Source organism: Vibrio sp. 10N.247.310.23 (genome assembly GCF_041467155.1).
Classification (GTDB): Bacteria; Pseudomonadota; Gammaproteobacteria; order Enterobacterales; family Vibrionaceae; genus Vibrio; species Vibrio crassostreae_C.
In genome coordinates this window covers 1-57,671 of the sequence record NZ_JBFSTZ010000016.1, presented here as the reverse complement: position 1 = coordinate 57,671, position 57,671 = coordinate 1, and the positions used below count along the sequence as shown (strand labels likewise).

The following is a 57,671-nucleotide window of genomic DNA, read 5'->3' as shown; positions in this document are numbered from 1 at the left end:
ACAATCGTCTTCACTGCCAGGAAAGAACTGGTAGCCGGCATCGCTCAGGCCATAGTCTTTCATCATCTGGATAGAGAAGCGTGTGATGCCAGCGCCGGGGTTGATGCCTTGGATGGTCGAGTTCATTTTCTCGACCACTTCGGCTTTTAATAAATCAGAGACTTCAGAAACCGCCGCTTCAGGCACATAGTCTGGTACGCCCCACAAGGCATAAGGTTCATAATGAAGCCCAAGCTCGATAAGCGGCTCAACTTCTTCAACGCCCACTTTGTAGATACCGTGACTTGATGGCAACCACGCAGAAGAAAGCATATCCACTTGGCCTGTTTTCAGCTTTTCAAAGTTCTCCTGATGTGGAGAGAAAATGCGCTCTACCTCAAAGCCCATGGCTTTCAATACATTGGCAACCAATGATGCGGTCGTACGGTGGAACGACAAATCCGTTACACCCATTATGATTTTCTTAGTCATCTTATCCCCTAGATCGTAGGCTTCGTCCATACGATGTGTACTGCGCTACGTTGTCGATATGGGAAATGATAGTGAGAAAATTACTAATGAAAAACAGCCTCACATTTGAATTATTATCAAATTAATTTTGACAATTAAGTGTTTGAAGCTAACTTAGAAGCGATAAGCAGAGATAACCCATCTGCAGATTGTGATGGGGAAATATCCCAACACCATGTTAGAACATAATTCAATACAGGTAGATAATATGCTTCTTGAAGACTTACAGGTCATTTTGAAAGTGGCGGAGTTTCGTAGTATCACCGCAGCAGCCACCAACCTAGACATGCGTACGGCTACCGCAAGCGCTGCCGTCAAACGTGTTGAAGCGGCTCTGGGGGCGGAATTGTTTGTAAGAACCACGCGCCACCTAAGGCTCTCTTCAGCAGGCGAACGCTATTTACCTGATTGTGAACAAGCCTTAAAAATGTTGGAGCAAGCGAAACTCAACATGAGAGAAGAGCTTGGTATTGTTGACGGTGAAATTCGCATCGCGCTTTCTTCTGATCTAGGACGAAACCTAATCACACCTTGGTTAGATGAGTTCTTGCTTGAATACCCAAAGGCGACGCTTCGTACTAGCATCAGCGATAGCAATATCGACTTCTACCGAGATTCCGTCGATATGGCGCTGCGTTATGGCTCCCCGACTGATGCCAACATGTATGGCTTTAAAATCTGCGATGTAACCAGAATATTGTGTGCGGCCCCTGAATACTTGGCTGAAATGGGAACACCAAAACACCCGAGTGACTTAACTCAACACAATGGTTTGCTCTACCAACTTCATGACATATTGCAAGACGAGTGGATATTCAACGATGGCACTCAAGATCATAAAGTGAAACTAAAAGGGAACCGAGCTTCGAACGACGCTGACCTTGTAAGACGTTGGTGTATCGCGGGTAGAGGAGTGGCAATAAAATCTTGTCTAGACATGTCACGTCATCTGCTTTCAGGCGAAGTGGTTAAAGTCATGCCTGAGTTTAAGCCGACCCCTACCGAGCTGTGGTTAGTGTGTCCAAGTCGTCAATCCATCACCCCGACTGTGCGTCTACTGAGAGATTTATTCAGAGAGAAGACCGCTGAGATCCTTTCGCAACTGAGCAAACAAGGCATCATAGAAAGCACAACATCTTAAGATTGAATGCCGCTTAAAGATAAGAAACAGAGAGACAAAAAAGGCGTTAGCGAACTCAATTCGCTAACGCCTTTCATCATTAGAACATCATAGCTTCATGATGAACCTTAATAAGAGTACTTAGTTTAATACTCTTAATACAAGAGCTTAGTTTGACTCGTCTTCAACATCGCAGTCTGCACAGCACTGAAGAGCAATCTCATGTTCGAAGGTGATGGTGTCTTTACCTTCTTCTACTAGCTCTGCGATTTCGTCTACCACTTCTTTTTCATCATCCGCTTCGATTCCGCTTGCTAGCTCTTCTTCTGAATAACCGAAGAAGTTCAGTAGTAAATACTCACGCGCTTCATCTTTCGTACAAACCACGTCCGCTGAAAGATCAGGAGTGACCTCGCCTTGGGCAAGTGTTGCTGTCACTTGTGCGATAGCATCGTCTTTCATCGCAGGCGTTAACCAACCAAGATCAGTACTTACTGTCGTTTTTTTACAGTCGAAGCAAGGCAGTTGGTGAAAGTAGTATTGAAAGGTAGTCATAGGTAAATTCTTCTTTAAATGTTGTATAGCGAGATTATGCGCGTTTTGTAGCAAAATACTATCTCAATCACAACCTGAAACCGCTTCGTTCTAAGTATTTTTTCAAGCTCCGCGCAAGCTGATGTGATCATCCTATAAAAGCGCTGTTTTGCGCATGCTTACTCAGCTTTACGCTTGTTTACATTTGTACGGGTAATATATGCCTCATCAAATAATAAGCGTGGTACCTCACAATTGCTTTGGCTCTTGCTTAGTTTCGTCGTTCCAGCTATCAGCTATGAGTTCACGGCTTACTTAACTACTTAGCTACTTAGCTACTTAGCTCGGATTTGTTTGAAATAGCTTTGTTTTCAATTAACTTACTTGCACTTGGCTTATTTTGAACCACGCTTATTTAAATCACCCATTTAGGATACCCAATCAATGATCATCAAAAAATATCAAGCCCTTGCCCTTTCATCGGTTGCTTTGCTCGCTACAGGCTGCTCACCATCATCAGATACGCCTTCGGTCAGCAACATCAGTGATTACCAAGGCTCAGCGAGTATTACTCAAGGTGTGGCGACCACTGTTGAATCGAATCTCTTTGAGTGTGCAAACGGACGTAGCCGAGTGGCGGGCGTCGGGGAAATTATGGACTCAGAAGGAAAGGTTTGGACGGTTCCAGCCAAGAACAACTTTGCGACAGGGCCGAAAGCCTTTGATCTTTATGAAGAGTGCTCAAACACCACGCCAAGCAGCCTAGCCGAAGTCGATCAAAGCTCTGTACCGGTAGCTGTTGTGGATCAAGACGGTGAGGAAATAACAGGTTATATTTTTGCCGATAACTATTTCGAACTTTATATCAACGGCAAGTTAATCGCGGTAGACACCGTTCCTTTCACACCGTTTAACTCAAACATCGTCAAATTTAAGGTGAAGAAGCCTTACACGATTGCGGTGAAAGTGATTGACTGGGAAGAAAACCTAGGTCTTGGCAGCGAAGATAACCGCGGAAAGGCATACCACGCTGGTGATGGTGGCTTTATCGCGAGCTTTAGTGACGGAACCGTGACAGGTCCAGACTGGCAAGCACAAACCTTTTATACCTCACCGATTTATGACCTGACTTGTTTGAGTGAAGTGGACGGGAAGCGTCTTTCTGAAAGCTGCACCACGGAAGGAACTGACCACGGTCAAGATGCCTACGCCGCTCATTGGGAAACACCAACCAACTGGATGAACCAAGAGTTCGATTCAACATCTTGGCCTCTAGCATCGGTATATTCAGAAGACGATATTGGCGTGAACAATAAAAAAGCGTACATGAACTTTATCGAAAAATTCAGTGGTGCTGGCGCAAGCTTTATCTGGTCGACAAATGTCGTTCTCGATAATGAAGTGCTACTGAGATACGAAGTTAAGTAGCTTTATTCCTTTGTAAGCAAGCCCAGTCACGAGTATGACTGGGCTTACTACTCAAACAACTTGCTGATGTTTCTAATTTACAGCGAACCTGATCCTAATCTTGGGTAGCTTGATTACGACGAAGTTTGCGAAGTCTTGTTTGCTCCACGCGACTTAGCTTTGTAATTATGTAACCAGCAACAAAACAACCCGATGCACAAACCCCAAAATGCGCTACCGATTCCCAGTAAATTGGTGCCAGAAGCGGTGAATAAGAAAGTAAGCAGTGCGGGTTCTCTGTAGTGACTGTCTGCCATTGATACCGCAAGGCAATTCATCAAGGTGGGCATCACCGCTAAGCCAGCAACCGCAATGACAATCTCGGAGGGTACGGCGCTAAACAGCGACACAAATGACATCCCCATCACACCAGCTAACAAGTAAAACCCGCCCATACAGATCCCAGCCATATAACGTGTCTTGGGGTTACTATCCGCATTCGGGCCCATACAAATAGCGCCCGTAATCGCTGCAAGGTTATACGCAAAGCCACCAAACGGTGCGAAGATCAAACCTGTTACCCCGGTGGTGGTAATGATCTTCGATGAATCAACTTGGTATCCATTCGCTTTTAGAACCGCAAATCCCGGTAAGTTCTGTGAAGCCATCGTCACTATAAACAATGGGATACCAACACTAAACAACGAAAAGAACTCAAAATCGGGCGAAATGAACACTGGGGTCGTTAATCCCATAGTCACCTGACTAACATCGAGTTTGCCAAAACCCACACACATGACCAATGCGATGATGAAAATGCTTGGGATCAGTAAATTTCCTAACCGCGCTTTCGCCAGAATAAATACAGCGAGCATGACCGCTACGACTTGTGCCTCTTCCATTAGCGACGTGAACAAACCCAAACCGAATTGCAATAGAATCCCCGCGAGCATCGCTGAGGCAATCGATGTTGGGATCTGTTTTAGGACTTTCTCAAATATCCCCACCAATCCAACCAACGTGATCAACATCGAACTGAACAAAAACACGGCTACTGCCTGATTCATTGTCAGCCCTTCAAGAGATGTGATTAACAACGCCGCTCCAGGCGTCGACCACGCTGTAACCACAGGCTTCTTGTAATGAAACGAGAGCAGTATTGTGGTTACGCCCATGCCAACCCCCAACGCCCAAAACCATGACGCCACTTGTTCTTCGGTTGCTCCAGCACTCATTGCCGCTTGGAAAATAATCGCCGCGGCGCTCGCATAACCAATGAAAACAGCGATAAAGCCGGTACTGACGTGAGAAAATTTTAGCTTAGTCATGTTAATTTATTCCTGTGTGCGTTATAACGTCCATAGACTGAACTTAGCACCCGTGCGCTATAACGCACAACTAATTTTTGAAAAACTTGTAGAGAAAATATGCAAACAGAAATTAAAGTCGGCGTTAACTTGAAACGCCTTCGCCAAGAAAAAGGCTGGAGCTTAGACAAAACAGCGAAAGCAACAGGCGTGAGTAAAGCAATGTTAGGACAAATTGAACGTGGAGAATCCAGCCCGACAGTCGCTAAGCTCTGGCAGATAGCTTCTGGATTTGAGGTGTCACTTTCGAGCTTTATCGCGGCTAGCCCAAACAGTGAACTGACGAGTTTATTCAGAGATGCAAACGAACTAAGACATGAGGAATACAACATTGGCTTTTTCGTCAGTTTGTTGTTTCCTTTTGAGGAAGCACTAGGATTTGAAATATTCGAACTCACCCTAGCACCCGATTACCAGCATGAATCCGCCCCACATAACGCAGGCGTCACTGAGCACATCTTATGCATTTCAGGAGAGATGGCCGTGATGTTTGATGATGAGTGGCATACGTTACGCGCAGGACAAGCCGTTCGCTTCAATGCCAACCAGACCCATGCCTACAAAAATATCGGTGAAGGAAACGCCGTATTTCATAATGTGATTCACTACCCTAATAACAAGCAATAGTGCCGGATTTGGTGCTAACGGATGTTTAGCTCTAACCGGATGTTCAGCGCTAACGAAAGAGCTGGCAGACCACTGGCTGTTACTAACTTAAAGCGACTATACGTTGACGACCATGCTGCCATCTTCGGCTTGATAACGAGCCCATAGTTGAGAGAGGTTTTCTTTATTAAGCTGTATCTCTTTTTCTTTCAGAAACGTTTCGTTGTGCAGCTTCGAATACGAGCGCTCAGCAAGGTCACAGCTAAATGTAACGATGGTTTTCCCTTTCCCCATTCTAGCCACAGCGTATAGCGCACCTGCTACGTTCAACGACGAACTGCTTCCTAGAAGAATACCGTCATGTTCCGCAACAAGGCGGGATATCGTCACCAAATCCTGATCGGGAAGCGTGATTGCACGATTGATTTTTGCCTGCCTGAAATTTTCAACCGTTCGCATGATCCCTATGCCTTCCGTGAACGAACTTCCCGTTGATTGATAGTGTCCATTACGTAGAAACGAATAAATGCCGGACCCATTTGGGTCAACTAACCAAGTTTCGAGATTGGGTTGCTGCTCAGATAGATAGTGTGAGTTTCCGGCAATGGTTCCACCCGTCCCCACCACTGAAACTAGAGCATCAATATTCCCCTGTGTTTGCTGCCAGATCTCAGGTCCAGTATTTAAATAGTGCGCTCGATAATTACTGAGATTTTCAAACTGATCTGCCCACCAATAACTCTCATTTTCGACACCAATCCGCTTAGCCGTGTGGTAAAAATGTTCAGGGTTTGCAAAAGGACAAGGGTCGACCAATAACAGTTCAGCATTATAAAGCGAGATCATGCGCTCTTTCTCTTGTGCCTGCCCTTTTGGCATCACCACCAACATTTTGTAACCAAGGGATTTAGCGACCAGAGCAAGTCCTATTCCCGTATTACCAGCAGTACCTTCAACGATTGTCATTCCCGGCTTAAGCTTACCGGCTTCTATTGCATCCATAACCAACTGAAGTGCCGCTCTATCTTTAATCGAACCACCCGGGTTCTGGTGTTCGCACTTAATAAGAATTTCACAACCTGATATATCTGAAAGACTGTTGATTCTAACAAGATCGGTATCGCCAATCAGTTCACTGAGATTGTTTGCAATATGGGCAGATGACATCGCGACTCCATTTATTTGTTGAGGATAAGCTTGTTCATCGATTGGGTTGTCGATGATCATAAGCGTAGCTCTGGGGTCTGCTTAGTCAAGAAGTGCCGGAATTGAAAAGACTCTCATTTTCCAAATAGCAATTATAATTAGGGGTGACCGATTAGATTGAGGGCAAAAAAATGTTTCTAAAAGAGAAAAAACCGGTGACCTCGTTGATGTAACTGAAATGACCAAATTAACCAACTTATTTCAAGACAGTATCGAAGGTCGGTTTCAAGCAGGCGAAGAACAGCAAGACCCTGAGATGTTTAAAAAGTCCGAACTGATGTTTATGTCAGGGGAAGAGTTACCTCGATGCTGGACAGATCCAAACTACCGCTCAGGGACTAAATAACCTTAGCGCTTCCAGAGCACCCGATGAGTCGTAATTTAAGCTCTGTTCTAAAACTGTTTCACGATCGCCTTGTAGGCTATCCCCCTGTTAAAACATTCAGACGCATCTTTACTAGACACAAAAAGCGAGCCACTTGGGCTCGCTTTTGATTGTCTTTTTCTTGCTTAGACTTCAGTTCAGATTACAGAAGTTCTACCGACTGTTGAGCAATCACGAATTCTTCGTTGGTTGGCAAGCTATTATAATCGCACCTATTAACACGGGTTTGGACAAAAGTGTGTCAGCAACTTTACTATCGAGGTGTTGATAAGTGTGTTGATTTCATTGATTATTGCCTCAGTCCATATAGTGATGAAGCGGTTGCTAAAACCTTATTGTATTGATTTTTCCTTGCGTTTAATAATCAATAGTGCCAAAAAAGATACAGCTAATGCCATTATAGAAACGATTGTTCCGATGTTCCCACTTGGTGCAAAGTCCCAATCATTAAAGAAAAATGCGGGTACGATAAAAACTTCCACTGTATATATCCACAAATTATAAATCGTATGAAAAATTATAGCGCTATATATACTCATGTATTTCAGTAGAACTATTGATGCAGTGATACCTAGAGAAAAAGCAACGACAGGGTCTTCATGGCCGTAGGCGAATAAGAGTGACGATAAAATTACGCCTACAAACTTGTTTCTCAAAAGTAAGCATATGCTACTTAGCAAGATAAACCTGAAGAAAAACTCCTCTGATAACGGAGCTAATATAACGGTTTCGAAAAGATAATTTAGTTTCTCGCTTACTTCCAGTTCACCACTAACGAGAAATCCTACGATATAGTCGACTTCTTGTCCCGTGACATATTGCCGGATAAATTCCATATAGAACAACGTGATACAAGCCACGCCAATCGCTAGCACAGTAATTGGGAATACATGATGAGTAAAAGAGGAAACTTGTGGAGTTACTGAAAAGAGGCTATTTTCACTCTTCTTTAAAGTAAGCATCATCACAAACGCCACCACCCAAAAAAGGCCTCGAAGATCATTAAAACCCATGTCGCCCCATAAGTAATATAAGGCAAGTGCCAATATGCTTATGGGTAACGAGGTTTTAAGTCCTACGGTGGGAAAGTTATCCATTTGTACCATATCTAAATTTATTAATTCTTGCATTTAAAGATTACATTTATATCATCCGCCTCACATTAATTTCAATCGTATCGAGATCTTCACGACTAAATAATCTGGTGAAAAACTGGAACAGGATATGTATGGGTTTAACTCTGCCGGATTTTGAGGCACACGCGTTTTAGAGTCATAGCACTGAGGCGTTCTTGTCCCAAAGCATGGCGGCATAACACGTCTCTGGACAGAAATCATTTAGACTATTTACTTAAATCGGGAGTCACCGGATTAGTTCAGGTATCTAAAACTCCAAGGTCTCACCATCAGCAGGAATAAGGACTTTATCTGACAAACCGTTTTTATCAATTGCTTCTTTAAGAATTGGTCGAGTCACTGCACAGTGATTGAGTGCCTCCATATGGTTCGCAACCACCTTATTAGGGGAAAGGCGAATAAACTCCATGACCTCATCAATAGACATCAATAACGGTTGACCAACGTCCATACGAGCACGACCTGCCGCGACTACTGTGATATCAGGTTTCAACTCAGTCAACGCTCGTTTTACATCATCGGTTAGAACTGTATCACCGCTAATGTAAATAGAAGGCTCATTGGGGAGCTCCAAGAAAAATCCAACACCATTAGCCATTACCTTGTGAATCCATCCATGGCCGTGCAAAGCCGGAACCGCGGTGAGCTTTCCGTCTAGAAAGTCGATAGTTTGCCAGTCTTCAATTCCCCAATTTACCGTTAAGTCATATTTTTCTAGGTAAGCCTTATCTTTGGCTGGTGTCGCAACTGGGATATTACGACTTGTTAAAAACGTCTCACCTGCCGGATCTAGGTGATCTCCATGTTGTAATGCCTTGATACCAAGTGTTTGACTGTGAGTAATTAAGGTATGAGTAACCTTGTTTAGTAGCTCATCGGCATTACTTGGCATCTCAACGGTTGGATTTTTCGCGGCCTTAGCCTTAATGACTGAAAACGGAGGCATAGAGCCTTTTTTCCCCAACATAGGATCAATAAGGATAAATTTTTCGCCAGATTCAATAATAAATGTTGCGCTACGTAGGTGGTGGATCTTCATAATGCCTCTCTAAACTCACTAACAAGCCATGTTCTCTATGAGATTTAGTATGCTTCTTTCTAGTTTCTTGTGATACTGTCTTGAAAGTCAACATTCGCGCAAATCGAGACACTTGTGAACAAATCAACCGAGCTAATTAAAATTACGATGGTAGCCTTTGAAGGCATCAGTGCTTTTCATCTCTCTGTGCCTTGTCTGGTGTTTCAAGATATCTTTTTCGGCCAGCCGGTTCGGTTTGACTTGAGGATCTGTTGCGAAAACAGCTTGCAGTTTGAAACAAGCTCTGGATTTGGTGTGGTGATCGATAGAGATTTGAGCGCTATTAAAGAGGCGGATATTGTGATTGTTCCAAGCTGGCCAAATGACTTGCCAGAGCCAAGTGAGCGACTTATAGAGGCGCTAATAGAGCATCATGGGAAAGGTAAGCTACTAGTAGGACTCTGCCTCGGGTCTTATGTACTTGCATGTGCTGGCGTTCTCGATGGAAAACGTGCCACAAGCCATTGGGCGTTTTCCGAACAATTTCAGCAGCAATTTCCTAAGGTGAATTTTGATCCAAACCCTCTATTTATTGAACATGAGACTATCATTACCTCAGCAGGGGTAGCAGCTTCGCTAGATTGCTGTCTCCACATAGTGCGCCGCCTGTGTGGCAGTGTACTTGCGAATGATCTCGCACGTAAGATGGTGACAGCGCCATTTCGAACTGGTGGACAGCAACAGTACATACCTGCACCGATTAGCGTAAAGCCACTCGCAGAAACAAGCATCAGCCTTGTGATTGAGCATGTCGAACAAAACGTCCATCTGCCTCACTCACTAGATGCAGTCGCTGAGCGCTGTGCGATGAGCAAAAGAACCTTCACACGCCAGTTTAAAGCTACCTATGGCTGTACATTTGGTGAATGGTTGCAAAATAAACGCTTGGTGCTCAGCCAACGCCTACTAGAAACCACGAAGTTATCTGTTCCTCAAGTTGCAGAGAAAGCGGGTTTTGGTTCTGACAGCGTATTCAGAAAGCACTTCAAATCGGCTTTTCATGTATCGCCGATTCAGTGGCGCACTACATTCAAGCAATAGTCTTAATTTCATTGAGGGCGATGGGGCTAGATCGTCGCATCTATTACTTTTTGTATCTGAAACCTTGCAAGTTCAATTCTAGGCGTTTTTGGGGCATCACAAGCCAGCCCTAACATCACTAGTTTGAAGCTACAAATTGATTTGCCGAAATCAATAGAATGAGTTTTGACTATCTCGCTATAAGGCCACTTAGCGATGGTCTATCCAACATATAAGATCAAAAAAGCGAGCACTAAGCTCGCTTTTAACTATCTGTTTTTGAAAAAATTACAGCAGTTCAACCGACTGTTGAGCAATCACGAATTCTTCATTGGTTGGGATAACCATTGCTACTGCGTCTAACATTTCAGACTTAGCGATGATCCCTTCAGCACCAAAGCGAGCAGATTCGTTACCTGCTACATCTTCAACGAAACCTAGAATCTTAAGGTTGTTTAGGATTTCACGACGAATTGGTAGAGAGTTCTCACCGATACCACCAGTGAAGATGATGCCGTCTAAAGAATCTAGCGTTGCAAGGTAAGAAGCAACGTATTTCGCTACGCGGTAAGTAAACACCTCAAACGCAAGCTTAGCGCCTTCGTGGCCCTCTTCCATTGCTTCTAAGATGCCACGAGCATCGCTCGTAAGACCAGACACGCCAAGGAAGCCAGACTCCTTGTTTAGAGAGTTAAATACTTGCTCTTGTGACCAGCCTTTCTTAAGTAGGTATTCGATGATGCCTGGGTCTAGGTCACCACAACGTGTGCCCATCATTAGGCCTGAAAGTGGTGTGAAGCCCATAGAAGTATCAACACTGTTACCATCTTTAATAGCACATACAGATGCGCCGTTACCTAGGTGAACAGAGATGAAGCTCGATTTTTCGATTGGCTTGTTAACCATCTTCGCAGCTTCACGGCTAACGAAGTAGTGGCTAGTGCCGTGGAAACCGTAGCGACGTACGCCGAAGTCTGTGTATAGCTCTTTTGCGATTGCACCAGTGAATGCACGTTGAGGCATTGTTTGGTGGAAAGCAGTATCAAATACAGCGAACTGAGGTAGAGAAGGGAAAGCTTCAATTGCAGCACGGATACCGATAGCACCTGCTGGGTTATGAAGTGGAGCTAGGTCAGATAGGCTTTCAATTTCGTTCGTTACTTCTTCAGTAATGCGAACCGTTTGAGTGAACTTCTCACCGCCGTGTACGATACGGTGACCGATAGCCACGATATCAGCCGTGAAGCCTAGGTCTTCCATCAGGCCAACCAATTTGCCAATGGCAATTTTGTGGTGGTTATCTTCACCTTGAATGGCAATTTCAGTTTTCTCGCCTTGGAATTTCCAGCTCATACGAGCATCTTCAAGACCAAAACACTCCCCTAGGCCACTTAATACTGCTTCACCAGAAACAGAATCGATTACAGCAAATTTTAGGGATGAACTACCCGAGTTAATAACCAGAACAAACGAATTAGACATTGGATATGGATCCTGTTTCAGTACGAATTGGATGAAGTGTTTACTTCAATTTTAGTTAAGTCCATTATTCAATAATTTTTGAATCTTTCAACTTTTGTTTTGAAAAAATCACTAAATGAACACAATTAAGTTGATCTTGGTCATTAAATTATTTATTTCGAGAGCGGAATTAAAAAATAGTTGAATAAGAAAATTAATGAACAGGTGACGCAAACGAGTGCTCACGTTATTTTTAACTTGATTCAGTTAATTAAAGCGACTCGAACAAATGCAGGTGATCCGCTTGAAAAACAACCACCCTTCCCTGTCGTCTGCTTATCATTACCGATAACTTTTTGCTCGATTTCTCAATTGCTCAGTGTTTGCATCAAAAAGCTCACTGAAGTTGAGAATAGTGATCTGATCTTATTTTGATTGCCTTCGAGCACAACTCTACGAATAGATGCACTGTAACGACGCTTAGATAGCCTTCACTCTTTGTTTCAGCATCTTGTAGCACGTTCTTTTGGTATAGGCTTAGAACGCGATACAGCTAAGTTTTGGCACTAACATTCGTTCTAGGCGCGATGCTTAGTTTCATGGACGAAGCATAGTTACAGGAACGAAGCTTGATTAAAGTAAGTTAGCTACGAATATCGAGCCAACCAAAGCTTAAGTTCAAATAACAGGCACAAAAAAGCCGAGCATTACGCTCGGCTTTTAAATTCAGTGTCTAGACCTAAAGCGTCTAAGCGATAGGTTGATTAACCTTCGTTGCGCTCTGGACGACGACCACGGTTACCACCGCCATTGCCGTTACCATGGCCACGTTCGCCACGGAAGTTACCACGGTGATCGCCACCACGGTTACGGTCGAAACGACGTTCGCCATCACGTCCGCCAGCAGAGTTACCATCGCGAGCACCATCACGGTTGCCACGGTATCCACCACGACCGCCTTCACGGTTACCACCTTCGCGGTTGCCGCCTTCACGGTTACCACGGTAGCCGCCACCATCACGACCGCCACGGTTGCCACCACGGTTGCCATCACGACCGCCGCCGCCACGACGAGGCTCACGGAAGTCATTGAAATCAACAACTACAGCGCCAGCTTCTTTTTGACGAATGCGAAGTTTGCTTAGCTTACCAGCAGTTTCAGAGTTCATTGCTTTTGGCAGTTGAACGTAAGTAGAACCTTGGTCTAGCTTGATAGCACCGATAGAACCTTTAGTTAGGCCAAGTTCGTTTGCTAGTGCGCCAACGATGTCTTTAACCTGAACGCCTTGCTCACGGCCAACTTGTAGTTGGTAAGTATCCCAATCTTGAGTATTGAAGTTGCGACCACCACCGTCACGGCCGTTGTCACGATCTTCACGACGCTCTTTGCGACGGTTCTTATCACGCTCAATAGCAGCGATCATTGGGTCTTCGCCAACGTAGAATAGTGGGCTCTTACCTTGCTGACGCTTAAGAAGCATTGCAGCTAGAGTAGCAGCATCAACTTCTAGAGACTCTTGAAGAGTAGAGATAAGACCTGCAAAGTTTTCTAGTGCTTTGCTTTCTTTCTCAGTTTCAAGTTCAGCGCCAAGCTTAGCAACACGTGCAGCAGCAACTTGGTCACGTAGAGGAAGTTGGATTTCTTCCATTTGAGACTTAGTTACACGCTCGATTGTGCGAAGCATGCGAATTTGGTTAGTGCGAACTAGTAGGATCGCTTTACCTTTACGTCCAGCACGGCCAGTACGACCAATACGGTGGATGTAAGATTCAACATCGAATGGGATGTCGTAGTTGAATACGTGAGTGATACGTGGAACATCAAGACCACGAGCTACAACGTCAGTTGCAACTAGGATGTCGATAACACCTTGTTTGATGTGATCAACAGTACGCTCACGTAGAGACTGAGGAATATCACCGTGCAGTGCAGCAGCTTTGAAGCCACGTGCAGATAGCCAATCAGCTAAACGCTCAGTGTCTTGACGAGTACGTACGAATACGATTGACGCGTCAGTTTCTTCAGTTTCTAGAAGACGAGACATTGCTTCGTCTTTTTCTACGCCTTTAACAACCCAGAAGTTCTGCGCTACTTTATCAACTGTGTGGTTAGTACCAGCAACGTCAACTTTAGCCGGGTTACGTAGGTAACGGTCAACAATAGTCTTAACCATTGGAGGCATAGTTGCAGAGAAAAGTACACGTTGTGCAGATTCTGGAGCTTGCTCTAGGATCCAAGTAACGTCATCTACGAAGCCCATTTTCAGCATTTCATCTGCTTCATCAAGAACAAATGTGTGTGCTTCATCTAGGTGTAGACGGTCACGAGTTAGTAAGTCTTTAACACGACCTGGAGTACCAACAACAATGTGAGCACCGCGGCTTAGAGCACGCATTTGGTCAACAATTGAAGCACCACCGTAGATTTCAATAACTTTAAGACCTTTGATATCACGGCCAAGGTTTTTGATTTCCGCAGCAACTTGAATCGCTAGCTCACGAGTAGGAGCCATGATGATTGCTTGTGGTTTGTGTTGGTTCAGGTTGATTTTGTTAAGTAAAGGCAGAGAGAATGCTGCTGTTTTACCAGTACCAGTCTGTGCTTTACCTAGTGCGTCACGGCCTTCAAGAAGAAGAGGAATAGCTGCTGCTTGGATTGGAGTCGGAGAAACGAAACCCATGCTATCAAGAGCTGAAAGAATGTTATCGTTTAGGGCTAATTCATTAAATTGAATTACAGATTCGGACATTGGGATCCCACTATATATAAGTAAACAAAAGGTCCCGGGAGCTCTATCAATTCCAATACTGATCCAATCAGATACTGATTCCATTCAGAGTTACGAAGCAGTAATAAAACACTTCAAGCCATTAGGGACGTCTAAGGGAGGCGGATTATTCCCTAAATGCATAAAAAAATCCAGAAAAAATTGAAATACATCACATATTTTTCGCTTTTACATCAATACTGGTTATCATATCGTCAAAACTTGATGAATATCTCGTCACAGCACCCATCTCCTAGCAAATTGACCGAGTTAAATAAGAGGGCAATTAATTAACGCTCACTTCGCCTTTAAGTAGTAATCAAGCCTCGCAATGATTATAGTGTGCTCAATTGTCCTCGATAGATAAAAGTCAAAATGTTTCAAGATAATCCTCTACTCGCTCAGCTCAAGCAGCAAATCCAAGAAACCCTCCCTAAAAAGGAAGGTACCATCAAAGCCACTGAAAAAGGTTTTGGTTTTCTCGAAGTTGATAGCAAAACAAGCTTCTTTATCCCGCCTCCGTACATGAAGAAATGTGTGCACGGTGACAAGGTGATTGCCATCATTCGCACAGAGAAAGAGCGCGAAGTAGCAGAGCCTGAGGAATTGGTTGAACAAGGTCTTACTCGCTTTATTGCACGAGTTAAGCTTTTCAAAGGCCGATTGAACGTTGTTCCTGATCACCCGCAGCTCAAAAAACTGCAACTTAAAGCGAAAGCAATGAAGGGTCTAAACCCTGAAACGCTTAAAGAAGGTGACTGGGTTGTTGCTCATATCGTTCAACACCCATTAAAAGGTGACAATGGTTTCTTGGCTCAGATCTCTGAGAAAATCACAGACGCTGACGACAAGATTGCACCTTGGTGGGTAACGCTGGCACAAAACGATCTACCAAACAGCGAGCCTGAAGGCATCGACAACTGGCTAATCAACGATGACGCCGATCTTGAACGTGTAGACATGACGCACGTCCCTTTTGTGACTATCGATGGCGAAAGCACAAAAGATATGGATGACGCGCTTTACGCGAAGAAGAAAGAGAACGGTGATTTTGAACTGACTATCGCAATTGCTGATCCAACGGCTTACATCTCTCCAGATGATGCGATGGATAAAGTGGCACGCGAGCGCGGTTTCACTATCTACCTTCCTGGTCGCAACATCCCAATGTTGCCTCGTGATCTTGCTGACAACCTATGTTCACTGATCGAGAACGAAGTTCGTCCTGCACTTTGCTGCACAGTAACGGTATCTAAAGATGGCGTTATCGGTGATGACATTAACTTCTTCGCTGCAAACATCAAATCTCATGCTCGTCTTGCTTACGACAACGTATCAGACTGGCTAGAAACAGGTGCATCAGAGAAATGGCAACCATCAGAAGAGATTGCTGCAATTGTTTCTGATCTTCACCAATTTGCTCAAGCACGTTCAGCATGGCGCTCAGCAAACGCTGTTGTGTTCCCAGATCGCCCTGACTACCGCTTTGAACTGAGCGAAGATAACGATGTTGTCGCTATCCACGCTGACATGCGTCGTAGCGCAAACAAGCTGGTTGAAGAATCAATGATCAGCGCGAACATCTGTGCGGGCCGAGTACTAAAAGAGAGCTTCAACCAAGGTGTGTTTAACTGCCATTCTGGTTTCAAGGCTGAGAAAATCTCCGACGTTCTTGAACTGGTAAACCCGCAAGCGGAAACGCCGTTCACTGAAGAGCAAATCATTTCTCTAGAAGGTTTTGCTACTCTACGTCGTTGGTTAGGTTCTTTAGATAACAGCTACTACGACAACCGTATTCGTAAATTCCAAGCGTATAGCGAGATCAGCAATGAGCCTGCACCGCACTACGCGATGGGATTAGATATTTACGCAACTTGGACTTCTCCAATTCGTAAATATGGCGACATGATTAACCACCGTATGCTTAAAGCACACATCTTAGGTAAAGCGCCAATTCAAACACCAGATGAAACTATCGGTGATGAACTTGCCCTGCACCGCCGTCACCACGGCATGGCTGAGCGTAATGTTGGCGATTGGTTGTATGCTCGCACTCTAGCCAATGCTCCAGCAGAAGAAACTCGTTTCCAAGCTGAGATTTTCGATATTAACCGTGCAGGTATGCGTGTACGTTTACTTGAAAATGGTGCTGCTGCATTTATCCCTGGATCTCTCATTCTTAATAATAAAGAAAGAATAGAGTGCAACGGTGATATGGGTACTGTATCTATCGATAAAGAAATGGTATACAAACTGGGAGACGTTTTAGAAGTAGTTCTCTCTGAAGTTAATCAGGAAAACCGTAACTTAGTAGCAAAACCTACTCAAGTATTTGCGGACTTGCCTAGCGAGCCTGAAACGACAAACGAAACCGAAGCTTAAAGGCTTTAACAGCTACAGCTTTCAAGGTTACGGCTTTCAAGGTCAAAGCTATCAAGGTCAAAAGCTTCAAAGCTTCACTTCTAAAGGCGCTAATTATTAGCGCCTTTTTTGTAAATGTCTCATGCTTAAACAATACTTAAAAAAAACAATCAATAAGCAATCAATTTACAACGTCAAAGAAGCTCACTATGTCATCAATCACAGTTACTCAGTTCAGAAACTTCATTCCCAGGAGACGAGAACGTTATCCTGCCTCTAAAAACGGTATCTTTATAGTGTCGAAAGGCAGCATTTCTTTTGTGTTGCCCAATGGTACTCAAGCCTCGTTGCAAGCGGGAGATTTCACCCTTTACAATTCTGGTCAGATTAAAGACATCACGGTTAACACTGAAAATGGCGAATTCAGCGCAACCTGCTTAGATTTTGATTTGGCTATCTTTCAAAAGTTCATTAATCAGTTCAGCGATTTAGAGTCCGCTCGAATCCCAGACAAGTACATTAAGTTCAATCAAACGGATACTGAGCTCTGTCAGTTGAAAGATCTCATCATGTCACTGGCCAACTCTTCTTCTCAGAATGACTACGCACTCACTCAATTAGGCTTAAGTTTGCTGTCTTTGATGGTGGAACAGTACCCAGCTCTATTGGCTATTATTGCTCGAGCTTCAAGGTTAACCGTGACCCAAAGAGTCATTCATTACATCGAGCAAAACATTGAAAACAATATCTCTTTGGATACGCTCGCCAGTTACATGGGAATGTCACCGGCTACGCTTAAACGTCGCTTATCGGCTGAAGATCTGTCGTTCTCAAACTTATTAAAGATAAAACGTATTGCTCATGCAGCCACTCAGCTAAGAACATCGGATAAGTCGATCACTCAAATCGCGTATGAGTCAGGCTTTAAAAGTGCCGCTCACTTCAGCACGGCCTTTAAAACGTATCACGGAAAAACACCAAAAGACTTCCGATCGCTAGTGGCACAAGCACAACTGCAGAGCGTAAAGCCGCAAGTTTAAAGAAACAAAGCGATAGATTGATGTGGACGTCTTAGTTGGGAACTGGTGTAAACCAAGTGGCTTCAATATTAAGCCACTTGGGTGTGGGATGAGATGATTTGGCTTTGGGATTCAGTGGTTGAGTTTTGATACTCATTGATTCAGCTTTGCGAGCAGGCCACCAGCAAACGTGAAAACAGAGTGACTATGACCAGAAGTACGATTTAGGGTCTTTTTCTATTTCCGCCAAAATAGCATCAAGATCCTTCGATTTAGGAAGGTACGGATACGGCCCCCAATTCACAGAATCGGTTTCGACATCCCCTTCAAGCGGCACCATCACTAACCAACAAGACAGCGACTCATCAAAAGTCACGCAGACGATCTCGTTTGTATAATCACTGTGAGATGAGTCGAGTAGATAATGCGCCTGAGAAAACAGCACACCACCCTCACACTCTTCATATAGGGATTTGCCTAGCTCGACAGGTAAACTTCGATTTCGAGATGTACAGAGCCTCTCGGCCCCAATTAAAAGACGATTCAGCTCGATATGAATGACGGACATAACACCCCTTGTAACTTCATAGAAACTTCTAAGTAGTGAATTCCTCTACTTAGCTTAGGACTCAACAAACATTTTAGCGAACAAGCGTAATCAAAATACCTGCCCTGCTCCCAGAAACGAATCTTGCTTTCGGAAACCCAGAAAGCTACGACTCATCAAGCGAACAGCTATACATCGAGAGTATGGAATTTCACAAAAGTGTCATATAACCGACCTATCATATGCGACAAATGTTATTAACTAGGAGTTGTTTATGTTACGAGTCGCGCTTGCCTCTCTTTTATCCTTAGCCCTGTCTTCTCATGCTGCTTTAGCACAAGAAACCACTATTTCGGGCTCCACTTCAGTATCACGAGTGATGGATGTATTAGCTGAGGAGTACAACAAGACTCACCCTGATAACTATATTGCGGTTCAGGGCATTGGTTCTACAGCAGGTATTACCATGGTTAATAAAGGTGTCTCTGACATCGGTATGAGCTCGCGTTATTTAACCGACCGCGAACAAGACGAGAAGTTGAAGGTATTTCCAATTGCCTTTGACGGCCTAGCTGTAGTAACTAACCGCTCAAACGCTGTAAGCAACGTTACACGTGAGCAGCTGTTCGATATCTACAAAGGCAAAATCACGAACTGGAAAGCTGTGGGTGGCGCAGATCAGCCTATCGCAGTTGTCACTCGCGAAGCGTCTTCTGGCTCACGCTATAGCTTCGAAAGCTTGCTTGGTTTAACGAAGATCATTAATGACCGTCTAGTGTCTGACATCAACCCAAATAACTTGGTTGTAAACAGCAACAGCATGGTTAAAACGATTGTTAACCATAACCCACACGCGATTGGTTTTATCTCTGTTGGTTCAATCGACCGTTCGATTAAAGCAATTACATTTGAAGGCGTAGAGCCAACATCTAAGAACATTGCTAACCACAGCTATGAATTGGCTCGCCCATTCTTGTTGCTGCACAAGACAGACTCAGTTTCTGACGAGAGCAAAGACTTCATCAAGTTCGTGAAGTCAAAGCAAGGGCAAGAACTTATCGAAGAGTACGGCTACACTCGCATTAAATAAGTGGTATAGTTTTATCTAATGTAAACAAAAAGAGAGAGCACTATGCTCTCTCTTTTTTTGAATCTTTATAAATCGCTTCTTTACAAACCACTTAGAAGTGAAGTTGAATCACTGAAACGATCACCGCGCCAGGACGACGAATACCTTCGATTTCGACGCGAATTTCGCGTTCAATCTCTAGGCCTTTCTTAATTGGCGTTACTTTTGTTAGCGTACTTTTAGCACGAACATTACTGCCCGATTTAACAGGGTATGGGAAACGTACTTGGTTAAGACCAATGTTTACGACCATCTTCGCTGTTGGGAATTGAGACTTGTCAGGGTCAACACTGTCAGTCAATCGAGGAAGCAGAGATAAAGTTAAAAAACCATGTGCGATGGTTGTTTTGAACGGAGAGTCTGTTTCCGCTTTTTCAGGCTCAGTGTGAATCCACTGCATATCTTCAGTAACAAGGCCGAACTGGTTAATACGGTCTTGACTTACATTGATCCAGTCGCCAGTATGGATGACTTCACCGATCTGTTGATTAAGCTCATCAAACACAAGTTGTGCTTCTGGCTTAAGTACGATCGGCTGTTCCACCGGCATCTCTGGTGCATCTTCATTGACAGCAGGTTTGTGGTGATCACGAACCCACGCAAAGAAATGGCTATTTTGCGTACGATTAAGAAAGTCGCCCCAGTAATCTCTAAGAGCTGGAGACATCCATTGCATAAACTCTGAGTGTTGCGAAGACATGCTATCGCCTCGGTGTTTAAATAAATCAATGACTTTCATAAGAACCTCAATGCACAAAAAATTTCAATATAACTTCGTAATTTTGAAACACTTCACACTATTGTGCAAATGTTTTCGAGCATACAACCGTTAGCTGAACCTTGTTAAAATCATATTAAACATATACTTACCAATAAAACATCATTTTATTACAAAACCCAAATTAGAGTGTTAGCTCTATCACATGACAAACATTTGTTTATATAAAAGGCGTTTTTATTCATAAGTGGAATAAAAAAAGGCTTAGCGCAATGCTAAACCTTAGTTTTTACAAGGAATTAGTTTTCCGAGGGTTGGTCTTGTAAGAGACGAATCTTACAAGACACTCAATCCCCTATTCGTCATCAAGCGGAACCAGCTTGGTATTACCACCGTGTGCTTTCTCACGCTTACGTTGCACGAATGCGTAGAAGCCAGGGATTAGGAACGTACCCGCCAGTAACACACATAACAGGCCGCCGATCAGTGAAATACCCAAAGAGTTCTGACTCACGTGACCTGCGCCCGCAGCAAAGATAAGCGGGAAGATACCTAAGATGAACGACCAAGACGTCATGTTCACAGCACGGAAACGTAAAGTACCGCCTTTCACCGCCGCATCTTCAATCGGTGCGTCTTTCTCTTCACGCTCTACCTTTGCGAATTCCACAATCAAGATTGCGTTCTTCGCGGCCAAGGCTATCAAGAGAACCAAACCTATTTGTGCATAAAGGTTCAGCGGAGTGCCCGTTAGATTCAATGCCAAGAAGGAGCCTAAGGTTGCGACAGGTACCACGAGGATAATCGCAATCGGAATTGTCCAACTCTCGTATTGAGCCACCATAAACAGGTAGATGAAGATCAGAGCCAGTGCGAAAGCAAAGATCGCTTGGTTACCTGCTAGTACTTCTTGGTAAGCCATGCCTGTCCATTCGTACTGATACCCCTGAGGCAATACTTCTGCAGCTACGCGTTCCATTGCCGCAATCGCATCACCACTTGAGTAACCTTCTGCAGGTTGACCTTGAATCACGGCACTGCGGTACATGTTGTAACGCCATGCTACATCTGGTTCGAAGATCTGGTCGTAAGTCACCAATGTGCTTAACGGGATCATCTCGCCATTAGACGAACGAACGTGGAATCGTTGTAGGTCATCCATGCTGCTACGGTGTTCACTGTCAGCTTGCATGGTTACGCGGAAGTTTTTACCAAACATGGTGAAATCATTCACGTACAGAGAACCTAAGTTACCTTGTAGTGTTTGGAAGATTTCCGACAACGGAATACCAAGTTGCTGCGCTTTCTCACGGTCAATGTCGACATAGTAGTGCGGTACATTGGCACGGAAGGTACTGAATGTATGTGAAATCTCGGGCTGTTTAGCGGCCTCTGCAATCACGTCATTCATAACCATCGCTAGATCAGTTCGGCTACGACCTAATGTATCTTCAAGAACGAATTCAAAACCAGACGCTGCACCCATACCCGGTACTGCTGGAGGCCCCATCGCAAACACGACAGCTTGAGGAAGTTCAGTCGCAGCACGACCATTAATACGCTGTGAGATAGCCTGAGCAGAGTGTTGACCATCCAGTGCATTACGCATGTCCCAATCGTGAAGCTTGATGAACATTGACGCACCATTCGACGCAGAAGCGCCCGTCATAAATGCGTAGCCGTTAACCAGTGTTACGCCATCAACACCCGGCTCTTGTTCAACCATTTCAAGCAGCTGCTTAGTCACTTCTTCGGTTCGAGACAAGGATGCCGCGTCAGGAAGCTGAACGTTAACCAGCAAAATGCCTTTATCTTCTTGAGGTACAAACGCCGTAGACGTTGTCTTCGCAAAATAAGTCACAGCCGCCAAAGCCACAAAGAAGAAAGTGAACAGCAGAACGCCTTTCTTAACTAAGAAGCCAGCCACTTGACCGTATTTGTTAGTAACAGACTCTAGACCACGGTTAAATGCTTGGTACCAACGCGCCGTGTTACCACCACCCTGCTTAAGAACCAGTGAACACAATGCAGGTGATAGCGTTAATGCGTTAATTGAAGAGATAACAACCGCGATACAGATAGTCAGAGCGAACTGACGGTACATGATGCCAGTAATACCAGGAAGCATTGCAACAGGGATGAATACCGCAAGTAGAACCAAGGTCGACGTAATGATCGGCCCCGTTACTTCTTTCATCGCAATAAGCGTGGCTTTACGCGGTGAAATGGTTGGGTCTTTAGCCATTGTGGTATCAACGTTCTCGATAACCAAGATCGCATCATCTACTACGATACCAATCGCTAGTATCAAACCAAACAGGGTTACCGTGTTGATGGTGAAACCCGTCATCTGCATGATGGCAAACGTACCAATCAAAGATACCGGAATCGCAACTACAGGAATCAAGGTTGCACGCGCACTACCCAAGAACAGGTACGTTACCGCAATAACCAGCAAGATGGCTTCGATTAAGGTCTTTACTACCCCTTTGATCGACTCAGCAACAAACAGTGTAGTGTCGTAACTTGCTTCATACGCCACGCCTTCTGGGAAGTTCTTGCTTAAGTTTTCCAGCATCGCCATCACAGCTTTGCCACTTTCCAGCGCGTTAGCGTCTGATTGAAGTGACAGCGTTACGATCGACGCATCTTGACCACGGTATTTACCATTACCGTCGTAGAACTTTTTACCAAGCTCAACACGTGCAATGTCTTTTAAGTAAACCGTTGAACCGTCTTGAGTTGCACGAAGAACAACATTTTCAAACTCATCAGCTGTTTCTAATCGGCCTTTTGTTACCAAGTTGAACTGCACTTCTTGTGCGTTGTTATAAGGTGCAGCACCAATACGGCCTGCAGCAACTTGAACGTTCTGCTCTGCCAACGCGCGATTCACGTCTGAAGTGGTGATATTGAGGTTAGCCATTTTCTCAGGATCTAACCAAACACGCATCGCGTATTCACCACCACCCAACACGTTAACTTCACTGATGCCCTTCACACGAGCCAGTTGGTCTTTAATGTTTAGGTTAACGTAGTTGATCAAGAATTGATCGTCGTACTCACCGTTTGGCGAATAGAAGTTCAATACCATCAAAAGGTCTGGTGAACGCTTTTTAACGGTGACACCCACCATTCGAACTTCTTGCGGAAGCTTCGATTCGATTTGAGCAACTCGGTTCTGAACGTTGACCTGAGCCATATCTGGGTCAGTACCAACATCAAAGGTCACATTAAGGTTGTATGAACCATCGTTAGCGCTTTTAGAAGACATGTAGATCATATCTTCAACGCCGTTAACCGACGTTTCTATGGGGTCGGCTATCGCCTGTTCCACCACTTCAGCACTTGCGCCCGTGTAGAATGCCGACACACTGACCGACGGTGGACTAATTTTTGGATATTCAGCCACTGGCAAGATAGCGAGAGAAATCGCACCCGCCAGCGTTAAGATTATGGATATAACAAGGGCGAACTTAGGCCTTTGAATAAAGAAACGACTTAACATAAATAGTCCCCTTACTCAGCTTGTTCAGCAGAAGCTTGAATACGAACAGACATACCATTACGTACACGCTGTAGGCCTTGAGTGATGACTGCGTCGTTTTTCTCTAATCCAGAATGAACAATCACACCACCTTCAACCTGACGACCCATTTCGATGTTTCTGCGCTCAGCAACGGGTTCGGCTTCTCCTTCAACTAATACCATCACGAAGTCGCCTTCGAGGTCGGTTTGCACTGCACGACGAGGAATAGTCACAACATCAATAGGTTGTTTTTCACGTAGATCAACGCGAACGTGTTGGCCTGGAAGTAGTTGCTGATTCGGGTTATCAGCAATCGCACGCATCGCGATCGTACCAGTATTAAGGTTGATACGGTTGCCCAAGAAGTCAAGCTGACCTAGATGTTCGAACGCTTCACCGTTCTCAAGCATGATCTGAACTTCAACACCTGCAGAGTCGCTGCTGCCATCGCCTTCGATGCGGTCCATACCCAGCTCAATACGCTCACGCTCACTGATGCTGAACGATGCATGGATTGGGTCTAGGCTAACCAAAGTTGTCAGAACACCTGAAGACGGTGAAACTAGGTCACCTTTACTTACTTTAGTGTCACTGATTCTTCCAGAGAAAGGCGCGATAATTTTGGTGTGAGAAAGTTGGACATTCGCGGCGTTTAACTGAGCTTGGCTTGCTTCTAACTGTGCTTGAGAACCTAATAGGTTTGCCGTTAATGCATCAAATTCAGATTGAGAAATACTGCCCTTAGGAAGTAGGTTCTTACCACGATTGAAATCAAGTTCGGCTTTTTTAAGGTTGGCATTCGCTTGAGCAACAGCCGCTTTCGCGCTTGCTACTTCTGCTTCAAATGATGAAGGCTCAATTGAGTAAAGCAATTGCCCCTTCTCGACCATTTGGCCTTCTTTGAAATGGCGGCTTTGCAGGTAGCCAGAAACTTGTGCAGTAATTGCCGTGTCTTCAACGGCTTCAATACGACCGATGTACGACTTACTTTGTTGGTGAGAAACGACGCTAACATCCTGTACAGCTACGAGAGGTAAAGGCGCTTGCTTGGCATTCTGAGCATCTTGCCCACATCCAGCAAGAATAAGAGAGCTTGCAAGAGCAGTAAGGATCAACTTTTTACGCATGGTTATACCGTCACTTATTAGTATTTGAACAGCATAAAAGTTACGTAACACAATTGCTTCAAATGTCCGAGGAATATCAATTATAACTGGCCAAAGTGTATCAATATGTTAATTGAAACCAAGTGCTTATAAAGTGATTACAAACACGCTACAATTCCTAAGTAAATCAATCTCTCAGCTTTTGTTCTCTATGGATATTGTCTAACATAATGTATTGTCAGACAGATAAGCATTCACATTTAATTGTTAAGGAATTCTCATGATTTCAAAATGGGCTAAACGTTTCTATCAAATGGCGGAATTGGTCGGTTCTTGGAGTAAAGATCCTTCAACTCAAGTCGGCGCCGTAATCACTAAGCACAACCGCATTGTTTCTGTTGGTTTTAATGGCTACCCACATGGCGTGTCTGATAGTGCGGATACTGATGACAGAGAGATGAAGTACCTCAAGACACTTCACGCTGAAGAAAATGCGATCTTATTCGCCAAGCGTGATTTGGACAGCTGTGAAATCTGGGTGACTCACTTCCCTTGCCCAAACTGCGCAGCGAAAATCATCCAAACCGGTATTTCTGCGGTTCACTGCCCAGAGCAAAGTGAAGACTTTCTTTCTCGCTGGGGAGACAAAATCAAAGTGAGCCAAGATATGTTTGAACAAGCTGGTGTACAAGTCGATTGGTTGCCACTGGCTGACCTAGATTAAACGAACAGATAGTTAGAACAAAAAAGCCGAGAGTCGATATTATCGCTCTCGGCTTTCTTTTGTTTGGGGCTCAGCGGACTGCAGGATTAAGCACTGACAGGAAATGCTTCAGCGTATGCTTCCATGAAATCTTTACGAATCTCTTGCTCTAGATGAACCGCCTTCTCGGTTGGACAGAAAATCATAAAATGGACTTCTTGCTCACCTGTCGAACTGCTTGTGATATGGATGTGAGGCTCAGAACCCGGAAGGTCAACACCAGCGTGCTTTTCGATCACACCGTTGTAACGGCGAGCAACATCGATAAACTCTTCGCAATGCTCTTCAATTTTCACAATAAGACCCGACAGCATAGGGTATAGGTTTACAAAGTCTTTCACCGTCACAAAAAAGTTATGATAAACATAACGCTTCATGAAGTTGAGGTTCTTAACCGGATAAGTGAAGAACATGCTATTAGGCAGCGTGGCTGTCTTGCCAGTGAAGTGATATTGCCCATGATACAAATCGATTTCTTGAATCACGGTCGCCATCAGATTGTGCTCAATCACTTCACCGCTGATTTTACCCACTTCGATCCAGTCGCCAATTCTAAATGAACGAGAACTCGCACGCTGAATAGAACCGGTGAAACACAAAATGATCTCTTTTGAAGCCACTACTATCGCAACAGCAATGGCCGTGACAGATAGCGCAAACTCGCTGATTTCGGATTTCCACAGCACAAATAACGTCACAACAATAATCGCGAATGTGCCGTTTTTGGTTCGTGACATCCAGTTACGTTGGTCTTCACTAAGGAAAGCAACATCACCTCTTATTTGAGATAAGGTGATTCGGCGAATGATTAAAATAATAGTGATAATCAACGCACTAAAAATAAACTTATGAGCGAGTAGAAAATCAATTACTTGCCACACTTTTTCCATTACTTATTCCTTAGCATTACAACGACGAGCTTTACAACGATTAGCGGAGACTTCGCTATGAAAAAGCGCTCAAAAATAGAGCGCTTTTTTACGTGCCTAAATCAGCTATTGGTAAGGCTATCATTTTATCTTGGCAGAAGTAATAAATTGGCCAAAAGTTTCACACCAAATCACAACCGTATTAAATCGATTAAGATCAGTACCTTCGGGAAGCTCAACCATAAAGCGGTCGAATGTTTTCACATCTCCGACTCTCAATAACTCGTTCTTGCTGTCATTGAAAGCGTGCTCGGTTTCAATGAACTTAGGCGAGAGATAAACCTTGTAATCAGGTCCCGGCGCCAATTCACCTTCAAAAGCGATCGCACTTTCGGATACTGAGACGATGCCTTCTCCCCAGTGCAAGAAGTCACTGTCTTGTCGATCTTTAGTGAACTCGCCCGTGTAGATAGCCTGCTCACTGATCGCTTCAACAGAACTTGAGGAAGGAGAATCAGGCTCAATCAAGATAGGCAATGCGTAAACACCTAGCCCAAAACCAACAGCACCCACGGCTAAGTGGGTGCAAAGTAAAACTAACTTTTTCATCGCGTACTCCCTTATGCTTAAAGAGAGTATTATTGAATACTCTCAAAAATACAAAGAGATATAACGCTCTGATGTTCTATTTTTGGTAATGCGTTGCTGTACGTTGTGACAGTTCAACAATCACTTTTACCGCTTGCTCCATGCCTTGAATGGTAATGAACTCATGAATACCGTGGAAGTTGTAACCGCCAGTAAAGATATTCGGACATGGTAGCCCCATGAAAGATAAGCGAGCACCGTCTGTACCACCTCGGATTGGTTTAACCATTGGCTCGACATTGCACTCAATCATCGCCTGCTTGGCCAATTCAATAATATGTTGATGCGGTTCAACCATCTCTTTCATGTTGAAGTAGCTATCGGTTAGCACCAGCTCAACACGGCCTTTCTCAAGGCGCTCATTCAGCTCATCGACTTTCTGCTGCATGAATGCTTTACGCGCTTCTACACCCTCACGTTCAAAATCACGGATGATGTATCCCAGTTCAGAGCGAGCCACACCCATTTCCGCCGATTTCAGGTGGTAGAAGCCTTCATAACCTTCTGTGCACTCTGGTGTTTCTTGCGCAGGCATCATCAATTGGAATTGCGCTGCAATGTTCATCGAGTTCACCATTTTATCTTTTGCGGTGCCCGGGTGAACGTTCACGCCATGACAGATAACATCGGCGCTCGTGGCATTGAAGTTCTCAAATTCCAACTCCCCTACTGGGCCACCATCGATGGTGTACGCCCACTCGGCGCCAAATTTTTCAACGTCAAACAGGTTCGCACCGCGACCAATCTCTTCATCCGGCGTGAAACCAATGCAGATGTCGCCGTGTTTGATGTCTGGATTCGCTTTCAGGTAAGCAATTGCACTGATGATTTCAGCGATGCCCGCTTTGTTGTCGGCACCAAGCAGAGTTGTGCCGTCAGTCGTAATCAGGTCGTGACCATGTAAAGAATCAAGATCTGGATACTGGCTTGGGTTCAAACTCTCGCCACTTTCCCCTAATTCAATCGTTCCACCTCGGTAATCTTTAATCACTTGTGGTTTCACGTTGGCGCCTGATGCGTCAGGAGCGGTATCCATGTGCGCCACAAAGCCAATCGCAGGCACATCGTAATCGACATTCGACGGCAGTTTCGCCATCAAGTATCCATTGTCATCTAAAGACACATCAACTAAGTCTAATGCCACCAATTCTAACTTTAAGGCTTCAGCAAAGGTAATTTGACCCGGTGAACTTGGGCATTGCTGATTAGAAGGATCGGATTTGGTATCAAAAGTAACGTAATTCAGAAAACGTTCTACAAGCTTTTCCATAATTCATCTCACCATGGATTAAGTAATTGATTTACTGACTTAATTATTATGTCGATAAGTGATACATCGTTAAATAAATACGAGCACAGAGTCAGTAGCGAGGGTTTTCATCTTACGCCCCTGACCATGTATGTAATTGCTCTAAATCATTATTGTGCGAAATTAGATGCGCTTCCTATACTTGAAAACAGAGGGTTTCGTCAGTTCAACATTGCATACGGATGATAAGAGATCGCTTTGTACGCATTCTACGCCCTCCGCTCTCAGCCTAACAAAAGTACAAAGTGGATGATGATCACAATTTATCCTTGATGCAGAATCTGTCATACGTTACACGGAGACACAGTTATGACGATTAATAAATATTTCATTTTCTCTCCTCAAGCCTCTGAGGAAACGCTTCGACCAGTATTAACTGAGAAAGAAGTTCAAAGGCAGGAAGCTCTAAGACAGGCGCAGATCCAGGGTGGATTAGACACAAACGCGACCTCGTAACTCAATGAATACCTAGCACTATTAAGACCCCTATAAAAAAGCTCTACGCTCTATCCGGTAGAGCTTTTTTTATTTTTGATCTGTTCTCCTCTCCCCCACTCCCAAACAAGCTGAACATTAAACCTTCGCTCATTGCTTGTTGTTCTTCACTTCTCGATCACCAATTGGCTCATAGTTTCTCGCGAATGTATTTTCACGCATTGCACACACTAGCTTGCAGCGCTGAGAAATGACTCACTAAACTCCCCGATGCCATACCTTGTCGTGTCATTTTGTGCTAATAATTCATATTCGTTTTCATTCCTCACTCGCCCTCTTTTCAAAACTATAATGCGAGTACCAGAGAACCTAACCACAGGAACCCCGAATTCAATGGAATATTCAAAGCTAGGAAGTAGTCAAATTCCCGTTTCCCGTATCTGTCTTGGCAGCATGACTTGGGGGCTACAAAATACGCAGCAGCAAGCCGACCAACAGATCGAATACGCATTAAGCCAAGGTATTAACTTTATCGATACTGCAGAGATGTACGCGGTTCCACCTTCTCCAGATACCTACGGAAAAACAGAAGCGATCATTGGTAACTGGTTATCGCGTAACCCACAGCGTCGACAAGAGTTGATCATTGCGAGCAAAATTGCCGGGCCAGGGCTTCCTTGGGTTCGAGATGGCGGCCCGATAACGGGTGAAGCGGTGATCGCAGCCGTTGACGCATCATTAAAACGCCTACAAACAGACTATATCGACCTTTACCAACTTCATTGGCCAAATCGTACAACGCCTCACTTTGGTAAGCATTTCCCGAATCACATTCGATTCAGTGATATTGACCGAAAGCAGCATGAAGCTGAGATGTTGGAAATCCTACAAGCACTGGCAAGCTGCATTAAGGCGGGGAAAATTCGCCATGTCGGGCTTTCAGATGATTCTACTTGGGGCATTAACACTTACCTCAAGCTGAGTGAAAAACACGATTTGCCACGTATGGTTTCGATTCAGAATGAATTTAGCCTACTGCACGCAAAAGACTGGCCATATCTGATTGAGAACTGTGTGCATGAAGATGTAGCTTACCTGCCATGGTCACCTTTAGCTGCAGGCATGTTGAGTGGAAAGTACATTGATGGCGCAAGACCGGAAGGCAGCCGTTGGACTTACATGCAACGTAAAGGCATTTTCCGTGACACTGAATCTGCCAACGAAGCGGTTAAAGGCTATGTTGAAGTAGCAAACGCTCATGGATTTACTCCGAGCCAACTGGCATTGGCATGGTGTAATCAAGTTGATGGGGTGACGTCCACCATCATCGGTGCAACGACCATGGAGCAATTAAAAGAGAACGTAGCCGCTTTTAGTAAACCGCTATCAGAAGAGATCCTGACTGATATCAACACAGTATTTAAACGCTATCCTGCTCCGTATTAGGCTGTCAGTTCAGCTTAACTTAGGTGAGTAAATCCCATAAGAGCGCGCTATTTAGTGCGCTTTTCTTTTTTAAGTGAGTTGCTTTTGCTTTTTATGTAGATCGCATTGAGTCATCACGCTTTTGGTTCGCTAACCTTTGCTCTATAATGCGCGGGCTTATATCTAGGATAAAAACATGATTTCAAAAAACCAATTAAAACTCCTTCGTGCTTTGGGCCAAAAGAAACAACGTAAAGCCCACGGCCTGTTTCTAGTTCAAGGTGAAAAGAACGTTCTTGAGCTGTTCAATAGTGACTTAGTGGTGAAGAATGTCTTTGCTACCGCTGATTTCTTATCTGAAAATCATGCTTCACTGATTGAGTTTGATTGTGTTGAAGCCTCGCTGGATGATCTAACCAAAGCAAGTACTTTGGTGAGTAACAATGCCGCGATTGCAGTTGTTGAGATCCCAACGTTTGAACTACCAGAAGCAACAGGACTGATGATTGCGCTTGATGGCGTTTCAGACCCTGGCAACCTAGGTACGATTATTCGCGTAGCAGACTGGTATGGCATCAAGCATATCGTTGCGAGCAGTGATTGCGCAGACCCATACAACCCTAAAACTATCAGCGCGACTATGGGCAGCTTTGGCCGAGTACACGTAAGTCAAACTGACTTACCAGCTTACTTAGAGCAAGCGAATCTACCGGTTTACGGTGCATTTTTGGAAGGCGAAAGTGTTCATAAGACTGACTTCACTGCAAATGGCATTTTGCTGATGGGCAGCGAGTCTCACGGTATTCGTGAACACGCCGCTAAATACGTGACAGATAAGATTACGATTCCAGCATTCGGTGGCGCAGAGTCTTTGAACGTTGCAATGGCGACTGGCATCATTCTCGACAACATGCGTCGTCAGCACAGCTAGACCTCTAAGCTAACTAGCTAATCGACAGTGTTCAGATATTAAAAAAGGCGTATTGATTAAATCAGTACGCCTTTTTATTTGAGTTCTTTTCAACAATTACTTTTCTAGCATTGCCAACTTATCACACACACCATTCCACTTTTCAGCGTCATCCATTGGTGCTTTTACTTCCGTTTGCACAGGCCAAATCTCAGCGAGCTCTGCGTTCACTTCGATGAAGATCTTTTGATCTTCTGGCAGTTCGTCTTCTTGGAAGATCGCTTGAGCATCACATTCAGGTACACATAAACCACAATCGATACATTCGATCGGGTTAATTACCATGAAGTTTGGGCCTTCATGGAACGCATCTGCGGGACACACTGCCACACAGTCTGTGTATTTACATTGAATACAATTATCGCCTACGACAAATGCCATGATGCTCTGCTCTATAAGTTAGTCAAAATTGAAGAATGGGGATAATACTCATCCCAAAGCAAAATTCAACATCATACGGCTCTAATATCGTGTCTATTTGCTCCATGTTTCCAAATTAGTATGACAGATAAATCAATTTCTCGTAAAATGCGCGCCATTGTGAGCTTATCGCTTCTTTGAACATCAGCGTTTCCATCAAACTCTGTATTAAGAAACGATCTAGCTAAGACACCTATAAAAACGAGACATCGAAATGATACGTTTAACCGAAATTAAACTCCCACTAGACCATGAAGAGTCTGCTATTCAAGACGCTATTGAAGCGAAACTTGGTATTAACTCTGATCAGGTACTCTCTTTTAATATCTTTAAACGTGGCTACGATGCTCGTAAGAAATCAAAGATCTTACTTATCTACACGCTTGACGTTCTCGTTGAAAACGAAGCTGAGTTGTTAGAACAATTCATTAGCGACCCGCACGTAAAAGTGACTCCTGATATGGAGTACAAGTTTGTTGCTAAAGCGGTTGAGAACCAAACTGAGCGCCCTGTGGTTATCGGTTTTGGCCCATGTGGTCTATTCGCTGGCCTAGTGCTTGCTCAAATGGGTTTCAACCCAATCATCGTTGAGCGTGGTAAAGAAGTTCGTGAGCGTACGAAAGATACCTTTGGTTTCTGGCGTAAGCGTACGCTGAACACAGAATCAAACGTACAGTTTGGTGAAGGCGGCGCAGGTACTTTCTCTGACGGTAAGCTGTACAGCCAAGTTAAAGATCCAAAGCACTACGGCCGTAAAGTAATTGAAGAGTTCGTTGCTGCGGGTGCACCAGAAGAAATTCTATACGTAAGTAAGCCGCACATCGGTACCTTTAAACTGGTTACCATGATCGAAAAGATGCGCGCTTCTATCATTGAACTTGGTGGCGAAATCCGTTTCAGCACTCGTGTTGACGACGTTCATATGGAAGATGGTCAAATCACTGGCCTAACGCTTTCTAACGGTGAAGAGATCAAATCTCGTCACGTGGTATTGGCTGTTGGCCACAGTGCTCGTGACACGTTTGAAATGCTGTACGATCGTGGCGTTTACATGGAAGCGAAGCCTTTCTCTGTTGGTTTCCGTATCGAACACAAGCAATCGATGATCGATGAAGCTCGTTTCGGTAAGAACGCAGGCAACCCAATCCTAGGTGCTGCGGACTACAAACTCGTTCACCACTGTAAGAATGGCCGCACTGTATACAGCTTCTGTATGTGCCCAGGTGGTACTGTGGTTGCTGCAACGTCTGAAGAAGGCCGCGTAGTAACGAACGGCATGAGCCAATACTCTCGTGCAGAACGTAACGCAAACAGCGCGATCGTTGTAGGTATCGACCCAGAGCGTGATTACCCAGGTGACGCACTGGCTGGTATCCGTTTACAACGTGAACTAGAAAGCGGCGCTTATGTTCTTGGTGGTGAAAACTACGATGCACCAGCTCAAAAAATCGGTGACTTCTTGAAAGGTCGCGATCCAAGTGCAATCGGTGAAGTACAACCGTCATTCACGCCGGGTATCCACCTGACTGATATTTCAAAAGCGCTGCCTGATTTTGCTATCGAAGCGATTCGTGAAGCAATCCCAGCGTTCGAGAAGAAGATCAAAGGTTTCTCTACGCCAGACGGCCTACTTACCGGTGTTGAGACACGTACGTCTTCTCCTGTATGCATCAAACGTGGCAAAGACTTCCAAAGCATCAACCTTAAGGGCTTCTTCCCGGCTGGTGAAGGTGCAGGCTACGCAGGCGGTATCCTGTCTGCTGGTATCGACGGCATTAAGGCCGCAGAAGCGCTAGCACTATCAATGGTAGAGCAGAACCAAGCCGAGAAGATTGAGATCGCTTAAACGCTTTCGATAAACCCAAGCTAAATAGCGAACACCCAAAACTGAAAATCCAGTGTCTTGTCGACACTGGATTTTTTTATGTGCATGTTACTAGCGGTACACAAGCAACATGGTAGAATGCCGCCATTAATCTTATCCTTGTATAAGATTGTTGAACCTTTCCATCGCTATTTAGCCAAATCATACCGAGAAACTTATGCCATTTTCCAAGCTTGGATTAAGCTCACCTATTGTTAAAGCCGTTGCAAAACAAGGCTATGAAAAGCCAACCTCTATTCAAGAAAAAGCAATTCCGATTGTGCTTTCTGGTAAGAACCTTATTGCTGCTGCACAAACAGGTACAGGTAAAACTGCGAGCTTTGTTCTCCCTATCTTAGAAATGCTAAGTAAAGGTGAAACACAACGTAAAAAACGCATTCGTGCTGTTATTCTGACACCAACTCGTGAGCTTGCGATTCAGGTTGAACAGAACATTACTAAGTACGCGAAATTCCTAAACCTAACATCATTAGCGATGTACGGTGGCGTATCTTACCAACACCAGAAAGACCGCTTGATCGAAGGTGTCGATATTCTTGTGGCAACACCAGGTCGTTTGATCGACATGTACGGACAACGTGCCGTTCACTTTGATGAAGTGGAAGTTCTGGTTCTAGATGAAGCTGACCGCATGCTAGACATGGGTTTCATTGAAGACATCAACAAGATCATCGCGCGTCTACCACAAGACATCCAAAATCTACTGTTCTCAGCAACGCTTTCAACGCCAGTGCGCGCGCTAGCGAAAAGTGCTATCAGCGAAGCGGAAGAGATTTCGATTGCCAAGACAGATGCGTCTAAAGCGAACATTGAGCAATGGTTAGTTACCGTAGATAAAGACCGTAAGTCAGCACTATTGAGCCACATGATTACCGAAGGCAACTGGGACCAAGCGCTTATCTTTATCGAAACCAAGCACGGCGCTGCTAAGTTGGTTGCTCAACTTGAGAAACGTGGTATTCAAGCGGAAGCTTTCCATAGTGGACGTAGCCAAGCGATTCGTGAAAAAATCTTGGCTGACTTCAAGAAAGGTCGTCTAAAGTACTTAGTCGCGACGGGTGTTGCTGCTCGTGGTATCGATATCGACAACCTAAGCCGCGTAGTAAACTACGACATGCCTTTCCCAGCGGACGACTATGTTCACCGTATTGGTCGTACAGGCCGTGCTGATGCGTCTGGCGAAGCGATATCTTTCCTATCGAAAGATAACTTCAAAAACCTGTGCATTATTGAAAAGCGTCTGGGTCACTTGATTGAACGTCGCGTTGTTGAAGGTTTCGAACCACGCAAAGAAGTACCCATTTCAGTATTGAACTTCGTTCCTAAGAAGAAAAGAGAACAGCAACAAGACTAAGTAATTTCAGCGACAGAAAATGCAAAGTTGCATTAACCAAAAGAAAAGTCGCGTTAGCCAAAATGAAAATAAAACGAAGCCCTATGTGGCTTCGTTTTGTTCTTTGAAATACATATAACGTTGAGGCAATAAGATGATCACTCCTATCGCAACGAGATTAACCCGCGGCCAAGACCTAAAGCTAGAGATCCAGAGGCTAGTGACAGCGCACAATATCTCCGCGGGCTCTATTGCGTCTTGTGTCGGATGTGTTTCTCAACTCAATATTCGCTTAGCTAATGCCAACAACACCAAGCTAGTTCAAGCTCCGTTCGAAATAGTCTCGGTGATGGCAACGCTAACCCCAAACCACCAGCATATTCATATCTCCGTTGCTGATGAGAATGGCAATGTAATTGGTGGGCATTTGCTTGAAGGGACGATTATCGCGACCACGGCTGAATTGATTGTTCACCGCTACGATACCTTGACCTTCAACAGAGAGCATGACGATTCGACGGGTTACACTGAACTTACTATCAGCAATAGCAAATAACTGATTTACCCATAGCAACACCAAACGCCCCATACAAAGCGATACTACCAAACAGCAATTAGGAAACACGATGGCTCCAAACTCCGCAGATTCCGTTATCGTTCTCGATTTCGAGACCACAGGCTTATCACCAAATATGGGCGACCGAGCGATTGAGATCGGTGCGGTTAAACTCGTTAACGGCGAAGTCGTCGACACCTTCCAGCAGCTCATGAACCCGGGATTTCGTGTGAGTGGATTCATTGAAGGTTATACCGGAATCAGTAACCGTATGTTAAGCACAGCGGCCAGTTGTAGTGAAGTGATGGATGAGTTTGCAGACTTCATTCAAGACAGCCAACTTGTCGCTCACAATGCCTCATTTGATAAGCGCTTTCTTGATGCGGAATTAGATAATATTGGTCGCGATTACAATGGACAGTTCGCTTGCTCAATGTTGATAGCTCGTCGTCTAATCCAAGACGCACCAACTCATAAGCTAGGCGACCTTGTGCGTTTCAAAAATATCGACAACGACGGTACTTTCCACAGAGCGTTAGCCGATTCAGAAATGACAGCAAGGTTGTGGTTATTAATGATCGATGAGCTGCAGAGTGACCACGGTATTCAACAGCCGAGCTTCCAATTGATGCAGAAAATATCGAAGACAGCCAAAGGTTCGATTCCAAAACTACTGATGAGCAACAGGGGTTAGGTTCCGAAATTCACCTTAAAGTGGGATGAAAGGCTAGCTCGACAATAACCGCTAGCCTTTAAAAGGGACGCTCTACTCTTGCAATGACTTCAACGTTCCTTTGAGGCTTTCTAATTCATTCATAAAATACGCCCACTGCTTGTTACTGCTGGTCGCGGCGATATCTACTAAAAACTTGGCTGATGTTTCCATATTTTGGTTGAGTTGTGACTCAAGTTCATCAGGATAATAAGCTTCATTGTTTAAAAGCAACTTCATGATAATCGGCTGAGCAATATGCAGATCGCTCTTCTTTGCCATCAGCGTCGTTAGCTCTTGATAGGTGTTGTTTTGATATTGTCGCCAACTGCTATTGGTATTTACCCACTCTTTAGACCAAGCCAAAATAATCTGTTTTTGTTCTTTCGATACTGAACCTAACCACCGTTCTGCACGCTCTTCTATTCTGCTTCGGTATCGCTCTCTCGAATCGGCATCGTTCAACGACAACCTTTCTTCATAATAGTCTTGCTGCTTTTCACGAAAGTTCTTTAAAAACTCCCTGTCTTGCTTAGGGCTAAGCTGCATACTCAAGGCGTAAATATCTGGAGCGAACTTATTGACGATTGTGCGAATATGCTCTTTCGTTTGTTCACTTTGGCCCACAATAAAAGCGGGATTCATATCCGACCGATCTACGTTTTGAATCGCTTCTAATTGCGAGATGTACAGAGGTAGCTGAGTTTCTTTATGCCATTTTTGTAATATATCTAATCGCTCTTCAAGCTCTGATTCTTGGCTATTTGAGAGGGAAACAAAATCTTCTATATAGCTAACGACAAACCAACCTATATTGTTATAGGCGAACTTGGTCCCGCACCCAGTAAATAGAAAACAGATCACTAAAACTAACCACCGGCACTTTCTCATTCTACCCTCTCACGAAATTCAACAAAGCCACAAACCGATTAACTCATCCCTTTAAGGTTAGCCCAGTTTTTATAACGCTAATTCTAGCTCTTATAAAAGTAGTCTTAATAAACAGTGGTCGTAAAAACTTTGAGATAAATTGAGACCCAAACTTGCTAATCTAGCTATTTAGGCAAATGATTAAACTAAAAATAATTAATGGCAGTGATGTAACTTGATTTTATTACTCATTTGACGTGATACGAGCCCTATAAATGAGTTGGGTTGACGTATTTAAAATGATTGATATTTGGGAGGGAAGCTATGGCCGCTATTCCTGATCATCCAAGCGATTTAGAATATGAGCTTTGTTATTTTGATGATGGTTCAATAACCACAATCACGATATTGGTTCACAATCGACAGGAAGCGATGACTTGGTATCTTAGCGAAGGAAAACATATCAACGATCTTTATTCGATAAGACCCGATGAATAATGCTTTGGTATAGAGGACTAGGTCGATAAACCTAAGATAAGAAACTTAAGTGGCATTTTGTGGAACACCCTTTACTGCAATGCCATTAATTAGCAATGTCGTTAATTAGACATATCGCAGCAAAGGGATTCAGTCTCGAATTACTTCAGGATTCGGGCGCGGAATTGACGACCCTTCATTTTACCTGATTCGATTTTGTTCAGTGCTTTTTTAGCCACAGATCTTTCTACCGCTACGTAAGCACGCATTGCAAACAGATTGATCTTACCTACTGATTTACCATCAATGCCGCCTTGGCCCGTCAGTGCGCCAAGAATATCACCAGCACGAAGCTTAGCTTTCTTACCGCCATCAATTTGGATGGTAACCATGTTTGAGTAGTACGGCTTAGCAATTGGTTTTGCTGGCAGTTCAGATGGCTCGATTGGCATGTCCATGTACTCATCAATTTGAGCAACACGGTACATCTCTTTTTCACTAAAAAAGCTGATCGCTACGCCTTTGCTTCCTGCACGGCCAGTACGACCAATACGGTGTACGTGAACTTCAGGGTCGCGAGACAATTCAAAGTTGAACACAGCATCTAGGTTATCAACATCAAGACCGCGAGCCGCAACGTCTGTCGCCACTAGAATCGAGATGGTTTTGTTTGAGAACTGAACCAAAGCTTGGTCACGTTCACGCTGTTCCATGTCACCATGAAGTTCGATAACACTGAAACCGCGGTGGCTTAGCTCATCGTTTACGTTCTGCACTTCTTTCTTAGTGTTACAGAACACAACCGCAGACTCTGGTTGGTGATGCAACAACAGCAGCTCTAGAGCGTCATCACGAGCTTCAGAACCTTCTAACTTGTAGAAGTGTTGTTGGATGCTTGAGTGATCGTGTGTTGATTCAACCTTCACCATTTCTGGATTGCGCATAATGCGGTCTGCAACAGATTTGATCTGTTTAGGGAAAGTCGCACTGAATAGCAGAGTTTGGCGTTCTTTTGGCGCCGCTTCAATCACAGCATCCAAAGCGTCTTGGAAACCCATCTCTAGCATGCGATCCGCTTCATCTAACACAAGTGTGTTCAGCTCAGACAGGTCAATGCGGCCTTTCTCTAGGTGATCAAGAATACGACCAGGTGTGCCTACAAGAATGTGTGCGCCATGCTCTAGTGAACCAATCTGTGGGCCCATTGGCATACCGCCACATAGTGTCAGCACTTTAATGTTGTGAATACCACGAGCAAGAGTACGAATCTCTTTTGCTACTTGGTCTGCAAGCTCACGAGTCGGACATAACACTAAAGACTGAACACGGAAACGCTTAACGCGTAGGTTCTGCAGCACGCCTAAACCGAAAGCAGCTGTTTTACCTGAACCCGTTTTACCCTGACCGATAACGTCCTTGCCATTTAGGATAGTAGGAAGACTTAACGCTTGGATCGGCGTCATTTCAGTATAACCAAGAGAATCTAACGTATTTAGAAGCTCTGGTTTAAGGGCGATTGAAGAGAATTTTGAAGTGCTCAATGGAAATATCCAACTGGTGAAAAACAGAGTGCATTATGAGTGTTTTTGAAAATTATTCCACCTTAATCACAGTTTTGGAGAAACATGTTAGGCGAACACAAAAAAGCCAGCTTACTTAGCTGGCTTTGACTTCTATACGAATTGCTTTCTATGGCACACCGTGACCTTTAGATGCCACCCATACGCGATACCACTGTTCGCGCGTCAGCTCGATTTTCAGTGCATCAACGGCCGTCTTCACACGCTCAATCTTACCAGAACCAATAATTGCAATTGGACTAGATGGTAAACGACGAACCCAAGCGTAAATCACTTGATCAATGCTGTCTGCACCCACTTCTTGACGAATCGCCTCTAGCTCATCACGAACGCGAACCGCTTGCGCTGAATCACCACTGAAGATGCTACCACCACCGAGACAAGACCACGCCATCGGGCGAATGCGGTTCATCTGCAGTTGATCTAGCGTGCCATCATGAGCCACTTCGAAGTTCAATGGGTTGATTTCAACTTGGTTGGTCACTAACGGCTTACCGAGTCGAGATTGAAGCAGTTCGAACTGACGCGGTGAAAAGTTAGAAACACCGAAGTGCTTAACTTTACCTACTTTGTGTAGCTCTGCGAACGCTTCTGCTACTTCATCCGCATCCATTAACACGTCTGGGCGGTGAATCAACAATACATCGATATCGTTAACACCTAAGCGCTCTAATGAGTTATTTACTGATTGGTAAATATGCTGCGCGCTGGTGTCATAGTGATTGATCTTACGATCTGGAGTGTGGTCACCACATAGGTTGATATCGCACTTGGTGACGATTTGAATATCATCACGAAGGCTTGGTTCAAGCGCTAACGCCTCACCAAACAACTTTTCACATTGGTAGTTACCGTAAATATCCGCGTGATCAACAGTTGTGATGCCAAAATCAATATGTTGCTTCAGGAAAGTCAGGCGTTGTTGCGGGGTCATGCCCCACTCTGCTGTACGCCAGTATCCTTGCACCAGCTCAGAAAGTTCTGGGCCTTGTGGCGCTATCGTTACTCTTGCAACCATGGGTTGTCTCCTTTATCAATACTGAACGTATCCTAAGCTCGTTTTACCGAAGGCTCAACGTATAACAAATGGCAAAGCTAAACGCTTATTAAAAATGTGAGAGCCGCAGAAAAACGAACACTTAAATGAATTATAACTTGCTGTCTGCCCGCGAGCCGTTCTCCTGAAAGGCTTGTTTAGCCTAATAAATAACGAAACTATCTATAAATTTGAGCAATTAAAAACGATTAAGTTCAACCGTTAAGTTGTCACCATCACTCTGTAACTGAATCCAAGGAGAAGTAGAGCTAGAAGAAGATAAGCTAGGCACATTCCACACACTCAGTTGCTCTGCTGAACCGTGAGGCGCGTTGATAAATTCGACCAGCTGTTTATCCACCTTATCGAAACCAACACCTTCATTTCGAGCTTGTTCGAGTTGAGCTGTAACATCGAATTCATCTTCACCAATACGAATTGAACTGAGAGCAAAGCCATCTTGGCGAAGGTATGCCTGAAGCTTTGTGTAACTTAGGTCCGAATATGGCAGGTTTAAGCGAACCGTTTCGACACTTGAGTCCCCCAACTCCAGTTCAACATACACATCCAGGTCGTAATATTGGGTTAAGTCACTGCACAACAAAGTACCTTCGATCTCACCACAATCCATCAACTCGATATCATTAATATAGTTTTGAGAATTCGGCAGACTTGGGCTGCTGTTAAATACTGTTCTTAACCACCAGCTTTCGGTTGCTTGCGCTGAAAATGAAATAGCATTGAGGGACAGCATTAGAGGCAAGATTAGAACTTGAAAGATTTTCATCGACTGGGCTTATTTAGCGCTATATGAAGTGTCCATTATACGTGACCAAACGACAAACAACTGCTCGAGTCGCAAATTTTAGGCGAAAAAAAACGGGCATACATGCCCGCTAGATAATTTCATCACCGAATAACGTAATCCGTCACGTTGAGAACCATTACGAAAGAGAGAATATCACTCTCCCACAACAGTTACAACATGGCATACCCATTACTTGTAGCCACCTTCAATAGCGGGCTCTTCAAGCGACAATCTGACTTTGTTACGTTGAATAGCTTCTGGCGGCAAGCTGATGAAGCCGTATTGGTTCAAAACGACTTGATGATCTTGTGACAAGGTAAGCCCAACAAAGAACTCCTCTTGTTCCGTAAAGCCTTTGCGATGCGCTGGAATATTCAAGTACATGTAATAAACCGTTGCTAACGGGTAACGACCAGAGAGGATCGTTTCTTTGTTTAGGTCGTAGTTCACACCTAGGTTATCAACCACGCTCAACCATTTCACATCAGAGATCTGATCTGAGTAAACGGTGTAACCAATGGCGGCATCTTCGTCTTCAATCTTATTAATCAGATCAGGTAAATCCGCTAAGAACTGAGTATGGGCATATTCTCCTTCTGTTCCACATTCGACCCAACTTGAAAAGGTAGTATGGCCTTTCAGGTTGTGATCAATGGCAAAGGGCAACATATGAGTATCTAGGCTTTCACCGTTACGAATATCACTACTTGCTGACCATTTTGGATGTTTAGGATCGTTAGAACAACCAAACACATCAATTAATTCAGCGACGGTGATTGATGTCGCAGGGTTATTTTCATTGGCTAGAATCGCAATCACGTCAGCGGTAAACATCAGCTCTGTTGGCCTATAACCGTAACGCATATCAAACCTAGCCATCTCTTTGTCAGTCCACTTTTTGGAAGTGATACCAACACGCGAGCGCTGCATGATCATCTGTTCTGGGACGCTGTCACTCAACAAGATTTCTAAGTCGATCTCTTGGCTCTTAAGCAGATCTTCTACAAGCCCCTGCATATTCGGCTCAATCGCGACCAAACCAATGTCACTGGCATCATTCGCGAACGTCGATGCAGAGAACAACATAGGTACAGCAGCAAGCAGTAAGCCCGATTTATTCGATAGACGTTTCATTACTGGCCTCCTACTGGATCAATCGACGTTTTAGACTCAACATCGCTATTACTATCGAGCTGCATTTCTGAAGTGAAGATGTTCCAAGATGGATTCACTTCCATGCTTTCTGTCTTAATCACCGCAATCGTTCTGCGCTTACGCTTGTGAAGGTGCTGAGTTAAGCTGGTTATCTGAGTAAACTCTTGTTCGAAGATACGCTCACCATTGATGCCTCTATCAATCAATGCGTCTCGAATCACGCCAGTTCTTTTCTTGGCCAATGCTTTGTTATAAACGTTTGTACCTTCAGCACTGGTATCTCCGACCAAGGTAACCGAAGCATCAGGCTGCTCTCCTAGTAAACGCACCAACTCATTTAATACAGCGGTATGATCAGGTTTAAGGTCATACTTATCAAAATCAAATGCCACACTTAATACTTCAACATCTTCGACAATTTTCCAATTAGCACACCCTTTAATGTCTACCGTTACACCTTCTGGCGTATCGGCACATAGATCTCGCTGGTTAATCACACCATCTCGGTCATTATCCGCTAAGTCATCAATTTGGTGGCGTGTCATTGTCGTATCAGGCGTTTCTGCACATCCCATTAGCAAGATAGAGCTAAGTAGCGCTAGTTTAAAATATCTCATTACTTATTCTCCCCTTGCCACTCTTCTGGATGTTCAATCCTCAACGCATACGTCAACATACCCATCGCATTTAACACTCGATAAGCCGCTAACGTTTGATCATATTCAGTGCTGATGAAGTTTCTTCGAGCCAAAAACACTTCTACTTTTGCATCCAGTACATCAAGAAGGCTTCGTCTGCCAACATTGAATTGCTGGATATAGCCAAGCTCTGCAATTTTCGCTGCATCAACATTCTGTTGAAGTAAGGATTTTTGCTGCTCAAGCATTTTGTAAGCGTTCCAAGCCAGTTGTGTACCTTCTCGAACCTCACGCTCTGTTCGTAATCGGATCGCCCTTGCCTCTTCCACTCGCCAAGCTGACGATTCAACCCTGGAGTCGGTAGAGAAGCCATTAAACAGGTCATAATCCATCGTCAACATGATACGTGCATCTTCATCGACACCGCCTGGCGGGTTAGATACGTTGTCATTCTTATTGGCATGAAGCTCAAGTTTTAGCTCTGGGTAGTAATCCCCCTTCTCACGGCGCATTTCTTTACGAGCGGCATCAATATCAAGCAAAGAAGCTTGGATTTCAGGGTGATTCTCGACAGCCTGTTCAAGCGCGACCTGTGCTGAACTTGGTAACAAAGCATAATCAAAACGTGGATAAACCAAGTTCACAGCAGGCTTGCCGACTAAACGTAGGTACTGAGTTTGTAAATCAAACAGGTTGTTTTGAGCAGCGATTAGTGAAGATTGCGCCGTCGCAACACGGGCGGAGATTTGAGCCAGATCCGAGTTGCTACTCAAGCCTTTGCTCTTTTTATCTTGGATATCTTGATAGATCTCTTGGTGCTCTTTTACATTACGCTTAGACAATTCAAGTAGCGTCTCTGCTTTTAGGATATCGAGGTAATTTCTCACCACATCTAACGATACGTTTTCAGCTCGCGAAATCAGAGTTAGACGCTCAGCTTCTGCTTCGAACGTCAGTCGATCGACATTCGATGTGGTTTTAAAACCATCAAATAGTAACTGGGATACTTTAACGCCAATTTCCGTTCTCGTTAGGCCTCGATCATCGGTATCAAGTTTGCTACCACTGTTGTAGCGCGTTTCTTCATAACCTGCTGCCGCGTACAAGTTCACTTGCGGCATATACAAACCACTCGCCGCGTCTCCGTCTCTGACCACCGATTGGTATCGGGAGTATTGCGCCAATATCTCTGGGCTATAGTCGATGGCAAAGGCCACGGACTCTTCTAATGAAGCTGCTTGAGACAGCCCACTCATTAGCAAGCAAGAAGAGAGTAAGAATTTTGAATGCATTACACTTCCTTTTATATTTATGCTTTAACCCACTTCATCGTTCACGAAGTGAGTTTTCCTTAGCTCGTAAAATAGGTTTTAACCAATAACTCAATACTGTTTTCTCTCCGGTTAATATATCGACCGCGACTTGCATCCCTGGGATAATGCTAAAGGCAGAGTTTTGTTGCTGGTCTTCGTTTAACTGAATATGGGCACGATAATAGGCGTTTCCGTCTTCCGTTTGTAAGGCGTCGGCACTCACGTAAATCACCTCGCCTTTAAGTCCGCCATAAATGACGAAATCGTAGGCCGTGAATTTGACTGTTGCACCTAACCCGTTATGAACAAACGCAATATCTTGCGGAGAGATTCTCGCTTCAACAATCAGGTCACTGTTTGATGGAATGATCTCAATGATCGGCTCGCCGGGACGAACTACACCACCAATGGTACGCACAAAGATCTCTTTGACTGTGCCATCAACGGGCGCGACAATTTCAGTACGCTTGAGTTGGTCGGCAATCGCCTGCTGGCTTTCGTTCAGCTGCGCTATCTTGCTCGCCACTTCATTCAACTGGCCTTGCACTTTGGTACGAAAATCTAAAGCGATACTTCGATGATCCGCTATCGACTCTGAGTAGGCAGCTATCTGCTTCTGCGCTGCTACTTTTGAGCTAGCAATATCACCTTTGAGTTTGACTACATCACGGTTGAGTTTAAGTAGCTCAACTTCCGCAACAGCACCGCTCGCTACCACGTCTTTCAGCATGTTGCGCTCACGAATCACAATCTCGAGGCTGCTTTCAAGAGTCTGGATATTGTTAAACGTATCGACACGAGCTTGGTCTTGTTGCTCGATACGAAGTGCCGCCTCTTCCAGTTCAGACTTCAACTGTCCTAAACGTTCTCGGTAGTTCGCCTTGGCATTCATTAACGCAGGGTGGCTTGATACATCAACCGCAATATCTTGAGGCACCAAGACCACTCGCTCATACCACTCTTTCGCATCGTTATTTAAAACGACCGTCGACAGCTCAGCCTTTAATCTTAATTGCTGAGCAAGCAAGGTATCCGCTTGTTGAGCCGACTCTAAAAACGCCGCCTTAAAACGTGTGTCTTCTAACTTAGCTAGAGGTTGCCTCTTCACTACAGATTGGCCTTGTCGCACCATGATCTCTTGAACCAGTCCACCTTCTAAGCTCTGAATGGTTTGCACCGAAAGACTTGGAACGACTTTACCTTCACCGATCACGACTTCTTCTAATGTTGCCCACGTAGCCCAACCGATAATTGATACAATGAGTAGAGCACTCAACCAAATCAGCTTTCGAGAGCGGAATGCTAAGTGGTTGTTGGTCCATTGAATATCATTACTCATGACGACCTCCCTTCACCACAGATACCGTCTTAAACCGGCTCGTACCTTTAGGTACACTTTTCTTCTGTAAAGAGAGAATTTCTTTAGGCTCACCTTCTGCCACGATTTGACCTTTATCCAATACAACAACACGATCACACATCATCAAGAATGAAGATTTATGGGAGCTGATCAGCATTGAGGTTTCTCTCGGCATACTTTGAAGTGCATTGAAGAACTGAATCTCGGCCTGATTATCTAGCGCGCTGGTTGGCTCATCCATGATCAATAACTTTGGACAACGATACAGAGCTCTCGCGATGGCAACGGCTTGGCGCTGACCACCAGAAAGTAACCGACCACCCTCACCGACAGGTGTTTCAAGGCCATTGCTTAAGCGCCCCATATAACCGTTGAGGCCGGACTGTTGTAGCGCTTGTCTTAGTTTTTCTTCGTCAACATTGGTTGCGCCCAAGGTGACGTTGTCGTAAACACTACCAAAAATTAAGTTTGTGGTTTGCCCAACCCAACCCATGCCACTGCGCAAGACACTGGTTGGCCATAATTGTCCATCAATATCTTGGTAGAAAGCTTGTCCTGTTGTTGGCAAATACTGGCGCGCAACAATCGATAGTAGAGTTGTTTTACCCGCGCCTGCCGCGCCGACAAGACCAACTCGCTCACCCGGTTTGATCTCTAGGGAAATCTCCTTTAATGCAGGGCTTTGAGTCTCTGGATAAGTAAACGTCACTTCATCTAACCTAACCCCACCATCAAAGTCTCCTTTGTCGATAACTTGGTGTTTGGACTCTTCCTGAGGTAGCTCCATAATCTGATTCAGCCCTTCAACGGCCGAACGTGTTTGCTGGAACCTCAGCAATAGAAGAGAAAGCTGGTTCACCGAACTTGCAGCGCGCCCACTCAACATCACAACGGCTATCAAACCACCCATACTCAGCAAGCCTTCAGAGATCTGATACACGCCGAAGATGATCAGAGTGATGGTAACGATCTGCTGACTGGACTGAATAGAGTGCGTCACGATATTGGAGTAATGACGAGATTGAGTCTGCCATTGAGAGAGCGACGAAATCGTCTGTTCCCAACGCTTCTGGGTAATACCCTCAGCATTGTTTTGCTTGATATCCGGAAGGGTTGTTAAGCAATCAAACAGCTGGGCTTGTCTTTGTGTCGAGAGACGTGCGGTTTCATCGAATGTTTTCTCTACTTTACCTTTCATCGCAATGCTCAGCACAATCAAGACCAACATGATCGCAACAGGGATAAACATCATCGCGCCACCGAGCCAACCAATAAGGAACAGGAACAGCAAAGTGAATGGTAAGTCGACTAACGTGACCAAAGAAATAGAAGTGAAGAAATCTTTCACGCTATCGAAATCTTGAAGCTGTCTGGCAAATGCACCTACCGATTGAGGTCGATTTTCTAACTTCATACCGAGCACTTTAGAGAACAGTTGAGAAGACAACTTGTTATCAATATAGCGCCCAGCCATGTCAGTCACAGAGCTTCGTGAGCTTCTCAATACCCAATCAAAAATAACAACAATACCAACACCTGCCGCCAGAACCCAAAGCGTGTTAAACGCTTGGTTCGGAACCACGCGGTCATACACGTTCATAGTAAAAAGAGGCACGACTAGCGCGAGCAAGTTGATCAAGAATGAAGCGATAAACAGGTCTCTGTACCAAGGTTTTACTTCTTTGACGACACGCCACAACCAACGGGTGTTGGACTTATTCTCGCTGCGTTCATGGGATTGAACGCGAGCATCATCGAGAGCTTGAGCACCCACTTGCCAAACATACGATTCGACTTGAGCAACCAATTCTTTTAATGAAGTTTGTTGGTTTGAGTTGGTTTCGCAATCCAATACTTGAAAGTCGTCACCGGAACCTTGAGTGACGACAAGGGGGCTCCCTGTCGCGGACTCAACAGCAACAACAGGGAACTGACATTGATTCAATAATTCTTTTTTAACGTGGCTCAGCGTTAACCCCGATTTCTCAATCGCTCTTGGAAAAAGGGATTCATTGAGCCTGCCTTCATTTAAAGGTAGGCCAGACACTATTTTGGAAGGGTGACTGCGAACATTAAAATGCTCACACAACCACTCAACACAAGCTAGCCAGCTGTCTTTTTGTTCTACCAATCTAAACTTCCTTTTATAGACTGTACATCTAACTTACAGCGTTAAATTATTGTCTTCTATCATTTTTTGTAAAATTTGTGCTTCTAATGCACTACTACTGTCACCTTGATACAGATCGTCGTACGTGACATCAGCTAGCAAGATGTTTTGTTGAACGTCTTCGTCACCATTAGGTTTAATAGAAATGGTCACACCTTCACCAGATTCTTCTAAATCTAGATATTGTGTTGCCCCTAGCCCTGTATTAAGCCCTAGGCTTCCCAAAATACCCGAGAGGTCAATTGCATCAGTGTCTGGAGACGCATCAAAATCTTGAATCACATCGTAGCTTGGTGCTTCTGCACTCCCTAAGCCTGAAGATGCGAACACAAAATTGTCAGAGCCTGTACCGCCAATCAACAGATCGTTATCATCTGTCGCGGTAATCGTAGAATCCCCTTCAGCGACAAACTCAATCGATACGGTTTGGGGTAACCCGACCGCTTGGTTATTGCCTATCTCTGCAGACGGCTCTATCGTTAGGTCAAATTGATCACCACTGTTGTAGCCCCCGGTAATCGCTAGGTTAGGCACATCTGCCAAGTCCACCACATATTGACCATCGACCATAGAGCCGTGTGAGAACGTCAAACCTGCGGGAATATCATGAATTGTAATGAAGCCCACTTCTGAATCAGCAGGGTTTACAAGAGAAAGGTCTAAACCAAGAGGAATCGTGCCACTTGCTTCTGCCACGATCGAAGAATATTCAACGCTCAATAACGGTGCATCAGGCTCTGGTGTGATAATAAGCGTCATGTCTTGCGAGCTCGGGTCACCCGTGTCGACCACTAACTCACCGAGTACCGTATTTTGATCAACCGTTCGGCCGGTAATCGTAATATCGAGGTTACCAAACGCATCGCCTGCAAAGAATTCGAGCTCATCAACAGAACTTGCTTTAACGAGGAGCGTCGCCTGTATGATGCCACCAACACTGGTGAAAGAACTGGTTTCTGATCCAATTCGAATTCGGTCTAACCCAACTAACCCTGATGGGTCCGAAGTTCCATTCACTGTTACCGTAATTGCTAAAAACTCATCACTGTTAGTTTCAAAGCTATTGGCATCAAGAGGAATCACGATGCCATCATCTTCACTTCCAGTGAGCTGTTCAGGTAAATCGAAGAACTCAACTTTGTCACCTATAGGGTTAACACCTACAGTAAATTCAGATTGTGTATAACGGATATCCGTCGTACCAATTTCTTGAGTAATCGCCTCTAGAGACAGATTAATGTCACCACTAAAGTCTCTTGGTGGCAGAATGACTAGATTAGATAACTGACTTGGATCTAACTGCCACTCATAGGTAGGGTTTCCATCGAAGGTACCGCCATCAGCACCATTGTTTGGAACCAACTCATAGTTGTCTCCGATTTTAATCGCGACAACTGCGCCTTCAGGAACTCCCTTCAACGAAAGCGACATGTTTTCAGAACCATCTTGGTCAATCAGCTCTGCGCTAAGTGATGACAACGAAATGTAATTATCTTCATCTCCGATAATATCCTCTGTTATCAAGTTCGCCGCATCAGCGACTGGCTCAACAGTAATAGTCACGACCGTCGTTTTATCTTGCGTATCCGTTTCTGTCACGCAATCCGCTTCATCGGTAATATTTGCTGTCACAGTGAGGGTAATTTCACCACTGTAATGCTCAGGTGGCGTAACTAACACATCACTCAAGCGGCTAGGATCCGTTACCGTCCAAGTACCATTGCCATTATCAACTAACAAGCCAGTATCAGCAGGACTCTCCGATAGTGTTACACCATTTGATACTGTGATGGTCAGAGAGTTAACTGTCTCCTTGCCAGTAGCACTATTGCCTTCACCCGTGATTAACTGACCGTCTTCAACGCTATCTCCAAGAACAAGCTCAAGATTAAGATCCGTGGCGATGTCTTCTTGAATCGTTGTCGAATCCGTGGCAACGGTGATGTCATCCACAACAGGCAAGACTTGAATACTAATAGTTTGAGCTGTCGTTACAGTCTCACCATTACACGGCGAGGTTTCAATCGTCTCTATCGTGAAATCAATACACCCAGCGAAGTCTTCGTCCAATCCAGTTAACGTCAATTTCGAGAGGCCATCGGCAGTGATCGAGTAACCGACTACTTCGCCAGCCGCGTCATATTCCGCAATAACACCATCACCCGAAATCTCGACGCCTTCAGGAAGAGAATCGGCAGGAATATAGAAAGAGATCGTATTGTCTGGGTCACTCGCTACATTAGTATTGAGCAAGCCCGTTAAATCGATATCTTCACCTTCATTAGTCTTAATATCACCACCCGGTTGAATGGGACTTGGTGGGCCAACAGGGTCACAAGTACCGCCACCGCCGTCATGGCCAGTGATCTGAATTTGGAATGAAGTATCAATATACTTCGAATCTTCGCCATCAATCACACGAGCACGAACCACAATATCCAGTACCGGAGTATCACTTGGGCTGGAAATCGTCGCATTATCTAAAATGTACGCTGCGAGCTCTTGGAAAGAGTCACTCGTTAGCCCATCCGCCGATATGATCCAATTCCCAGAGCTATCTTGCGCAGCACCATTAGGGTGCTCAACAATCAACGAATAGCCGTCGGGAATCTCGATCAAAATATAATCTAGGTACTCTGACCCATCGATATCCGCGTCGACGAACGTCACGGCGTTAGAGATATCAACAGGCGAGCCATCTGTACTCTGTAACAGCTCTGTAGAGCCTTCTAATCGAGTATCTAGCTCGACACGAGCATCAACAGTCACGCTTATGGATCCGGTAATATCTTTAATATCCGTTGCACCAGTTGGAGAGGTATCCGTGACTTCATAGGTGATAGGAATTGAGAATGTTCCGCTTAAATCTTCTGTCGCTGTAACAGAAAGCCTGCCGCTGCTTAGAAGATCCGAAAGCGTTGGCGTTGTTGAGTCCAGTAGAGTATCCAAATCTAAGCCTGAAGCTGGGACCTGAATAACACTCCCATCAAAATAAAGAGTGAGATCTGCAGGTAGGCTATCAATGACATATCCCGTCAAGGATTCGCTGCCATCAATATCCTGATTCACTGAAGGTTCAAGGTTCAGGCCGATTTGACTGTCTTCGATGCCTTGAGTACTGACCACTTGACCGTCTTCTTGATCAACGACCGGCGCTAGCTCTACTTTAAGTGTCATAGGAAACTCGCCCGAATCACCATCGGGCTCAGTTGAGATAGCAATAACGGTGAGTTCTAATTCACCACTAAAATCAAGAACTGGCTTGAGATACAGATCATCCAGTTGAGCGTTAGAGACTTGGAATACGGGCCCTGTCACATCATCAACATACGCAATCGTCAGCGATACTGGTTCACCCAACGCATCCACCAGCAAAGTGCCTTCAGGAATGTTAGTAAGCAGTATGTTGATCTCTTCTGAAGCATCGTCATCCGTCGTTTGTATGAGGAAGTCGAGCTGTATTAACCCATCTTCATTCAAGACCGATTGGTTGCTGATGACTTTACTGTCACTGTCGTATTGCCAATGACCATTACCACCGTCTACCGCGATAGGTTCATCCACAACACCTTTCAAAAAGATATTGATGGTTTTTGTATCACTTGACGCTTGCCCATTGATAGGAATAAGTGAATCGATCGTCGACTCAGTCGCTATTGCTGTTACGTCTATTGACAGATCTTCAGTAAAGGAACTGATGTCTTCTTTAGGCTGAATATAAGCAACACCATTGGCGATAGCTTCGGCAGTGACTGAATAGGAATTATTGCCTATCTTTGCGGTACCATCACCTTCAACAGACCAGCCATCTTGAACTTGGATAATATAAGTTAACGATTCAGAACCATCGGTGTCCGCCAAAGCGCCTTCAATAACGTCTTTGAGGTAAATAGCTTCATCCTCTAGTCCCTTGTAGTCTTTAACAGACACATGAGGAGTATCAGCATCAGGTGAAATATCGACAGTAACGGTATGTACAATACTTGCCGTTTTATCATCTGGGTCAGCGAATGAATTGCCAGACTCTGTTGCAACCGCAGTAATCTCAAACTCAAAGCGACCCGCTAGGTTGTCGTCAGCCCTGATTTCCATTTTATCAATCTGAGCCTGTGTGTAAGATTTCCCTTCTTTGACTGCGTTGCCATTTAACGTCAAATTCAAGCCGTCAGGAATCCCACTAATCTGGTAGCTCAATGTTTCTGACGTATCTTGATCCACCAGCTGAGCTGTTATGTCCAAACTGACTGGGTCTGAGTCATCTTCTACTGAATGATAGGAGAATACGGAAGCCGACCAATCCGGTGCATCAGCCACCGGTAAAACAGACACTGCAACATCAGCCGTCAGTTCTTTAGGATCCGTATCAGTGCTAATGATTGCGTTGATCGCTAGGATAACCGTTGAGGTGGTATTGGATTCATGAAGCGCGGGACGATAAGTCAACTGTCCATTAGGCCCAGTGAACTGACTATCAATCGCTGCCAATTGACTTCCAGACAAGGTGACCTTGCCGTCTACAACTTGAAGCAACACCCCATCAAGGTACAAGCTACCACCGTTTAGCGATGCTTCTGAGAACTCGATAGCAGTAACGGTTTCGCTTTGGTCGACATCGCCGGTTGCCACACTTACAACGATAATCGCGTCATTGTCTTCTGTGGTTTCAGAATCTTCATAACGAATAAAACCTTCGTTATCATCCAGTATGAGCTCCGCGTTACTTACCACTTCATCGCCGTCGGCATCTCGCACCAAATAATCAATATCATCGACGATCTTAGGATCGGCAGGATTAGTCGTTACATTGGGATTCGTGGTTAGTTGATAGCTACCATCAGGTGAAAGGGTAAATTGGCCGTATACGCTACCACTGTCAAAATCGTTGATTAGATCAATGGTTATTGGAGTATCAGCATCCACAAAGGTGTAGGTAGTACCGCGATAATCGAAACTTACAATAGTTGCTCCATCGGCACCTGCGAACTCTTCGGTTAGGAACTGTCCATTGAGGTCATCACCCTCAACCATTTCAATAGAACCGCTTCGTGAAGTTGGAACCGCATCCGTAACGTTGACTGAATAGATAGCAGGATCAGAGCTATCACCATCGGCATCAGTAACGACCAATTCAAAATTCACAGCTAGGTTGTTTTCACCATCACCCGTTGCATGATCGAGCGGCGCATACAGATTGAACTCTGTAGTGCCATCGTTGTTAAAACGAATTCGGAAGATATCGTTACCCGACGTATCTTGAGCGTAATACCAGCCATCGGCATTCACTTCTTGCAAAGATATCGCTCGTCCGCCACTGCTGTAACCGAGGGCATCAAAAGCATCGATGTTGATTGAAACGGATGCGATATCGTCCGATCCTTGGATAATAGCTATCGATGGACTTGGTTCTTCAGTCCCTGTTTGTTCCTTGTCACCAATGAGTCCATCTTCATCGACAGATATGCTGCCTACAATCGAGAATGCAGGATCCTTACCATCGTATATTTTAATATCTGACTCTTGAGTGGATCGCGAACCGTCTGAATCAATAACGACAACCGTTGTCGGTATATTCAATTCGGTATCTTTTAACCCAGTGCCATGGTCAATAGAGCGATATAGATCAATCTCAACGGCAACTGTACCGGAGGCATTGGCTTCTAGGAAATAGTCCGAAGGTAGACGAATCTGCATAATGACATCGCCATTACTTAATATCGCATCGAAACTGCCGTCACCATTGTCTCTCCAAGTTAAAGCTTCACCATTATGAGTAACGGCTTCCCCATCACCATCTAAAACCGCCTGACCGTTTGTCACATCAATACCAAGATAAACGATAGGATCATGCGATGCCGTGATATCCAAATTTACCACTGCGCTTTGTTTTACACTATCTGGTGTCGTATTGGCGATAGGGGTTTCAGATAGTTCAACAGTTCCACTTCCAATAAACGGTTCACCACCGTCAGTAATAGAGATGTTAAGGTCTAGTTTGGTTTCATCATTATCTGAATCGCGAGCAGTAACGGTAAAAGGAAGAGAATCCGTACCATTGGTTTGATCTAAGCCTTTATAAAGAGTGAAGACATAATCCACACTGCTGTCTACATCACCGGATGCGGGCGCGGCAAAACTCACAGTAAAGGCAACATCGCCACCCACTACTGGTCCGGCGTAGCCAGTCAATAATGTTCCATCCTCAGAAACAGTGTAATAAATCTGTTCACCGCCGCTGAAGAGCTGAGGTTGATCTGCTAGATCAAAGAACACACTGTCTAAGTAATCACTGCCAATCCCGATACTGAAGGTTCCGGTGCTACTGACTTCACCGACAGGAGCATTGCTTAAATCAGACTCGTTGACTGAAGCATTTGAATCAAGAACTAAACTCGGATCATTACCGTCTTCTATCACCCATGATATTTGGCCGTTTTCTAAAGCAGTGCCATCAGTATCTGTACCAATAATATTCAACGGAATCGTGAGTAAATCGCTGGTGATAACATGATCGAGTGGGCGTTCAATCACTAATACAATATCGGCAAGTACATTGTTCCCGTCGACCGTTGTCGTCATTGAAAACGAGAACACATCATCATCACCTTGCTTAGCTGTAATAATGAGACCATCTGCGCTGAGAGTATAAGTAAGTGCTGTAGCGTCGCCTCCCGAAGTGATACCTAATACTTCTAGTTGCGCGACAGTCTCAGGGCTAAATTGTATAGAATCTGGGTCTGGGTTATCCGAACCACCTAATATAGTAAATTGAGCATTGATGGTTTGCGAACCGGAGGTAACGTCGACTTCCGTCACCGTTTTCGAATCATCCAATATCTGTCCTGCCGCACCATCAGTGATATCAATGGTCGCCGTTGCAGAGCCAAAATCACCACTAGAGTCAGCGGCAACGTAATTGAAGATAACGGTATGGTCTTGGTTATGATCTAGATTTCGATTTGCTTCAAAGGTCCACTGGCCATTGGCAAATACGGTCAATACACCATCCCCGGTATTGAACACCGCAGGAGTTGCACCTGAAATGTCCTTGCTGACTCCACCAACTTCGACGCTACTAATGGTTAGAGCAGTATCAAGGTCAATGTCATTGCTAAGAACGTTGCCTGACGATATTTCACCTTCAACCATCGAGTAAGACTCGCCGAACAGCAAAGGTTCGGAATCTAGAATCGTGATCGGTAATTCGCCTAAAACGAGCTCAGTGGTTCCATCGTCATCAATCTGAAGACCTTCGATAATGATCGCCGTTTGAAGTAACTCTTCACCAGCTTGTTGGTCAACCGCTTGGTAAAAGGTGATCTCAACGGTATCTCCAACAATCTTAGCTTCGAAAACCAGTGTTCCATCGGTTCGTGTTGCTTTGAGCACTTGGCCGTCAGACTCTAATGCAATAGCGATAGATTGACCTTGAGACGTCACTCCCTCGGCAGAGACTTGGTTTGCACTAAAAGCAAACTCGTCAGCAAACTGAATATTGATGTCAGCAACTTGGGTTTGATCTCCGAAGATCCCGACCGTGCTTTCAGAAAATGAGACTGAACCTGGCAGTATAATACTTGGCATGTCATCGCTGACTTCATTGCCAATCGAATTGGCCACTCTCGCATCTATAATCCACTCAGTAGATGGGTCTAAGCTAGAGACATCAATATTCTCAACTAGCCAGCCACCGGACGCATCAACTACACCTTCAAAAGTCAGCGTTTGCGTACCATCATTGATCTCTATGTAGACAGGTAAACCTTCGGAAACATCGGTCGTACCCTGCATGGTGGTTAAATCACCACTACGAAAATCTAAGATGTTGAAACCAGATAAGGTATCAATATCGATAACAGGTGGGACGGTATCAATTTTTCCTGTCGAGTCTGTGCCCGTTGTTTCATTACCTGCAATATCAACGGTAACTGCTTCTACGGTAATGTTGCCATCCGCAAATGCAGACAGATCGACATCATCGATGCTCCAAGCCCCTGCAACAACTACGGTTTGTAACGTGATAGACTGATTATTGCTATCCGAAACTGTGACGGTAATAGGCTGTCCATTTTCTACATTTTGAACAACACCTTGTAGACGAACAGATTGAACCTCTTCAGTGTTGAGTATGTTGTCGGCATCATCGAATTTTGCTGTGATACTTGCCAGAGTATCCTTAACGATTATATCGCTAGAAGTAACAGTATTGCCCGCAACATCCGTAACGCTAGCCTCTACGGTTAAGATTCCTTCTGCAAACCCCGAATAGTCTTGACCTGTCAGCGTCCAATTTCCGCCAACTACTGTGGTCGTATAAACTTGGGAGACATTAAGGCTATCGGTAAGGGTAATAGTGATCGTTTGACCGTCTTCAACATCCTCAACCGTGCCAACCAAGGCACCATTAGTAATTTCGGCTAAGTTGTAATACTCATCACCAAAACCATCAAAATCGACACTGATATCCGCTAGCGTATCTTTGACGATGGTATCGCTAGAAGTTGCAGTATTACCCGCAATGTCCGTAACCGTAGCTTCTACTGTTAGCGTGCCTTCAGCGAAGGATGAATAATCTTGACCAATGAGACTCCACTCGCCACCAGAAACTATCGCGGTATAACTTTCTGACTTACCATCAACATCGGTGATAGTGATTGAAACTTCTTGGCCATCTTCAACATTGGTCACCGTGCCAACTAATGCGCCATTACTGACCTCGGCAGAGTTGTAATACTCATCACCAAAACCATCAAAATCGACACTGATGTCCGCTAACGTATCTTTGACTATGGTATCGCTAGAAGTTGTCGTATTACCGGCAATGTCCGTAACGCTTGCTTCTACTGTTAGCGTACCTTCAGCGAAGGCAGAGTAATCTTGGCCAGTTAGAGTCCACTCGCCACCAGTCACTGTCGCGGTATAATTTTCTGACTTGCCATCAACATCGGTGATAGTGATTGAAACTTCTTGACCGTCTTCAACATTGGTCACCGTGCCGACCAGTGCGCCATTACTCACCTCGGCAGAGTTGTAATATTCATCACCAAAACCATCAAAATCGACACTGATGTCCGCTAACGTATCTTTAACGATGGTATCGCTAGAAGTAGCAGTATTGCCCGCAACGTCTGTAACACTTGCTTCTACTGTTAGCGTACCTTCAGCAAAACCCGAATAGTCTTGGCTGACTAATGTCCATTCGCCATCAGAAACTATCGCGGTATAACTTTCTGACTTACCATCAACATCGGTGATGGTGATTGAAACTTCTTGGCCATCTTCAACATTGGTCACCGTTCCGACCAAAGTGCCATTACTCACTTCGGCGGAGTTGTAATACTCATCACCAAAACCATCAAAATCGACATCGATGTCTGCCAGCGTATCTTTGACTATTGTGTCACTGGAGGTCGCTGTATTGCCCGCAATGTCGGTAACCGTAGCTTCTACCGTTAAGGTGCCTTCAGCGAAGGCTGAATAATCTTGGCCGACTAATGTCCATTCACCACCAGTAACTGTCGCGGTATAATTTTCTGACTTGCCATCAACATCGGTGATAGTGATTGAAACTTCTTGGCCATCTTCAACATTGGTCACCGTGCCAACTAATGCGCCATTACCGACCTCGGCAGAGTTGTAATACTCATCACCAAAACCATCAAAATCCACGCTGATGTCCACCAGCGTGTCTTTGACTATTGTGTCACTGGAGGTCGCTGTATTGCCCGCAATGTCGGTAACCGTAGCTTCTACCGTTAAAGTGCCTTCAGCGAAGGCTGAATAATCTTGACCTGTGAGAGTCCATTCGCCACCAGTGACTGTCGCGGTATAATTTTCTGACTTGCCGTCAACATCGGTGATAATGATGGAAACTTCCTGACCATCTTCAACATTGGTCACCGTGCCAACTAATGCGCCATTACTGACCTCGGCAG

Annotated in this window: 43 protein-coding genes (1 of these 43 running past the window's edge); 17 read left to right on the top strand and 26 right to left on the bottom strand. The window is 44.6% G+C overall.

The features are described from left to right. On the bottom strand, nucleotides 1–453 hold the 5' portion of the coding sequence (locus AB6D93_RS13665) for a glycine betaine ABC transporter substrate-binding protein (protein WP_102333934.1). 315 nt of this gene lie to the left of the window's left edge; 453 of the gene's 768 nt are visible here — the first part of the coding sequence; its start codon is at nucleotides 451–453; its stop codon lies beyond the left edge, outside the window. 265 nt (nucleotides 454–718) lie between these two features. Here AB6D93_RS13665 and AB6D93_RS13660 point away from each other — a divergent pair, with 265 nt between their 5' ends. Next, complete coding sequence (locus tag AB6D93_RS13660; protein WP_102333935.1) at nucleotides 719–1,651, top strand: LysR family transcriptional regulator; 933 nt, start codon at nucleotides 719–721, stop codon at nucleotides 1,649–1,651. Between the two features lie 147 nt (nucleotides 1,652–1,798). Here the strand turns inward: AB6D93_RS13660 and AB6D93_RS13655 are convergent, their stop codons facing one another. Next, a complete protein-coding gene (locus tag AB6D93_RS13655) occupies nucleotides 1,799–2,185 on the bottom strand; it encodes a hypothetical protein (protein ID WP_102333936.1) in 387 nt (128 codons plus the stop codon). Between the two features lie 423 nt (nucleotides 2,186–2,608). On the opposite strand from AB6D93_RS13655, the gene AB6D93_RS13650 reads away from it, so the two are divergent. Continuing rightward, complete coding sequence (locus tag AB6D93_RS13650; RefSeq protein WP_102333937.1) at nucleotides 2,609–3,592, top strand: hypothetical protein; 984 nt, start codon at nucleotides 2,609–2,611, stop codon at nucleotides 3,590–3,592. Nucleotides 3,593–3,705: 113 nt separating this feature from the next. Here the strand turns inward: AB6D93_RS13650 and AB6D93_RS13645 are convergent, their stop codons facing one another. Then, nucleotides 3,706–4,899 carry a benzoate/H(+) symporter BenE family transporter gene (locus AB6D93_RS13645; protein ID WP_102333938.1) on the bottom strand — a complete coding sequence of 398 codons (1,194 nt, stop codon included), beginning with the start codon at nucleotides 4,897–4,899 and terminating at the stop codon, nucleotides 3,706–3,708. A gap of 99 nt (nucleotides 4,900–4,998) precedes the next feature. On the opposite strand from AB6D93_RS13645, the gene AB6D93_RS13640 reads away from it, so the two are divergent. Further along, on the top strand, nucleotides 4,999–5,565 hold the full coding sequence (locus tag AB6D93_RS13640; protein WP_017070515.1) for a helix-turn-helix domain-containing protein: 567 nt from the start codon (nucleotides 4,999–5,001) through the stop codon (nucleotides 5,563–5,565). 96 nt (nucleotides 5,566–5,661) lie between these two features. Here the strand turns inward: AB6D93_RS13640 and AB6D93_RS13635 are convergent, their stop codons facing one another. Beyond that, on the bottom strand, nucleotides 5,662–6,711 hold the full coding sequence (locus tag AB6D93_RS13635) for a cysteine synthase A (RefSeq protein WP_102333946.1): 1,050 nt from the start codon (nucleotides 6,709–6,711) through the stop codon (nucleotides 5,662–5,664). Between the two features lie 217 nt (nucleotides 6,712–6,928). Between AB6D93_RS13635 and AB6D93_RS13630 the strand changes: the two genes are divergently transcribed. Continuing rightward, nucleotides 6,929–7,096, top strand: a complete 168-nt coding sequence (locus tag AB6D93_RS13630; RefSeq protein ID WP_017062447.1) for a hypothetical protein — start codon at nucleotides 6,929–6,931, stop codon at nucleotides 7,094–7,096. Nucleotides 7,097–7,467: 371 nt separating this feature from the next. Here AB6D93_RS13630 and AB6D93_RS13625 read toward each other — a convergent pair whose 3' ends face one another. Both AB6D93_RS13625 and AB6D93_RS13620 read right to left on the bottom strand, forming a co-directional pair. Next, nucleotides 7,468–8,265 carry a CPBP family intramembrane glutamic endopeptidase gene (locus AB6D93_RS13625; RefSeq protein ID WP_017064369.1) on the bottom strand — a complete coding sequence of 266 codons (798 nt, stop codon included), beginning with the start codon at nucleotides 8,263–8,265 and terminating at the stop codon, nucleotides 7,468–7,470. A 253-nt stretch (nucleotides 8,266–8,518) separates the two neighbouring features. Beyond that, a complete protein-coding gene (locus tag AB6D93_RS13620) occupies nucleotides 8,519–9,310 on the bottom strand; it encodes an MBL fold metallo-hydrolase (protein WP_017068423.1) in 792 nt (263 codons plus the stop codon). A 114-nt stretch (nucleotides 9,311–9,424) separates the two neighbouring features. Between AB6D93_RS13620 and AB6D93_RS13615 the strand changes: the two genes are divergently transcribed. Next, on the top strand, nucleotides 9,425–10,390 hold the full coding sequence (locus tag AB6D93_RS13615) for a GlxA family transcriptional regulator (protein WP_076653054.1): 966 nt from the start codon (nucleotides 9,425–9,427) through the stop codon (nucleotides 10,388–10,390). A 267-nt stretch (nucleotides 10,391–10,657) separates the two neighbouring features. Here AB6D93_RS13615 and AB6D93_RS13610 read toward each other — a convergent pair whose 3' ends face one another. Together AB6D93_RS13610 and AB6D93_RS13605 are read right to left on the bottom strand one after the other, a co-directional pair. Further along, complete coding sequence (locus tag AB6D93_RS13610) at nucleotides 10,658–11,851, bottom strand: acetate/propionate family kinase (RefSeq protein ID WP_017064366.1); 1,194 nt, start codon at nucleotides 11,849–11,851, stop codon at nucleotides 10,658–10,660. 743 nt (nucleotides 11,852–12,594) lie between these two features. After that, a complete protein-coding gene (locus tag AB6D93_RS13605; protein ID WP_080582207.1) occupies nucleotides 12,595–14,664 on the bottom strand; it encodes a DEAD/DEAH box helicase in 2,070 nt (689 codons plus the stop codon). Between the two features lie 309 nt (nucleotides 14,665–14,973). Between AB6D93_RS13605 and rnb the strand changes: the two genes are divergently transcribed. Both rnb and AB6D93_RS13595 read left to right on the top strand, forming a co-directional pair. Continuing rightward, complete coding sequence (gene rnb, locus AB6D93_RS13600; RefSeq protein WP_017059497.1) at nucleotides 14,974–16,980, top strand: exoribonuclease II; 2,007 nt, start codon at nucleotides 14,974–14,976, stop codon at nucleotides 16,978–16,980. A 188-nt stretch (nucleotides 16,981–17,168) separates the two neighbouring features. Further along, complete coding sequence (locus tag AB6D93_RS13595) at nucleotides 17,169–17,999, top strand: AraC family transcriptional regulator (RefSeq protein ID WP_017064362.1); 831 nt, start codon at nucleotides 17,169–17,171, stop codon at nucleotides 17,997–17,999. Between the two features lie 184 nt (nucleotides 18,000–18,183). Here AB6D93_RS13595 and AB6D93_RS13590 read toward each other — a convergent pair whose 3' ends face one another. After that, entirely contained in the window at nucleotides 18,184–18,546 is a 363-nt protein-coding gene (locus AB6D93_RS13590) for a DUF3024 domain-containing protein (RefSeq protein WP_017059495.1), read from the bottom strand. A 253-nt stretch (nucleotides 18,547–18,799) separates the two neighbouring features. On the opposite strand from AB6D93_RS13590, the gene AB6D93_RS13585 reads away from it, so the two are divergent. After that, the gene (locus AB6D93_RS13585) at nucleotides 18,800–19,615 is read left to right on the top strand and encodes a phosphate ABC transporter substrate-binding protein (protein WP_017068410.1); all 816 of its coding nucleotides are present in this window, start codon (nucleotides 18,800–18,802) and stop codon (nucleotides 19,613–19,615) included. Nucleotides 19,616–19,706: 91 nt separating this feature from the next. Here AB6D93_RS13585 and AB6D93_RS13580 read toward each other — a convergent pair whose 3' ends face one another. The 3 genes from AB6D93_RS13580 to AB6D93_RS13570 form a co-directional block, all read right to left on the bottom strand. After that, nucleotides 19,707–20,393 carry a MaoC family dehydratase gene (locus AB6D93_RS13580; protein WP_017059493.1) on the bottom strand — a complete coding sequence of 229 codons (687 nt, stop codon included), beginning with the start codon at nucleotides 20,391–20,393 and terminating at the stop codon, nucleotides 19,707–19,709. A 334-nt stretch (nucleotides 20,394–20,727) separates the two neighbouring features. Beyond that, on the bottom strand, nucleotides 20,728–23,880 hold the full coding sequence (locus tag AB6D93_RS13575) for an efflux RND transporter permease subunit (RefSeq protein WP_017068408.1): 3,153 nt from the start codon (nucleotides 23,878–23,880) through the stop codon (nucleotides 20,728–20,730). An 11-nt stretch (nucleotides 23,881–23,891) separates the two neighbouring features. Further along, nucleotides 23,892–25,028 (bottom strand): efflux RND transporter periplasmic adaptor subunit, encoded by a 1,137-nt coding sequence (locus tag AB6D93_RS13570; protein ID WP_065584750.1) that lies wholly within the window; start codon nucleotides 25,026–25,028, stop codon nucleotides 23,892–23,894. A gap of 259 nt (nucleotides 25,029–25,287) precedes the next feature. On the opposite strand from AB6D93_RS13570, the gene AB6D93_RS13565 reads away from it, so the two are divergent. Next, nucleotides 25,288–25,731, top strand: coding sequence for a dCMP deaminase family protein (locus AB6D93_RS13565; protein WP_004737813.1), 444 nt, complete (start codon nucleotides 25,288–25,290; stop codon nucleotides 25,729–25,731). Nucleotides 25,732–25,817: 86 nt separating this feature from the next. Here the strand turns inward: AB6D93_RS13565 and AB6D93_RS13560 are convergent, their stop codons facing one another. The 3 genes from AB6D93_RS13560 to pepT form a co-directional block, all read right to left on the bottom strand. Beyond that, nucleotides 25,818–26,660, bottom strand: coding sequence for a mechanosensitive ion channel family protein (locus AB6D93_RS13560; protein WP_017064358.1), 843 nt, complete (start codon nucleotides 26,658–26,660; stop codon nucleotides 25,818–25,820). Between the two features lie 120 nt (nucleotides 26,661–26,780). After that, nucleotides 26,781–27,248, bottom strand: a complete 468-nt coding sequence (locus tag AB6D93_RS13555) for a DM13 domain-containing protein (RefSeq protein ID WP_017064357.1) — start codon at nucleotides 27,246–27,248, stop codon at nucleotides 26,781–26,783. A gap of 76 nt (nucleotides 27,249–27,324) precedes the next feature. Then, complete coding sequence (gene pepT, locus AB6D93_RS13550; RefSeq protein WP_017059487.1) at nucleotides 27,325–28,557, bottom strand: peptidase T; 1,233 nt, start codon at nucleotides 28,555–28,557, stop codon at nucleotides 27,325–27,327. 348 nt (nucleotides 28,558–28,905) lie between these two features. Here pepT and AB6D93_RS13545 point away from each other — a divergent pair, with 348 nt between their 5' ends. The 3 genes from AB6D93_RS13545 (at nucleotide 28,906) to AB6D93_RS13535 (ending at nucleotide 31,387) form a co-directional block, all read left to right on the top strand. After that, a complete protein-coding gene (locus AB6D93_RS13545) occupies nucleotides 28,906–29,052 on the top strand; it encodes a hypothetical protein (protein WP_017059486.1) in 147 nt (48 codons plus the stop codon). A gap of 372 nt (nucleotides 29,053–29,424) precedes the next feature. Beyond that, the gene (locus tag AB6D93_RS13540; protein WP_032545660.1) at nucleotides 29,425–30,477 is read left to right on the top strand and encodes an aldo/keto reductase; all 1,053 of its coding nucleotides are present in this window, start codon (nucleotides 29,425–29,427) and stop codon (nucleotides 30,475–30,477) included. Between the two features lie 175 nt (nucleotides 30,478–30,652). Next, nucleotides 30,653–31,387, top strand: coding sequence for an RNA methyltransferase (locus AB6D93_RS13535; protein WP_065584752.1), 735 nt, complete (start codon nucleotides 30,653–30,655; stop codon nucleotides 31,385–31,387). A gap of 96 nt (nucleotides 31,388–31,483) precedes the next feature. On the opposite strand, the gene fdxA is transcribed toward AB6D93_RS13535, so the two are convergent. Further along, nucleotides 31,484–31,807 carry a ferredoxin FdxA gene (fdxA, locus tag AB6D93_RS13530; RefSeq protein ID WP_065584753.1) on the bottom strand — a complete coding sequence of 108 codons (324 nt, stop codon included), beginning with the start codon at nucleotides 31,805–31,807 and terminating at the stop codon, nucleotides 31,484–31,486. Between the two features lie 253 nt (nucleotides 31,808–32,060). On the opposite strand from fdxA, the gene AB6D93_RS13525 reads away from it, so the two are divergent. The 4 genes from AB6D93_RS13525 to AB6D93_RS13510 all read left to right on the top strand — a co-directional run bounded on the left by AB6D93_RS13525 (nucleotide 32,061) and on the right by AB6D93_RS13510 (nucleotide 36,314). Continuing rightward, the gene (locus AB6D93_RS13525) at nucleotides 32,061–33,692 is read left to right on the top strand and encodes an NAD(P)/FAD-dependent oxidoreductase (protein ID WP_048606003.1); all 1,632 of its coding nucleotides are present in this window, start codon (nucleotides 32,061–32,063) and stop codon (nucleotides 33,690–33,692) included. A 196-nt stretch (nucleotides 33,693–33,888) separates the two neighbouring features. After that, nucleotides 33,889–35,085: a DEAD/DEAH box helicase gene (locus AB6D93_RS13520; RefSeq protein WP_065584754.1), complete on the top strand. Its 1,197-nt coding sequence runs from the start codon at nucleotides 33,889–33,891 to the stop codon at nucleotides 35,083–35,085. Between the two features lie 133 nt (nucleotides 35,086–35,218). Next, entirely contained in the window at nucleotides 35,219–35,620 is a 402-nt protein-coding gene (locus tag AB6D93_RS13515; protein ID WP_017059481.1) for a PPC domain-containing DNA-binding protein, read from the top strand. Nucleotides 35,621–35,690: 70 nt separating this feature from the next. Further along, nucleotides 35,691–36,314, top strand: coding sequence for a PolC-type DNA polymerase III (locus AB6D93_RS13510; protein ID WP_017059480.1), 624 nt, complete (start codon nucleotides 35,691–35,693; stop codon nucleotides 36,312–36,314). A 72-nt stretch (nucleotides 36,315–36,386) separates the two neighbouring features. On the opposite strand, the gene AB6D93_RS13505 is transcribed toward AB6D93_RS13510, so the two are convergent. Beyond that, complete coding sequence (locus AB6D93_RS13505; protein ID WP_017059479.1) at nucleotides 36,387–37,223, bottom strand: DUF6279 family lipoprotein; 837 nt, start codon at nucleotides 37,221–37,223, stop codon at nucleotides 36,387–36,389. Between the two features lie 303 nt (nucleotides 37,224–37,526). Here AB6D93_RS13505 and AB6D93_RS13500 point away from each other — a divergent pair, with 303 nt between their 5' ends. After that, entirely contained in the window at nucleotides 37,527–37,700 is a 174-nt protein-coding gene (locus AB6D93_RS13500) for a hypothetical protein (RefSeq protein ID WP_017064349.1), read from the top strand. Nucleotides 37,701–37,840: 140 nt separating this feature from the next. Here AB6D93_RS13500 and dbpA read toward each other — a convergent pair whose 3' ends face one another. The 9 genes from dbpA to AB6D93_RS13455 form a co-directional block, all read right to left on the bottom strand. Then, nucleotides 37,841–39,220: an ATP-dependent RNA helicase DbpA gene (gene dbpA / locus AB6D93_RS13495; RefSeq protein WP_017064348.1), complete on the bottom strand. Its 1,380-nt coding sequence runs from the start codon at nucleotides 39,218–39,220 to the stop codon at nucleotides 37,841–37,843. A 148-nt stretch (nucleotides 39,221–39,368) separates the two neighbouring features. Then, the gene (locus AB6D93_RS13490) at nucleotides 39,369–40,277 is read right to left on the bottom strand and encodes an aldo/keto reductase family oxidoreductase (RefSeq protein WP_102333939.1); all 909 of its coding nucleotides are present in this window, start codon (nucleotides 40,275–40,277) and stop codon (nucleotides 39,369–39,371) included. Between the two features lie 217 nt (nucleotides 40,278–40,494). After that, nucleotides 40,495–41,082, bottom strand: coding sequence for a hypothetical protein (locus tag AB6D93_RS13485; protein WP_017071598.1), 588 nt, complete (start codon nucleotides 41,080–41,082; stop codon nucleotides 40,495–40,497). A gap of 210 nt (nucleotides 41,083–41,292) precedes the next feature. Continuing rightward, the gene (locus AB6D93_RS13480; protein ID WP_102333940.1) at nucleotides 41,293–42,237 is read right to left on the bottom strand and encodes a PstS family phosphate ABC transporter substrate-binding protein; all 945 of its coding nucleotides are present in this window, start codon (nucleotides 42,235–42,237) and stop codon (nucleotides 41,293–41,295) included. Further along, nucleotides 42,237–42,875 (bottom strand): OmpA family protein, encoded by a 639-nt coding sequence (locus AB6D93_RS13475; RefSeq protein ID WP_017059473.1) that lies wholly within the window; start codon nucleotides 42,873–42,875, stop codon nucleotides 42,237–42,239. Before AB6D93_RS13475 ends, AB6D93_RS13480 begins: the two co-directional genes overlap by 1 nt. Next, nucleotides 42,875–44,188, bottom strand: coding sequence for a TolC family outer membrane protein (locus tag AB6D93_RS13470; protein ID WP_102333941.1), 1,314 nt, complete (start codon nucleotides 44,186–44,188; stop codon nucleotides 42,875–42,877). The genes AB6D93_RS13475 and AB6D93_RS13470 overlap by 1 nt, the downstream gene beginning before the upstream one ends. A 34-nt stretch (nucleotides 44,189–44,222) precedes the next feature. Further along, entirely contained in the window at nucleotides 44,223–45,548 is a 1,326-nt protein-coding gene (locus tag AB6D93_RS13465) for an HlyD family type I secretion periplasmic adaptor subunit (protein WP_102333942.1), read from the bottom strand. Then, nucleotides 45,541–47,700, bottom strand: coding sequence for a type I secretion system permease/ATPase (locus tag AB6D93_RS13460; protein ID WP_108150883.1), 2,160 nt, complete (start codon nucleotides 47,698–47,700; stop codon nucleotides 45,541–45,543). The genes AB6D93_RS13465 and AB6D93_RS13460 overlap by 8 nt, the downstream gene beginning before the upstream one ends. Nucleotides 47,701–47,733: 33 nt before the next feature. After that, nucleotides 47,734–57,671, bottom strand: a 9,938-nt coding sequence (locus AB6D93_RS13455) for an Ig-like domain-containing protein (RefSeq protein WP_408063621.1), incomplete at its 5' end; no start/stop codon positions are given.

Coding starts and splice junctions, on each gene's coding strand:
- AB6D93_RS13660 (WP_102333935.1), top strand. CDS start 719: ATGCTTCTTGAAGACTTACAGGTCATTTTGAAAGTGGCGGAGTTTCGT.
- AB6D93_RS13655 (WP_102333936.1), bottom strand. CDS start 2,185: ATGACTACCTTTCAATACTACTTTCACCAACTGCCTTGCTTCGACTGT.
- AB6D93_RS13650 (WP_102333937.1), top strand. CDS start 2,609: ATGATCATCAAAAAATATCAAGCCCTTGCCCTTTCATCGGTTGCTTTG.
- AB6D93_RS13645 (WP_102333938.1), bottom strand. CDS start 4,899: ATGACTAAGCTAAAATTTTCTCACGTCAGTACCGGCTTTATCGCTGTT.
- AB6D93_RS13640 (WP_017070515.1), top strand. CDS start 4,999: ATGCAAACAGAAATTAAAGTCGGCGTTAACTTGAAACGCCTTCGCCAA.
- AB6D93_RS13635 (WP_102333946.1), bottom strand. CDS start 6,711: ATGTCATCTGCCCATATTGCAAACAATCTCAGTGAACTGATTGGCGAT.
- AB6D93_RS13630 (WP_017062447.1), top strand. CDS start 6,929: ATGACCAAATTAACCAACTTATTTCAAGACAGTATCGAAGGTCGGTTT.
- AB6D93_RS13625 (WP_017064369.1), bottom strand. CDS start 8,265: ATGCAAGAATTAATAAATTTAGATATGGTACAAATGGATAACTTTCCC.
- AB6D93_RS13620 (WP_017068423.1), bottom strand. CDS start 9,310: ATGAAGATCCACCACCTACGTAGCGCAACATTTATTATTGAATCTGGC.
- AB6D93_RS13610 (WP_017064366.1), bottom strand. CDS start 11,851: ATGTCTAATTCGTTTGTTCTGGTTATTAACTCGGGTAGTTCATCCCTA.
- AB6D93_RS13605 (WP_080582207.1), bottom strand. CDS start 14,664: ATGGAATCAGTATCTGATTGGATCAGTATTGGAATTGATAGAGCTCCC.
- rnb (WP_017059497.1), top strand. CDS start 14,974: ATGTTTCAAGATAATCCTCTACTCGCTCAGCTCAAGCAGCAAATCCAA.
- AB6D93_RS13595 (WP_017064362.1), top strand. CDS start 17,169: ATGTCATCAATCACAGTTACTCAGTTCAGAAACTTCATTCCCAGGAGA.
- AB6D93_RS13590 (WP_017059495.1), bottom strand. CDS start 18,546: ATGTCCGTCATTCATATCGAGCTGAATCGTCTTTTAATTGGGGCCGAG.
- AB6D93_RS13585 (WP_017068410.1), top strand. CDS start 18,800: ATGTTACGAGTCGCGCTTGCCTCTCTTTTATCCTTAGCCCTGTCTTCT.
- AB6D93_RS13580 (WP_017059493.1), bottom strand. CDS start 20,393: ATGAAAGTCATTGATTTATTTAAACACCGAGGCGATAGCATGTCTTCG.
- AB6D93_RS13575 (WP_017068408.1), bottom strand. CDS start 23,880: ATGTTAAGTCGTTTCTTTATTCAAAGGCCTAAGTTCGCCCTTGTTATA.
- AB6D93_RS13570 (WP_065584750.1), bottom strand. CDS start 25,028: ATGCGTAAAAAGTTGATCCTTACTGCTCTTGCAAGCTCTCTTATTCTT.
- AB6D93_RS13565 (WP_004737813.1), top strand. CDS start 25,288: ATGATTTCAAAATGGGCTAAACGTTTCTATCAAATGGCGGAATTGGTC.
- AB6D93_RS13560 (WP_017064358.1), bottom strand. CDS start 26,660: ATGGAAAAAGTGTGGCAAGTAATTGATTTTCTACTCGCTCATAAGTTT.
- AB6D93_RS13555 (WP_017064357.1), bottom strand. CDS start 27,248: ATGAAAAAGTTAGTTTTACTTTGCACCCACTTAGCCGTGGGTGCTGTT.
- pepT (WP_017059487.1), bottom strand. CDS start 28,557: ATGGAAAAGCTTGTAGAACGTTTTCTGAATTACGTTACTTTTGATACC.
- AB6D93_RS13545 (WP_017059486.1), top strand. CDS start 28,906: ATGACGATTAATAAATATTTCATTTTCTCTCCTCAAGCCTCTGAGGAA.
- AB6D93_RS13540 (WP_032545660.1), top strand. CDS start 29,425: ATGGAATATTCAAAGCTAGGAAGTAGTCAAATTCCCGTTTCCCGTATC.
- AB6D93_RS13535 (WP_065584752.1), top strand. CDS start 30,653: ATGATTTCAAAAAACCAATTAAAACTCCTTCGTGCTTTGGGCCAAAAG.
- fdxA (WP_065584753.1), bottom strand. CDS start 31,807: ATGGCATTTGTCGTAGGCGATAATTGTATTCAATGTAAATACACAGAC.
- AB6D93_RS13525 (WP_048606003.1), top strand. CDS start 32,061: ATGATACGTTTAACCGAAATTAAACTCCCACTAGACCATGAAGAGTCT.
- AB6D93_RS13520 (WP_065584754.1), top strand. CDS start 33,889: ATGCCATTTTCCAAGCTTGGATTAAGCTCACCTATTGTTAAAGCCGTT.
- AB6D93_RS13515 (WP_017059481.1), top strand. CDS start 35,219: ATGATCACTCCTATCGCAACGAGATTAACCCGCGGCCAAGACCTAAAG.
- AB6D93_RS13510 (WP_017059480.1), top strand. CDS start 35,691: ATGGCTCCAAACTCCGCAGATTCCGTTATCGTTCTCGATTTCGAGACC.
- AB6D93_RS13505 (WP_017059479.1), bottom strand. CDS start 37,223: ATGAGAAAGTGCCGGTGGTTAGTTTTAGTGATCTGTTTTCTATTTACT.
- AB6D93_RS13500 (WP_017064349.1), top strand. CDS start 37,527: ATGGCCGCTATTCCTGATCATCCAAGCGATTTAGAATATGAGCTTTGT.
- AB6D93_RS13490 (WP_102333939.1), bottom strand. CDS start 40,277: ATGGTTGCAAGAGTAACGATAGCGCCACAAGGCCCAGAACTTTCTGAG.
- AB6D93_RS13485 (WP_017071598.1), bottom strand. CDS start 41,082: ATGAAAATCTTTCAAGTTCTAATCTTGCCTCTAATGCTGTCCCTCAAT.
- AB6D93_RS13480 (WP_102333940.1), bottom strand. CDS start 42,237: ATGAAACGTCTATCGAATAAATCGGGCTTACTGCTTGCTGCTGTACCT.
- AB6D93_RS13475 (WP_017059473.1), bottom strand. CDS start 42,875: ATGAGATATTTTAAACTAGCGCTACTTAGCTCTATCTTGCTAATGGGA.
- AB6D93_RS13470 (WP_102333941.1), bottom strand. CDS start 44,188: ATGCATTCAAAATTCTTACTCTCTTCTTGCTTGCTAATGAGTGGGCTG.
- AB6D93_RS13465 (WP_102333942.1), bottom strand. CDS start 45,548: ATGAGTAATGATATTCAATGGACCAACAACCACTTAGCATTCCGCTCT.